Origin of the sequence: Aquimarina discodermiae (assembly GCF_040786235.1) — a bacterium.
Taxonomy (GTDB): Bacteria; Bacteroidota; Bacteroidia; order Flavobacteriales; family Flavobacteriaceae; genus Aquimarina.
In genome coordinates, this window is record NZ_JBFMKP010000014.1 from 57,672 (window position 1) to 115,342 (window position 57,671).

A 57,671-nucleotide genomic window follows, 5' to 3' on the forward strand; every position below is an offset into this window, starting at 1 on the left:
CCACTTCATTTTTATTGACCAGAATACTAAGTGTACAAGCACAATATCTAATTTCTGAACTTAGAGCACAAGTACAAAAAAAAGTACTTTCTCTTCCAATCAGTTTTTTTGACAATACCAAGTCGGGCGCATTGGTATCTAGAGTGATGAGTGACGTAGAAGGTGTTCGTAATTTGATAGGTACTGGGTTAGTACAAATGATCGGTGGTGTTTTTACCGCCATTGTATCAGTTGTATTATTAGTCAATATTAATCCATGGATGACATTATTTGTATTGGTTCCTGTCTCCTTATTTGGGTTGATTGCGCTAAAGGCTTTTAAATATATTCGACCTATTTTTAGAAAAAGAGGAGAAATTAATGCGCAGGTGAAGGGTAGATTAACAGAAACTTTAGCTGGTGTTCGCGTTATTAAAGGTTTTGGAGCAGAAGAACAAGAACATAAAATATTCGAAAAAGGCGTTGATCGTTTATTTCAAAATGTTAAGAAAAGTTTAACCGCAACTGCATTAATGACCAGTTCTTCTACATTTTTATTAGCAGGAATTGCCTCTACCGGGATTATGGGTATTGGGGGGTATTATATGATGCAAGGAACTATGACCGCTGGTGAATTTTTATCTTTTACCATGTACTTGGCTTTTATGATCGCTCCTATTGTGCAAATGAGTAATATTGGCAGTCAATTAACAGAAGCACTAGCCGGTTTAGATCGCACCGAAGAATTGATGAATATGACGCCAGAAGAAGCGTTAGAAAATCGCACCATAGCACTGGATACGATTACTGGTAATATTGCTTTTAACAATGTTTCTTTCTCTTATCTCGAAGGAAAAGAGGTCTTACACAATATTAATTTTAAAGCTCCCGCAGGATCTGTAACAGCTTTGGTAGGTAGTTCGGGTTCTGGAAAATCTACTATAGCAGGGCTTGCGGCTACATTTTTAACACCAAAATCTGGTGATATTACTATTGATGGTACCGACATTTCTACCGTAAAGCTACAGAGTTATCGTCGTCACTTAGGGGTTGTCCTACAAGATGAATTTTTATTTGAAGGAACCATAAAAGAAAATATACTTTTTCCTAGACCAGATGCTACTCAAGAACAATTACAACAAGCTATACAAGCAGCCTATGTAAATGAATTTACAGATCGATTTGATGATGGATTAGAAACATTAATCGGAGAAAGAGGGGTGAAACTATCAGGAGGTCAACGACAAAGAATTGCTATCGCAAGAGCCATTTTGGCCGACCCACAGATTATCATTCTAGACGAAGCTACTTCTAGTCTTGATACAGAAAGTGAAGCCTTGATACAAAGAAGTCTTAATGAATTAATGAAAGGCAGAACCACTTTTGTAATAGCTCACAGACTTAGTACTATTAAAAAAGCAGATCAAATATTGGTGATAGAATCTGGCAAGATTGCAGAACGCGGTACGCACGACGAGCTTATTTCTGCTCAAGGTAGATATTTTGATCTTTATACGTATCAGGCTAGAATATAAGATATCGTACATTACATATATTAGTTATTTTCATAATTTTCTGATAATTGTTTTAAAACCAAAATTGCTTTATTCGAATCTTTTTTATCTACGAAAATATGATCATGATAATACCCTGCAATAACATTACAACTAATATCGTTCTTTGCTAATTCGTTTGAAAATATTGCTGTTAACCCCACTGCTTCTAATGATGAATGTACGGTTAGTGTGATCCAAGATGCCACATAATCATAACTAATGCTTAAATCATCTGCTTTTTTACGTTCAACAACAATGGTTGTACCCTCCTCTTCTTTAAATTCACAAATAGTATCTTTTCTATTTATTCTGTTGATATCTTTTATTGTAGAGAACACATATTCTCCATCATTCAGTTTTGGGGTCATCCCTTTTATCAATTCGGCTAAATTAGTCTTTCCTGCCATTTAATCTGTTTTTTTATAATTGAAATAAGTGATACGATATTGTTCACTCAATTTGTACAATAGGCTTACCTTAATAAAATGACCTTTTTACACTAATTACTTCTGAATAAATATCAAATAGCTGATTTTCTTTTGGCACAAATTAAAAATGCAACTCGAATAGCGAATTTAACACAAAACATTTACCTCCTTTTAATAATTAGCATTTTTATCACTAAAGAAAATACCTATATTTCTTAATAATTTCTAAAAAATCATAAAAAATACTTGTATGTTGTTATAGAAAAAAAACGCATAATTGTCCCTTAACCCTACTATTAACCAGCAACTCAAACCCAAAACAACAAACTAAATATCAACACCTTACACTTAAAAAGAAATTGTTTTTTTAATAGTTTTTTAACTCCTAGATACATTTAGGTTTCTACTATTATCGCTAATTTCATCTCAACTTTAACTCAACATTTTAAACTCAATTTTAAATTAAACTATCATGACACAATTCAAACTCATTTTTAGAGGTGTTTTCTTATTTGGCTTACTTTCATTTTTAATATTTTCCTGTTCTTCTGATATAGAAGAAGAAACCGGAGATGCCTTTAACTTTCCTACATCAGATGATAAATCTACAGTTCCCTCTGGGCTTGGTTATTCAAGAATCGTTAAAGCTGTAAGTAAAACTGTGGGGGAAGAGCGATCCATAGCAGAATTCAATAATGATGGAATTACAACTGGTCTTTGTTTTGATGCATCACTTATCGATGTTTCTAACAATCAGGTTATAGGTACAGTTACTTATTGTTTATCTGATATAGAGGCAAATACAGATGGTAGCTATACATTTATTAGTACTTCTATTTTTAGTTTTAATGATGGTTCTGGATTACTAATTACCAGAGGGCTGATCAACGAACAACCGACCGCTGATGATGAGGCTAATAAAATTACTAATGCAACTGGGTTAATCCCAATAGCAGATGCTATTGATATTATGGATGGAACGGGGGATTATAGAAATGCTAAAGGAAAAATACATTTATCTGGTGTTATAGATATACATAATTCTAATGAGATAACTTTCAACTCGCTATTTATAATTCCTTCCAAAAGACCTAGTTATAAAAAAAATGGCATCAATATTCTAAGATTAAAAGGAACTGGGGCAAAGAGAGTCCCTTCTGATTTCGAACAAGAACTTGGTGTAGAATCCTCTGCTATATGTTTTAATGTAGAGCTTCTAGATGCAAGAACTAATCTTAAGGTTGGTAATGGCACAGATTGTTTATCTGAGATAGTAACGGTTCAAGCAAACAATGATGGGTTACCAAAAATAAAGTTGAATACCACTGTTTTTAACTTTGATTCTGGAACCTATGCTACCCAAACACTTACAACTCTACAAACGATTTATCAGGGAGATAAAGAGATTACGCATATTACGGGAGTAACACACGAAGTAGATGATATTCAAAATAATTTTGTTTATGGGGATGGTTATTTTTCAAATATCGAAGGTAGTTCTAATATATCTGGTGCTATAAATATGTCGAAATTAGATACAGAAGGCAAAGTTGATTTTGACTGCATATTTGTATTGAACTATACACACGACGATCTTCCAACTATTACCACTAAATAATTAATTATTTGGTAATAACGCAATCTTTCTATTTTTTAGCAACATAATCTAAATGACCTCTTTTGTACTTCATAAGAGGTCATTTTTATAATTACTATTTGATCAAATCGAAAACTTCTTATAACTGTCAAAAACTATACATTTTTACGACTTACTATATAAAACGTTATTAATGAGGAATTTATTAATTGTTTTTATATTCATTATAAGTGGACCTATTCTAAGTCAAAACATATCCCAAAAATCCCAACTTAAAAAAGACTATGAGTATTTTTTGGACTTTTTTATATTTTCTGATCAATCTACACATCAAAAAGCCCTAAAATATATCGAAACTAATTGGTCAGAAGGCTTTGAAATATATACCATTGAATCTATGTTTTTTTTTAAAAACCTATACCTTAGAGTAAAACTACTGGACATTCTAAAAAAAACACCAACAAAAACTACCGTTTTGATTACAATCTATGGTATGAATATTTATGAGTAAAGAACCAACCTACACTCCTTCCTACTACACGTTCAAATCCTTATTACATGATTCTATTTATAATCGATTTCTATCTTATTTTTTAAATAGAGAACAACAATCTACAATCCGATTGGATGAAGTTCGCTGAGGCGGAGTTATACAAGATGGTGTACCTCCCCTACGAAATCCAACAATGATACGTGCAGAAAATGCCAGGTATTTAAATAATACCGACATCGTTTTTGGAATTTCTATAAATGGGGATACGAGAGCTTACCCCAAACGAATTTTGGCATGGCATGAGATGTTTACCGATAATGTGGGCGGAATCGATGTTGCCGGTGTATACTGTACTTTATGTGGTACCGTAATTTTATATAAAACTGAAAAAGATGGAGTCAATTATGAATTAGGAACCAGTGGTTTTTTTATACCAGTCAAATAAATTTATGTATGATAAAAAAACACAATCCTTACGGAATACGCTTTGGGGGAAACCAGTCATCGGACCATTGACAAGAAAAGGTATCAAGTTAGATTACCTAAGTGTAATAACTACTACCTGGGGAAAATAGAAAAAACTTCATCCCAAGACTACGGTATTATCGATTCGAACTGGCCACCAAAGAAATTATGATGAAGGAGTTGCTTATCAGGATTATTTTGCTACAGATGATTTAATGTTTTCTGTTTCTAAAAAAGACAAAAGGTTAAAAAACAAACAAGAGGTTTTGATTATCCGAATTCCTGAAGAAACAGAAGAAAACATTGCTATTTCTTCTCGTTTTTTAAGAAAAAACCACGTCTATAAAAATAAAATAAATCACAAAAACTTTACAGTATTTACAGATAGAAGTGGTGCACATAGTGTATACTTTACCAAAGACATACAATTTGTTTCCTATGATAAAAAATCTCTAGCAGTAGACAAGCAAGGAAATGTATGGAAGTTATACGAAAACAAACTAGAAAGTATTAAAAGTAAAGATACCTTAAACCGTTTACATACTTACAATGCTTTTTGGTTTGGATATTTTGCAGCTTGTCCCAATACTGTATAATAAAATAAAGGAATAAAAATTTAGAATGAATCTTAATGTCAAATACAATATTTTTAGATTCAAAAGAAAGAAACTATGGAAAATAATAAAAGAGGTGGTGATGCACCCATCGCCTGTCAATTAGAAGGAGGAAAAAATTATGCTTGGTGTACTTGTGGGCATAGTGAAGATCAGCCTTTTTGTAATGGGGCACACAAAGCAGCCAAAGCAACAACACCAATGGTTTTTAGCGTTGATGAAAACAAAGAAGCATATTTATGTACTTGCAAACAAACAAGCAACCCTCCTTATTGCGATGGGTCTCATAAATAGTCTTTTACAATACAAAAAGCCTTGTGTTTCAACTTAAACAAGGCTTTTTGTAATTATAAGATTAATTCCTTATTGTTCTTTGGGTTTTCTGACCAATACCTGCTTTTGGTTTCCTCTCTCAAAAAACATTTTATCTTCTTCTGGAACGAATCTCAAAGTCAACATTGCTCTGTCAGATTTAAATTTATTTTCTCCTACTGGTTCTAATGGTAATAACGGTTTGCCCGTTGCTTGAGCCAGTAAAACACCATCCTTTTGAATAATCTCTATGACCAACGGAAAATTTGGGCTGCTATATACTCCAAAATATGATTTTAATTGTGCTTCTTTTAATTTTGCGGTAGGTTTAAAATCTGGAAGCTTATAATCCTCACCAGAATATATCTGCAACGCTCCCAAAACAATACTCTCTATGGGTAAGACAACACCATTGGCAATGTATGTTATTCCAATCTTTTCGTTTATAAAATAGCCAGAAAGTGATTGAAACCCATCAATTTTTCCATGATGACCATATACTTTCTTATCTTGAAATGGTAACATCATAAGTCCCATACCTAAACCACCATCTATAATTTTCATCTTATTTAATGCTTCCCTTGAAATAAGTTTTCCTTCAAATAAGTGATCATAAAAAGCATTCACGTCTGATGAAGTAGAAACAATCCCTCCTGCACCCAAAGGCACGCTCATATCTGTCTCTATAGATGGGTTCCATTTATCTTCTAATTCATATGATAATGCTTCATTATTTTTTGTATCTATTTTACTACCATAGTAGGTATTCCTTAACCTGCAAGGTTTTACAATTTTGGACTGTAACACTTGGGCATATGTCTTTTTTTCTATGTCTTCAATAATGTATGATAATAAAAGATAATTTGTATTCGAGTATTCTGTTTTACTATTAGGTGTAAACTGTGATTCTGATTTTATAACTCTTGCTATCATTTGATTTCTTGTTTGTGGTAGAACCATCCAGTTTACAAAATCTACATCATCAGTAATATTATACAAACCACTACGATGTTTTAATAAATGCCCTATAGTTATCTTATCAGCATTTGGTACTAAAGGAAAGTATGTGTCGATTGTAGTGGTCAATGTTATTTTTTTTTCATCGACTAACTGCATAATCATTGTAGCAGTATATGTTTTGGTAATAGAACCTATTCTATATTTGGTATTTTTACTTGCTTCTCTATTATTCTCTACGTCTGCATAACCTATGCAATTTTGATATACCTCTTTTCCTTCATGAAATATAGAAATGCTCCCCATTCCTTTATTATTTGTTTCAATCAAATTAAATAAACTGTCTAATTTCTGTTTATTAAATGTTTGGGCTATCATACCATATCCCATTAAAAACATTATTACTATTGTCCTTTTTTTCATATTATTAATTATTATTATTTCAAAGTTGATTTACTTAAAGTTTCTCGTATAGCTTCCAAAGAGTGATACTCTTTATAAACTCCTTCTGAGTTTACAATGAAGTGTATCGGAATTCCGCCTATTTGTAATAGTCTTCTGGTTTGCTTTTGATTATTAGAAATAAGCTGAATACCTAATGGACTCTTTGTATCTATAAATCTTTTCCATTTACTAACATTATCATCAAATGAAATATCTATATATCCAATGTTCAGTTTAGATTTAAAATCACTTTTTAATTTTTCTAACTCTTCTTTTTCTTGCATACAAGGTGAACACCAAGTTGCCCAAAAGGTTATCAGATGTGTTTTTTGATTAACATTTTTTAAATTAAACTGGTTTCCGTTTTGATCTTTAAGAACATGACTAGGTAGCTTTAATTTTTTATTTTCTGTAAAATCCCATAAAACTTTGTGATCAATCAAGTTTTCTTTAGCATCAACAATGACAGTACTTTTTTGTAGTTTTAAAGGTTGTAAAAACAAGAAGAAAAGGAATATTCCGAGAGTAGCTATACTCGACAAAATCTTATACTTTTTTTTAGCATTTGCTCTCGTAATTACCAATGAAAGAACTCCCATTCCTATCAATACAAAAATGAAAGGGAAATATAAAAAACTAAAAAGATCAAAAATGCAATATGGTATAAACAGTATGGGTAATAGTTTATTAGGAGTATATTTATTAATAATACCGCTTAAAATCATAGCAATACTCCCGATCAAAACCGGAATCCATTTTAACAGATTAGCATTATAAATGTTTAGAGGATTGAGAAATAAGAAAAAATAGAATCCGATAGCCATCACTAGAACTGTTACTAATATTCCTAAAAAAATGTTTATTGCTTTTTTCATTTTGATTATTGTTTTTTGGATATAGTTATGCTTCCTTATACTAATAAGGGATCAAAAAAGTAGAACTATTACAGACTTAAAGTCTATGACAGAAAATTATCTAATGTTTAAAATGTAAATGCTATATATAAAATTGAAGATGAGGACGAAATCTGTTTTATTACTCTGTTTCTGAATGGTCGTGAATCCATGTAAAAATAACCGTTGATATTCTAGAAACAATAAAAACCATAAGGCCAAAAATTGTGGGGAGCGCAGAAAGTTTTAACCCTCCTGCCAATAAAGATGTAGAAATCTCTCCTAGTAATTCGATTTTATCAAACGCAGATACAAGACCTATTAATTGTCCAATGACGCCATAAACGATCGCTAGCAAACCAATGGAATTAATCAAACTAATATTTTTTTGCAGCTTAAAATTTCTTTTTTTTATTTTTAATATTGTCTTCAGTATCAAAAATAATATCAATAATAATAAGATTAAAATAGGAAACATATAATACGCCCCTCCATCAAACAAGAGTTGATAAAAACTTACAAAAAGTAATGGATTATATAACTGTAAAGAAACAAGTGAAATCATAATACACCTCTATTTTGGATTAGATATATCCAAAATTACCCCAGAATACTCTTTTAAATTTTGTTTTGCGTTCAATAACCAAATGTATTCGTTTTTTTACTGGATTAGAAACAATTTTGGTGTTAAAACAAGTATTTCTGTCAAAAAGCCTACTTTATCTGTAATTTGTCTACAAATATTATTTTCATCATAAAAAAACCAGATATTGCACATATATGCTTTCGAGAGAATTTATACTAAAAAAAATAGCGCAATTGGTACTTCATATCTTTTTTTGGATTGTTGTTTTATTTTCTTACACCTATTTTTTTGGATATAACAGTGAAAATATAAACTACATTTTTTCTTTTTCTGTCTTTCTGATGCCTGTAACCATTGGCATGACATACACCGTTGCATATATATTAATTCCACAATATTTGTTGCGGCAAAAATATTTTTATTTTGTACTCTACTGTATATATGCTATCATTATTTCTGCTTTACTTATTGTACTTTCTTTTTTTTATGGGCTATTATTTCTAACAGAAGTCAGAATTGGAGACATGGCACCTATGACTCGTAGCCCTCTTTTTTTATTTATTGCAGTTTATTTTGTTGTATTTGTTGTCTGTGCTTTTAGCCTGGCACAACAGAACTATAAATCTAATTCTAACAACCAAGAATTACAACGCAAAATTCTTGAGACCCAACTTAAACTAAAAGAACAGGAGTTACATTATCTAAAAATGCAAATTCACCCTCATTTCTTGTTTAATACGCTAAATACCATGTATGGTTTTGCACTTAAAAAGTCAGAAGAAACTCCCGAAATGATTCTTAAACTTTCTAACTTGTTAGACTATTTATTGTATCAGGTTGACAAGCCATTGGTATCGTTAAAAGAAGAAATAGAACATATCAAGGATTATGTAACTTTAGAAAAGATGCGGTTTAGCGACACCCTTATAGTATCTATGAATTTTGATGCTATTGACGAATCTATTATGATCCCCCCTATGTTGTTAATTCCATTCGTAGAAAACAGTTTTAAACACGGTCAAATAAGAAATAAGAAACTAACCATTAGTATGGATCTCTACTGTAGTGAAAACAGTATCAACTTTAACATTAAAAATTCTATACATAGCTCCTCGGATACTAATAATGATGGTATTGGTTTATCCAATATCAAAAAAAGATTATCCACGTTATATGCAAATAATCATGATCTTATTATTTCTAAAAACGAAAGTTGGCATACGGTACAACTGCAATTAAACACCTCTAAGAAATATGCACTATGAAAACTAAAATTTCATGTATTATTGTAGACGATGAACCAACTGCAAGAGAGATTATTGCTTCGCATTTATCTAAAATTGATCGTATTGAAGTGGTAGCAAGTTGCAATAACGCCTTGGATGCCTTTAATTGCATTAATATGCAACAAATAGATTTGATATTTCTAGATATTAATATGCCAGAGATTTCTGGTATTTCTTTTGCAAAATCTATTAATAAGCAAATCAAAATTATTTTTACAACTGCCTACCGAGAATATGCCATAGAAGGGTTTGATTTACATGCTGTGGACTATTTATTAAAACCAATATCCTTTGAACGATTGTTGAGTGCTGTAAATAATTATTTTGAAGTATATCATAAAGAGAGAACTATACAACCAATAGAATCTAATCACAATGATTTTATTTTTGTTAGGTCTGAAAGAAGGATGAAAAAAGTAAATTTTAGGGATATTATTTATATCGAAAGTTATAGTGATTATGTAAAAATTCATTGCGATTCTATAATCATCACCACTAGAGAAACCATTAGTAATATTGAAGTAAAGCTACCCCAACAGCAGTTTATGAGAACTCATCGATCTTATATTATTTCTATTCCCAAAATAGATTCATTTTCTAATGAAGAAATTGTTTTACATAACAAATCCATTCCTATTAGTAGAAATTATAAATCTGAGGTTTTGGAGAGATTAGGAAATATCTAGTTTTCTTTTGCTACATGGTACAAGAAACTTTCTCACAACAACGAAACCTTCTTGCAGGCTGCAGGAGACTTTCTTATAACAACGAAACCTTCCTGCAGGCTGCAGGAGACTTTCTCACAACAACGAAACCTTCCTGCAGGCTGCAGGAGACTTTCTCACAACAACGAAACCTTCCTGCAGGCTGCAGGAGACTTTCTCACAACAACGAAACCTTGCCGCACCAAGCGGGAAGGTTTCGTATAAGTACAACATTATATTTCTATTAGATTTCAGAAAAGTCAACTACCTCGAAGCAGGCTCAAGCATCCAGTGGAAAAACAGTTTTTTACATTTCGAGGCAAGCTTCGGAGAATCAAACTCCACAATGTGGATTAAAAGAATTTACTTTTCATTCTACTCCAAACTTTTGCCAATAAAAATCCCGAGATCGCTACCAAAACAGTTAATCCCATTGCTAGGGGATATTCTCCATATATCCAGTTTCCTGTAGCAAACATGGCACCATATACGAATACGCACCCCAAAACCATGGCCAAAATCCCCGAAGGAACAGCCCATTTATCGGCTCCTCTTTCTATAATATCTATCTTATCTTTACGAGCTTGATCCAATATTTTTTTCCATCCTGGGCCACCGGGTTGTGTCTTTTTATAAAAACTATTTAGGATAGCTTTCTCTTCTGGCTTTGTAAGGAACGTTACTACAATCCATACAATGGTAGTAACCAATACTATTATCAAGAATTTAGACCAAGAAGGTAAAGCACCTTCGATAATTGTTCCATGCTTATCGGTATATCCGAAAAGGATCTCCCCCAGAGACGAAAATGTTAGCACCAGACTTACAATTGCGGCCGTAAACATTACCGATATCTCACTCCATGCATTAATTCTCCACCAAAACCACCTTAGGATATATACCAAACCGGTACCAGCACCAAACATCAAAAGAATATCAAAAAGCTGTTTTGCATTGGTAAGAGACAATGCCATGATTGCACTTGCCACCATCAATAAAACTGTAGAAAGTCGTCCTACATTAACCAGTTCTTTTTCTGAAGCGTTTTTATTAACTTGTTGCTTATAAAAATCATTTACAATATAAGATGATCCCCAATTTAGTTGCGTAGAAATTGTACTCATATACGCTGCTCCCAGCGAAGCTAACACCAACCCTAAAAGTCCACTTGGCAATTTTGTTAACATAGCCGAATATGCTAAGTCATGTCCTAGTTTACTATCTTCTATCATAGGAAAAGCGTCTTTGATGCTAGCGATATCAGGAAAAACTACTAATGAAGCTAATGCTACCAAAATCCATGGCCATGGTCTCAATCCATAATGCATAATGTTAAAAAAGAAAGTCGAAGCTATGGCGTGGTTTTCATTTTTTGCTGCTAACATACGCTGCGCAATATATCCACCACCACCGGGCTCTCCTCCAGGGTACCAAGAGCTCCACCATTGTACTGCCAACGGAATTATTAATAATGATATTAATGCTTCGGTATCAGAAAAGTCTGGAAACATAGCTAATTTTCTAGACACATTTTCGTGTGTCAACATTTTTGAGACCCCACCTACTTCTGGTAAATTCACCAGATAGTAAGCTGCTCCAATTGCTCCAATTATTGCTACAAAGAATAGTACAAAATCGGTATATACTACTCCTCTAAAACCTCCTATTGCACTAAAAGTAACGGTAATCACTCCTCCTATTAGAATCGTCTCTATCGGTGACAATCCCAGCATAATTCCTCCTATTTTAATTGCCGCCAAATTTACCGCAGAGATAGTAATAATATTAAATATAAGTCCTAAATAAATAGATCTAAAACCTCTTAAGAACCTTGCAGGTTTGCCACTGTATCTTAACTCATAAAACTCCATATCTGTTAAGACATTAGATTTTCTCCAAAGCTTAGCATAGATAAATACAGTAGATAAGCCCGTAAGTAGAAAGGCCCACCATACCCAGTTACCAGAAACGCCATTACTACGTACAATATCTGTAACCAAATTAGGGGTATCTGTAGAAAAGGTTGTTGCTACCATAGAAAAGCCCAAAAGCCACCAAGGCATACTTCTACCTGATAAAAAAAACTCTGAAGTATTTTTTCCTGACTTTTTTGAAACAACTATTCCTATTACCAGAATAATCAAGAAAAATCCTATAATGATACTATAATCCAATGTACTTAATGAAACCATATTGTGTGTTAAATAATCTATGGCGGTAAATTATATTTAAAACTCTTTACTTACTAATTTTATCTATAATCAACATCAAAAAGCAGTCGAACGTAACATGACACCTGTCAAAATGTAAACTAGACTTATCTACATTAGAAAAACGGTGTCACTCATAAAAAAAGCCTTCAGAACATAAAATTCAGAAGGCCTTTGTTATTATTATATATCAGTATCCTTATATATGCAAAGGTCTATTGTCTGTTGCTGCCAAAGCAGCCTCTTTAATAGCTTCTGTAAAAGTTGGATGCGCATGAGACATACGAGAGATATCCTCTGCAGAGGCTCTAAACTCCATTGCAGTAACCGCTTCTGCAATCAAATCTGCACAACGTGCACCGATCATATGTACACCAAGTACCTCATCTGTTGCTTCATCTGCAAGGATTTTTACAAATCCATCCAAATCTGCACTGGCACGAGATCTTCCTAATGCTCTAAACGGAAATTGCCCAGACTTATATTTTACACCAGCTTCCTTAAGTTGTTCTTCGGTTTTTCCTACCGCTGCAACTTCTGGCCATGTATATACTACTCCTGGAATTAAATTATAATCGATATGTGGTTTTTGTCCAGCCAACGTTTCCGCAACAAATACTCCTTCTTCTTCGGCTTTATGAGCCAACATTGCTCCTTTTATTACATCGCCGATTGCATAAATATTAGGAGTGCTTGTTTGAAGGTGATCATTAACTTCTACTTGCCCTCTGTCATTTAGTTTTACTCCCGCTGCTTCTGCATTTAATCCATCTGTATAAGGTCTTCTTCCTACAGAAACAAGGCAATAATCACCTTTTAACTCTACCGGATTTCCTTTTTTATCATCTGCCGTCACAGTAACTTCATCTCCTGATACAGTTACTCCTGTTACTTTGTGCGAAGTCAAAATTTTTGACTTTTGCTTTTTCATTACTTTCTGTAACTCCTTGGATAGCCCTTTGTCCATTCCAGGAATGATTCTATCCATATATTCTACTACAGAAACTTCTGCTCCCAAGCGTTTATATACTTGTCCCAGTTCTAATCCAATAACACCACCACCAATAATGATCAAATGTTTTGGAACTTCTTTAAGCTTTAATGCCTCTGTAGAAGTAATAACACGCTCTTTATCGATATTGATAAAAGGTAAAGAAGAAGGTTTAGAACCTGTGGCAATGATTGTATTTTTTGCTTCGATAGTTTCTACGCTACCATCGGCTTTGGTTACATTTACATGGGTAGCATCTTTAAAAGATCCAATTCCTTCGTAAACATCAATATTGTTTTTCTTCATTAAAAAACTAACTCCGTCACAGGTCTGGCTTACTACCGCCTGTTTACGGGCAATCATTTTTTCAAGATTGATCTTTACATCTCCCGGAATTTCAATCCCGTGATCTGCAAAGTGCTTTACAGCATGCTCATAGTGATGAGAAGAATCTAATAATGCCTTACTTGGGATACACCCTACATTTAGGCAAGTACCTCCTAATGTAGAATATTTTTCGATTATTGCGGTTTTCATACCTAGTTGTGCGCATCGAATAGCGGCTACATATCCACCAGGTCCAGAGCCTATTACGGCTACATCATATGTACTCATAAGAGATATTTATGTTGCGTATTAATTTTTGAATCGCAAATGTACAAATGTTTTATCTCTTACCGAAGCACTGATCTTACCAAATTTTTATAAAAAAACAATAATTAGGTATCCAAAAAGTTATACTTTAGGATATCCTAGTAATTGCATACAACGTATGTGCAACAACTGATGGAAAAGAATAAAACGATATCATCCATAAAAACAAAAATCTTTACTACTTTGCAAGAGTAGTATTTTATTTTTTTATTGCTAAACACAAAGATCCTTTTTACTATACCTATGCGCTATTTAACTTCTCTTTTTTTACTTACTCTTATCGTGTTGTGGAGTTCTTGTCGAAATGATTTCGAATCTGATTTAAGTACAGGAAATTTAGAGTTTTCGACAGATACTTTATTTTTGGATACCGTTTTTAGTAATATTGGATCGAGCACTTATAGTTTTAAAGTATACAATCGTACCGATAATGACCTTACTATACCTTCTATTGGCTTAGAACTCGGTTCTAACTCTAGCTACAGGCTTAATGTAGATGGTATACCTGGTAAATCTTTTCAGAATATACAAGTATTGGCCAAGGATAGTATATTTGTTTTTGTAGAAACGACCACAGATATAACAGAGCAAACTACAGGTTTGGAGTTTTTATATACCGATAAAATCTTGTTTGACACTTCTGGAAATCAACAGGATGTAGATTTGGTCACTTTGGTAAAAGATGCTGTGTTTTTATTTCCCTCTCGTGATCAACTTACTGGTCAGGTAGAAACACTTTCTCTTGGTTTTGATAACGAAAATAATGAAGTTAGAATTCAAGGTTTTTTCCTGGAGGATGAGGAACTTCATTTTACCAATGAAAAGCCTTATGTAATATATGGATATGCGGCAATTCCCGATGGAAAAACACTTACCATAGACCCGGGTGCAAGAGTTCATTTTCATAGTGGCTCTGGTCTAATTGCGTCCAAAGGAAGTACATTATTGGTACAAGGAGACCTTAGTACCGATCCAGAACTTTTAGAAAACGAAGTGGTTTTTGAAGGCGATCGTTTAGAACCCGATTTCAGTGATATACCCGGACAATGGGGCACTATTTGGATTGCTCCAGAAAGTACCGGTCATAGCATAAATTATGCTACTATAAAAAATGCCACCGTAGGACTATTGGTAGAAACGAATGATGGAACCGCGAATCCTACATTGACCATCTCTAATTCTCAAATTTATAACTCTTCTAATATTGGTATTTTAGCAAATAATGCGAATATTGTAGGCGAGAACCTGGTTATTAATAACGCAGGACAAGCATCTTTTAGATGTATTCTGGGAGGCACTTACACCTTTGACCATTGTACCTTTGCTAATTACTCGTCTATAGGTGCTTTCAGAGAATTTCCTACCATGTCTTTGGAAAATAGTTTTCAGATCAATGAATCAGAAATTGTCGTTGCAGATCTAAATGCTACTTTTACCAATAGTATTATTTATGGAGATAAAGATATTGAGCTTTTATTTGGTAAGAATGAAGATGCAGCATTTAACTATACTTTTAAGGACTGTCTGATTCGATTTAACGATGTTAATGATGAATTTGAAAACAATCCTTTATACGATTTTTCTAATACTTCATTATTTGATAATGTAATCTTGAATGAAGATCCAGACTTTAAAGATCCTCAAAAAAATATGCTTTCTATTGGTGAAGATTCTGCCGCCAACGGGAAAGCCTCTGTATCACCGGTAATAATTGATATTTTGGGTACCACAAGAAGTACATCTGCTCCCGATTTAGGAGCTTATGAAAGTATGGTTTTTGAGGAAGAGAAAAATTAGAGAAGAGTACAATCCTAGTCTTTATATTTTTTTACAAAAAAAATCACCCCCCACTTTGACAAATGAAGGGTAATTCTATTGAATCTATTTATTAGATAACGATTTATTTTTTCGACTTGTTTTTATTATTAAAAATAGTATAACCCAGTATTAGGGATACATTTTTAAAGTCGGAATTCCATAATGAAAACTCACTTACTATGTCCCTAGATGCACTATACCTAAATTCTGCACTAAACTTATTTTTGAACGTATATCCAATTCCTAAAGACAAATTACCATCTGTCTCTACATCTAAAACAGGTGGTAAATATCCATTGCTGCTTTCTATTGAACCTGACATCACATACTCCAAAGCATAGGATACATTAAAAAACAATTTCGAATTGTCAGTGATAAAAGAATAAAATCGAACTCCTATAGGAAGTTCTATAGAAGTATAATCTACTTTAACGGTAGTCGTTCTTAAAATTCTACCTCCATTGATTAAATAATTGAATTCCATTTCGGGAGTATATGATCTATAGGTAGGTTCAAATAACACAGACCATTTATTATTATTAAATGGTAGAACATACTCTAATTCTACTCCTATTCTAAAACTTAATTCCTTTTCGAAATCCACGTTTCTGGAGGCTGGCAATATTATAGGATTTGATCTGCTTTCTAAAAATAATGAGGAACTATTAATACCAGGTCTTATACTTATATTAAATAATCCTTGCTTACGCTTTTTTCGATACCTCGCATATTCTGAATTATGGCATTCGTTATACGAAACAAAAAAGTTAATTAATTGTTTTTTTCTGTAGTGTAATTTATTGATATCTAGCACAGATATATCCGAACACTTTAGATTACTCCAAAGTTGTTCCATATACCTTGTGTTCTCGGCAAACTTATACTCTCCTAATTTATATTTTTTATAAATCAGCTGTTCAATACTTCTCTCATCGGTTTTATAAAAAAATCTTGTCAATGATCCTGATTGATACTCATATAGATTAGCCTTTCCCTCTACCAGTACTTTTAAAAAAAGTTGCTCTTCTTTAAAAACGGGTTTTTTATCATATCCCATCTTATTTACGTTACTGGTTGACCTATCGATATCACCAACAAACTTAATGTATTTGATCTCCTCAGCTATCCCAAATTCTTTTATCGTTGCTAACGTTCCTACTTTAATATTGGCATTTTCATTTAATTTATATTCAATTTTTTTTGGAGCATTACTCCAGTCCAAATCTTTAATCAAACACTCTATTTTTTTGCTCGAGTTATTAATAATATACCCTTTTTTAAAAACTGTTTGTGAATACCCTTGTAAACCAAGAATAATGATTAAAACTGTTAAAAACTGTTTTCTCATTTTTATAATTTCTGTTTTTATATTAATTAATTAATTATTAGTCTAAAGTTTATGTCATTAACATGAATATTGTTACCACAGAAAAGTGTTTTTTATTTTTTTATAAAAAAATCACCCTACACATTGATAAATGAAGGGTGAATGAATCAAATTAATTTGTTAATTAACCTCTATTTTTTTGTTACTAAAAATAGTGTATCCCAATATTAGAGATACATTTTTAAAATCAGAACTCCAAAACACATAATTCCCTAATACTTCTCTAGGTATACTAAACCTAAATTCGGCACTAAACTTATTTTTAAATGTATAACCTGCCCCAAACGATAAATTACCACTTGTTTTTATATCTAAAACTGGAGATTGAGATCCACCGCTACTTTTGACTGAGTCCGATATTACATATTCTAAAGCATATGATCCATTAAAAAATAATTTCGAATTGTCACTAATAAAAGAATAGTACCGAACACCTACAGGAAATTCTATTGAAGTATAATCTACTTTAAAATTTATAGGATTTGCAATTGTTTGAAAATAGTTAAATTCTACTTCAGATTCATATGATCTATAAGTAGGCTCAAATAATATTGCCCATTTATTATTATTAAAAGGTAGCACATACTCTAGCTCAACCCCCATTCTAAAACTTATTTTTTTACCAAAATTCGCGCTTCTAGAAACTAACGAGTTATGTATATGTAACGAAGAGTTATTCATACCAGGTCTTATATTTATATTAAATAATCCTTCTTTACGCTTTTTTCGATACCTAATAAATTCTGAATTATAGCATTCGTTATACGCTATAAAAAAATTGATTAAATCATTCTTTTTATAATCTAAACTATTAAAAGTTTTAATAGAAATGTCAGAACACTTAAGATCTCTCCATAACTGTTCTTTATATCTTGTATTCTCTGCAATTTTATGTTCTTCTACTTTATATTTTTTATAAATCAACTGTTCAATATCTCCATTTTCGGTTTTATAAAAATATCTTGTTAGCGATTCTGAATGATACTGGTATAGATTGGACTTTCCTTCTAATAATACTTTTAAAAATAATTTCTCTTCTCTAAAAATAGGGTCTTTATCATATTTCATCATATTTATATTATCGGTTGAGATTGATCTATCGATATCACCTTTAAATCTAACATATTTAGTCTCTTCTGCTATCACAAACTCCTTTACAGTTGCTAACGTTCCTATTTTAACATTGGCATCTTCATTTAATTTATATTCAAATTTTGTAGGGTTATTTCTCCAGTCCAAATCTTTAATCAAACACTCTATTTTTTTGCTCGAGTTATTAATAATATACCCTTTTTTAAAAGCTGTTTGTGAATACCCTTGTAAGCCAAGAATAATGATTAAAACTGTTAAAAACTGTTTTCTCATTTTTATAATTTCTGTTTTTATATTAATTAACCCGTTGTGCATTTAGAAAAAGTTGTGCAAACTGCTAAAAGGCAGTAAATTGTAGTTACCACACTATAATTTCTATGCACAACTTTCAAGCAAATTACAATAAAATACTCAAGGTTTTAAAAGAATTAGATTCTGAAATGGATTATTTACATCAAATACGTAAGCCTAAACTGAGAGATAAAGAACTCATTGCTATAGATTTAACTTCAGAGTATATGAGTATTGATAGTGAATGTCAACTGTTTCGAATTTTACCATCTAATTTATCTACCAAAATAGAACGAAGTGTTTACAATAGAAGGAAACGAAAACTCTTTGCTTTTAGAGAATCACTTCGCAAAGAATTGGTAATTAGGTTGAATCAATTTCAACATTATTATATCGTTGACAGTATGCCTTTAGAAGTCTGTAAATTATCCAGAAGTTCTAGAAGTAAAATATGCAAAGAGCAATACTACAGTTTGCCTGAAAAAGGATATTGCGCCAGTCAATCAAGTCATTATTATGGCTACAAACTTCATGCTGTTTGTTCTACACAAGGCGTTATAGAGAGTATGGATATTAGTCCAGCTTCTGTACATGATGTCAACTATTTAAAGGATGTAAAACATCAATTAGAGAACTGTGTATTGCTTGGTGATAGAGGGTATTTATCAGCAGAATATCAATTAAACCTATTTGAATGTCATAATATTAGGATTGAAACACCTATGAGAACTAACCAACATAATTATAAAGAACAACCTTATGTTTTCAAGAAATCCAGAAAACGTATTGAAACATTATTCTCCCAACTTTGTGATCAATTTATGATCAGAAGGAATTATGCTAAATCTTTCGACGGATTTAAAAACCGAATCTTATCTAAGATAACGGCAATGACAATCATTCAATATATCAATAGATTTGAATTCAATAGAAATATCAATAATCTAAAAATTAATATTACCTAAATGCACAACGGGTTACTATATTCTCTAACGCATTCTATTTTTTAGGATTACAATAGCCTTAAAAGGGTGATAAAATATTACTTTGGTTTTATAGAAATATGCTGTGGTTATATATAATTGGAGTTTATTTTCCATTCATTATACTCTTTTCGTAAACAATGACCACAAGGGCGAAAATTATTTTCTAATGCCTCTTCTTTGGTCGAAAAAAATACACGGTTTTCTTTGTTCATTCGTTTACCAGATTTGCAGTGTAGCGTACCGTAAATCTTTAATTTCTTATTGCCGCCATAACATATTTGTTGTGTTCTGATGAGAATTCTTAAGCTGGCAGCTGCGATATCGGTATGGTGTATCATAAACTGTTCATTTTTGCAGCTTCCCAACCTATGATTGCAGATTTTCGAGTGCCTCCCCACCGATATCCCCCGATAGTACCAGTAGATTGAATCACTCGATGACAAGGAATCAAAAAAGCAACAGAGTTACTACCTATAGCGGTACCGATAGCTCTGGATGCTTTGGGCTTGTCTATTTCTTTTGCGATAGTACCATAAGTAGATAGATTACCCATAGGGATCTTTAATAAAGTTTCCCATACCTTTAGCTGAAACGGAGTTCCGTTTAGATGTAATTTGATTTTGTTTAACTTACTCCAATCGTTTCTAAATATGAACAGGGCATTTTGTTGTATGGTGTCCACTACCTGGTTATAATTGGCATTGGGAAATCTTTTCTTTAGTATATCAAACGCTTCTTTTTGCTCTTCAAAAAAAGCCATATGACAAATTCCTTTAGAGGTAGAGGCTACAATGATCTTACCAAAAGGACTCTCAGTAAAACTATAGCAAATGGATAGATTTTCTCCTCCGTTCTTATATTCGCCCGGAGTCATTCCTTCAATATTTACAAATAAATCATGTAAGCGGCTGGTTCCAGAAAGTCCTGTCTCATATGCAGTATCGAACAAGGTAGCTTGTTTGTTTTTTAATAATTGCTTGGCATGATTGATACTAATGTATTGTATAAACTTTTTGGGACTTACACCTGCCCTATCTGTAAAAAGTCGTTGAAAATGATGCGGACTTAAATGCACACTTTCTGCAATTTGATCCAGAGAAGGTTGCTCCTTAAAATTTGTGCTGATATAATCAATTGCTTTGGCAATTCGATCATAATTGATGTGTTGTTTACTCATTTTATATAGTATTTTAACACAAAAGTATGCGTATACCGAAGGCTAAAAAACCCGATTCTTGCTATTTCAAAATTTTTATTTCATTCTTGGTAGTTATCCTATACCTCATCTTTTATCATCAAATACTCTAACCAGTTTAAAGGCTCATGTAGTTGAAGACTATTAAACTCTAAATGAATAACGCGTCTTTGTTTGTCGTTAAGCGTTCTGTTTGAAGCATGTAAGGTAAGAGGTTTCATAAGCATGATTCCTCCTTTTTTTACTTCGCAAATATGTTCTTTTTTGGTGTCCCATTCTTTCGATTCTACTCTTATAATTCCTTCTAAGTGTGATTTTGGAATTACTTTTAAGGCTCCATTGTTTTTATCGGTATCATCTAGATGAATTCGTATAGTTATCGTATTCTGTAGAATATGAAGAGGTGGTTGCACCCCATATTGTCCTTTTTTAAAAGTCCAATTCTTATAGTTATCCAGATCTGTTTTTTGGTCAACAGAAATACTTAAATCCTGATGATAAGCCACAAACCAGTTTGACATACTAGGTTTATCAAAGTAAATGGCTTTGGTTAGAAAGTAATCTGATGTCGAAAAACTATCAATTAATGTAATAAGTTTTTGATTAAATAATAAACCTGATAATTCAGGGATATTCTTCATCAATTGTCGAATCGCAAATAAATCCTTTGTTTTATGAAATGAACTAGTTTCTTGTTCGCCTTGTGCTATGCAATCAATTATTTGATCAATTTCAGTGTTCGAATATAAATTGTTTACAATAGCATATCCATTTTCTTCTAGTGTGGTTTTGTTTCTTGTGTAATTCATTATTTTTTGTGATAATACCATTTCTCAAATGATATTACCTACTAAAATTGTTTCTTTTTGCTCCATATTTCAAAATAAAATATATCGATAGCCCTGCTATCCATAAATTTTCTTTCTCACCTGAATCAAAAACAATTCAATTCAGTTAACGGTAAAATCATTTAAGAACTGGTATAAAAACCTCATTCAACCAATCCTTCACCTTCCATATACAATTCTTCTAATTGGGTTTTAATTTCATCAGAAGGATTTGCCCACATACCCCTTTGTATGGCTTCGAGTAGTCGTTCACTCATATCTTTAAGAGCCCAGGGATTATTTTGTTGTATAAATTCTTTGTTTTCTGGAGTCAGTAAATAACTTTCTGTAATACCTTCGTACATAAAATCATCGATAAGATTGGTGGTTGCATCATAGGCAAACAGGTAATCTAGGGTGGCAGCCATTTCGAAAGCTCCTTTGTACCCATGTCTTTGTACACCCTTGATCCATTTTGGATTCACTACTCTAGAACGGTATACTTTTAGCAATTCTTCTTTCAATGTTTTTATTTTAGGAGTTTCGGGTCTCGAGTGATCTCCAAAATAAATCTCGGCTTCATCACCTTTAGTTGCTTTTACCGCATTTGCCAATCCCCCATGAAATTGGTAATAATCATCACTATCCAGAATGTCGTGTTCCCTATTATCTTGATTTTGCATGACAATTTGCATGGCTTGCAATCTATTTTGAAAAGATTCATGTGCAGAAACTCCTTTTTTAGAGTTACCATAGGCATATCCACTCCAATTGATATATACTTTGGCAAGATCTTCTTGTGTTTGCCAGTTTTTCTCATCAATTACGGCTTGTAGTCCTGCTCCGTACGCACCAGGTTTAGATCCAAATACTCTATACAAGGCACGTTGCGAGGCTTCTTCCTGTGGTAGACCTTGTTCTTGCCATTGATTTTGTTCTTCTAAAAAACGTTTTCGAATCGGGTTATCTTCTATGGGTTCATCGAGGTTTGCCAAACGTGCAACTACAGCATTAAACAGATTGATCACATCTGGGAAAGCATCTCTAAAAAAACCTGAGATTCTAAGCGTAACATCTACTCTTGGTCTCCCCAATTTGATGAGTGGTACTACCTCAAAATCTGTTACTCTACGATTTGCATTTTTCCAAATAGGCCGAACACCCATTAGTGCAAATGCCTGTGCAATATCATCTCCTCCTGTACGCATGGTAGATGTACCCCAAACAGAAACCCCGATCGTTTCTGGATAGTCTCCATTTTCTTGTAAATATCGATCGATAATCAACTGGGCACTTTTCTCTCCGAGACGATATGCTGTTTCGGTAGGAATAGTACGTACATCTACAGAATAGAAATTTCGCCCTGTTGGTAATAAATCTAATCGACCTCTAGTAGGCGCTCCAGAAGGACCAGAGGGCACATAATGACCATTTAAACCATCTAATAAAAACTGTAATTCGTCGGTGGTCTGCTGTACTTTTTGTAAGGTGTTATTTTTAATAACTTGCAGCATTTCACTTAATAATGGATAAGACTTTGGTAGTATTCCATTTTCAAGAAATTGGATTAGAAGCTTTTTTGCAATAGTTTCTAATTGAGCAACAACTTGTCCCGCTGTTTTGCAAAAAGCGCCTTCAATGGTAAGGTTCATCTCTTCTGTATAGGGGATTTCTAGTATATTTTCTTTGATGCCCAAATCTTTTGCAAGCACTTGTGTAATTCCTTCTTGGTGATAGCCCGGTACACGATGCAATGCAATGAGTAAATCAATTAATTGCTCATCGACAGGCGCTTTTCCGAAGATATGTAACCCATCTCTAATCTGTGCTTCTTTCAGCTCACATAAATATCCATCTAGTTTTACTAATAATTCATCTACATCATCAGACGAAATCCCTAAATCTACATTTAGCTTCGTTTCCTTTACCAATAGGGCAATTTCTTTTTCAAGTACTCGAGATCGTTTCGGGTCTAAAGAAGAGGCTTCGTAGTATTCATCAACCAAATGTTCTAATTTCATCAAACTACCATAACTTTCTGCTCTAGTCATTGGTGGGATCAAATGATCTATAATCACGGCTTGGTTTCTTCTTTTTGCTTGCGTTCCTTCTCCCGGGTCATTAATGATAAAAGGGTAGAAGTGTGGTAAGGCTCCAAACACAGCTGCCGGGAAACAAGATGCTGGATCTAGCGATACGCTTTTACCGGGCAACCACTCGAGATTACCATGTTTTCCTAAATGAATGACCGCATCTGCATGATATTCTTGTTGTAACCAAAAATAATACGCCAAATATTGATAGGTAGGTGGTAAATCGGGAGAATGATAAATTGCTTGTGGATCTTGATTATATCCTCTGGAAGGTTGGATACTAACAAAAATATTTCCTACTAAAAACCCTGATACGATAAAACCAGTACCTGTAAAATAGGGATCCTCTTCTGGTGTGCCCCATTGTTCTATTACTTTTTCTCGTAACCCTTTTGATAATGCCGAAAAACAATTTTGAAAATCTTTGTGGTCAAAAACCAACGAATGAGGTCGAGTCATCGTTGTTGCCACATCGTTGGTAGTCATTTGTGTAATCCAATGCATTAATTCGGTACCACTGGTTGGTAACTGCTCACCTACATCATATCCTTTGGTTTTAAGAGCATCTAATAAAACGATACAACTTTCTGGGGTATCTAATCCTACGCCGTTTGCCAGGCGACTATCTTTATTGGGGTAGTTGGGTAAAATAACCGCTACTTTTTTTTCGCTATTCTTTTTATATTGTAATGTGGCCCATCGCTGTGCCAGTTCGGCCATAAATTCGCAAGCAGGGATATGCGCCTCGTATTTTAAGATCGAACTATCGGTAAGGTCATCTTTTTCGACTTCTTTTTTAAAGGAAACGGCACGACCAATGATACGTCCATCAATTTCTGGCAAAGCAATATTCATGGCAATATCTGTAGGTGGTAATCCAAAAAGTCCTTCTTCCCAAACTTCTTTATTTGCGGTAGAGAATATGGCTTGTAGGACGGGTACTTTTATTTTTTCAAAAATAAACTCAGAACCATCCATGGGTTTGATGGTAAATCCTGTGGTATTAATAATGGTATGTATGGTGCGCTTACCAGTATTGGTCATCAATCGTTCTACCTGCTCTAATAGTTTAGCATCTCTAAGGTTACTGGCAAAAACAACGAATGCATTCATTTTACGAGCATTTAATGCTTCACTCATTGCTTGTAGTGGTGACATATTATCGGCTAGATAATGGGTACGATATGCCAGTAATACTACATTGGGTTTGTCACTATTCAAAGAGGATGCTAGCATTTCTTGAGTAACCATTCCAGCATCTATAGTATATAAAAATACATCGGCGATTGACTGGGCCGGAGCAATATCGATGTTGGTATCAAAAAAGGTGTTTCGTAGATAGTTAAGGAATGCTATCGCATTTTCTTTTCCTCCTTCTTGCAGATATTGTCGAGATTGATGTACAATTTGTATCTCTGCAGAAGATAATTTCATCAATTCAAAATCGGGTTCGTGAGCAGGTAAAAATAAAACAGTGTTACCAACGCGTTCTTGTAGCGTAACCAATGATTCTACTAAGTATTTGTAATAGCTAAGTCCTCCTAACATACTACACACAATTACCTTTGCTTTTTCGAGTACTTCTTCGAGATAGGTATCGATCGTTAGTTCTTGTTTTAGGTAAACAAGGTTGGTCATTCGCAGGCTTGGTAAGGTGTCACCTTCTGCCTTATGTAATTCTTTATATGCCTCGTTTATGGTATGAATTTCAGTATCACCAGCACTTAAAAAAACGATGTCTCCTGGTTGTTGTTCTATATAAAAAATCCCATCATCATTAGGGTTCCACCCTCCGGGTATGGTTGCGATTAGATGCATATATTTTCTTGTTTTAACCCAAACTCTGTAGTAGGATTTATTGCTGCCCAATACAAATGAATGTAGCTTGCATAAACGTTTTTATATCTATAAATTTTTGTGGTAACTTCTTTTTCTCTCGCCGAAAATACCTGGGCTACGGTTGCTATTTCATCATCGTTCAGTATGCTGGAATAATGAAATTCATGTCCCCAGATTTCTATAGTATTAAATAGCACTTTTCGATAACCTAACGATAGTTTCTTATGCTCCATAGAAGTACTAAACTCAAATACACCTGCCATTGGGTGTGCTGCTCCATTCTCATCTATAATCGAGTTTCCCAAATACATCATCCCTCCACATTCGGCAAAGATTTTTACTCCTCGATTTGCTGCTTCTTTAATTTGGGTTCTCATCTGGGTATTCTGAGATAGTTCTTGCAGGTATAATTCTGGATAACCACCTGCCAAATATATATAATCTGCTTCAGGAAGTATGGTATCTTTTATAGGGCTGAAGTAAACTATATTTCCTATGGTTTCTAACCATTTTAAATTTTCTAAATAGGTAAAACTAAAGGCAGCATCTTTGGCAATTGCAATGGTTTTGGCTTTGACTTTGGGAGTTGTTTTTTGAGTCTTTATTTCTCTTCGAAAACTTTGAGTGTTTTGCGATAGCTCTAAAAGATCTTGAATAGAAATATGATCTGCAATATGTGTAGCTGCTTTTTCAATAACGGTTTCAAAGGTATCGTCTATATGCAATCCTAAATGCCGAGACGGGATGTTAATGTCATCATTAGGCGGAATGTATCCCAGAGATTGAATACCTACCGTATCACAGGCTTCTTTTAGAAAAGCATAGTGCGAAGCTGTTTTTACAAAATTGAAAATAACTCCTGCTATCTTCACCTCGGGATCAAAAGTTTTTAACCCATGTAAAATGGGCGCGATTGTATACGCCATACTACTGGCATTAACCACCAAAATAACCGGAATATCCAATAATTTGGCAATCGATGCCGAGCTGCCGTGATCTTTTACGGCCCCATCAAACAATCCCATGACACCTTCTACAATACTAATATCGGCTTGCTGTTGATATTTTTTGAAAACCTCGATTACATGATCTTCAGGCATCATTATGGTATCCAGATTAACAGCGGCTTGTCGCGCTGCAGTACTATGATGTATGGTGTCGATATAATCTGGTCCACATTTAAAAGGTTGTACACTATACCCTTGATTAACAAACCAACGAGACAAACCCAGTGTAAGGGTTGTTTTTCCTGAGTTGCTCCAGGGGGCCGCGATTAAAAATGCTTTGGACATGGATTAAAAAGAATATAGAAATTAGGATCAAAGATAACGTAGCAGATCATAGATCACAATAGGAAGTGTAAAAATGCTAGATTTTGTGATACTATATAAATCTTTGATATCTCAAATAAGTACACTTTACTCAATCAAAATTATGTTTCACTCATTTTTAGTTTAAACTGTATAGTAACAATGGTACTTTTGGCAACATAAAAGAAAATTAAACGTATAGCAAAACTTTACCCTACGATGAGAAATAGATTACGAATACTACTACTTGTTTTTTTATGGATCCCCTTAATAAGCTATGGTCAGGAAGGTATTGTATCGGGAGTTTTATTACATGATGATGGTAACCCATTACCTGGAGCTAATATCTATGTGAAAGGAGGTAGTCTTAGTACTTTAACAGATTTTGATGGAAATTATAGGATAGAATGCAAGGTTGGCGACATACTTGTTTTTTCTTTTGTAGGTTTGTTAAACAAAGAAGTGGTGGTAACTCCCGAAATGTTTAATGGGGTATCAGAAAGAGGCATATCATATATTTCTGTAGCACCAGTAACTTCTGATGCGTATGCTAAAGCTGTTAAGAATATTAAAAAGGCAGCGTATACTATTCAAACTGTTGAGAATTCTAATACCACTTATAATAAGAATAACTCCTATTTTCAGTACAATAGAATTAAAGGGATAGCTATAGAGAAGGATAAAGTAAACTTAACATACTTCCGTCCAGATGTATATTTTGAGGTTGGCTATCGGCCAAGTTTTGGAGTTCGATATATAAGAGATAAAAACCTTCCAGAATTGCAGCGATCTTATAGTCAGGGAACTCCTCTAAATGGAGCACTTTCTTTTCAGGGAGCCGAAACAGGTAACATTTTTTCATATGGGCCTTTACTAAATACACTCGAATTTGATGGAAATACATATTTGTATGATAGTAATGGAGCATTGGTAAATACCGGTACAGGCAACGGAAATCCATCGAGTAGTTATGATAATTCTTTATTAGAAACCACATATAACAATTCTCACAAAGTATTTTTTAATATTTCAACAGATGCAGAACTCTTTGGGTTTGATTTTTTAAATGAAAATTCTAAAGACATATACGATAGAGAACGAAGTACTAATAATAGGTTAATGGCGAGCTATAAAAAGAAAAAACTGTACAATACTATGGGGTGGAATTCTTTTATTACCTATCGAACCATTAGGAATAATAAACCTAATAGTAACGGTTTTCAAAATAACCTTCTTCTTAATCAATGGGCCACACCACCTTCTTTTAGCAATCAGCAGGGAACCATACTACCTGATAATAGTCAAAGGAGTTTTAGCACATCGTTTAACAATCCTCTATGGTTACTAAATAATCATCGTAATATGATAAAAGACCGATCTTTTACTGCCAGTATTCAGAATGATATGGATATTACAAAAGAGATAGGTTTAGAAAGTAAATTAAGTTATAACTATACTAAACAAAAGCAAGAATTTGGAGTAACAAAAGGAACAGTTGGTTTTGAAAATGGTTTTTTGAGTCATAAAGATATTGAGACTCAAAACATAAATGCTGTAATTAACTTTGATTATTCCGGATACCTTAACAATAATAAGATTGGATTAAAATCGATCGTTCATTACAACTATGATGATTTAAAGTTTTTATTTCAGCAATCTTCTGGTTTCGAAAATTTTACATTTAATAACCCTTTAAGTAGTCTAGAAATCAATCAATCAATATCCAGAAATACCGTTAGACTACTACATCAATTTCGATATGAGATACATAACGCCTGGGAATTTAAGTTCATGAATAACTCTTATTATTCATCTATTCAGGATAATAATTGGTTTTTGCCATCCTTATCTCTAAAGGTTGATCTGAAAGAATTATTCAATATATATGGTATTAATAAACTTTTGATATCTTCTAATACTTCATTTGATATCAATGACAACCCTCTTTATTATAGTAATTTAAGTCACAATAGTCTGTTGATAGCTCCAGAAGAAAGTTTAACCAATACATCAAACAATGATTTATTTATTGATGCTTCGATTGATCTTGAGAAGAAAGAGAATTACGAACTAAATGCATCCTTTGGTCTTTATCTTTTAGGAGGTAATACAAACGTTGATATTACTTATTATGATTCAAAAACAAAAGGAAGTGTATTTCCTGTTATAGATAATGGTGTTTTTCAATTAAGAAATGTAGCCGATATACGAACCAAAGGCTTCGAATTTACTATCGATTCAAGAATAAGGTTAGGCGATGAGTTTTATTACCAGCCAACTATATCTTTTTCTACCTATAACACCGAGACGCTAGAAGTGGCAGATAATTCTGCACGAATACCGATAGCAGGATTTTCTACGGTTTCGAAAAATTTGATAGTAGGAGAGTCTGCAGGGGTACTTATTGGGTCTGCGTATGCACGAGATAACCAAAATAATGTGATTATTGGTGATGATGGATTTCCTATGGTGGCGGCAACTCCGCAAATAATTGGAGATCCAGTCCCAGATTATAATATTGGGATTAACAATACTTTTGAATGGAAAAAATTAGAACTTAACGTAGTTGTAGATGTTCAAAAAGGAGGAGATATCTGGAACGGAACCCAAAATGTATTGAATTACCTGGGAACATCTGAGCAATCTGCTGTAGAACGAAATACCAACAATTATGTTTTTGCTGGAGTTGATCAACAAGGAAATGCAAATACAATCCCAGTAGATTTTTACAACCCAAATAATCCAATTTCTGAAAATCGATTTGTACGCTATGGCTTTGCAGGTGTTGCAGAAGAAGCAATTGTAGACGCAAGTTATATCAACATAAAGTCGGTAGATATTTCATACACACTTTTTGATGATAATGATAACAAAGAACGTTTTTTACGAGAATGTAGATTAGGAGTATACGCAAAGAATATATATACATGGTCAAAATATAGAGGTCATACGCCTTATAGTAGCCTTTATGGGAATTCATCTGGTCAGGAGCTTAATTTTTTTAATACCCCGCTTCAGAGCGAGATTGGGCTCACCTTAAAGTTAAAAATATAGATATGAAAGAATCAGGATATAAATTGCTAGTAGTAGGTATCGCCCTATTTTTTATGGGTTTATCGATGCCATTAAAAGCTCAGGAAGTAGAAGACTGTGTGATAGAAAAGATATATACGCAAACCGATAGACCTTTTTATTTTCCGGGAGAAACTATTTGGTTTAAATCTTATGTGGTAGGTATGGATAATACCATTTCGACATTAAGTGATATCATGTATGCCGAATTAATTTCACCACAGGGAAGCACTGTAAAAACAATCAAATTATCGATTCACCAGGGATATGCTTATGGTGATTTTACAATCGATAAAGATTGGGTTGGTGGTATCTATAGCATTAGAACGTTTACCAATTGGATGCATAATTATGAAAAAGAAGCGGTATTTACCAAGAAGATTACGGTACAAAAAATAGTAAAACCTAATGTACTTTTATCCTTAGAGTTTGAAAAAGAAGGATACGGAAAATCATCATGGGTTACTGCAAATTTTGATATTAAGGATTTAAAAAACAACCCAATAAGCAATACAGATGTTACGTATAAAGTATCTGTAAAAGGAAACGTTATCCAATCAAAAAATATACTTACCAATATAGAAGGAAAAGCAAACATACGATTTCAACTTCCTGATAACTTAGCATCACGAGATGTAGTCTTAATTGTTCAAATTCCTCATAAAGGAACTACAGAATCCATTTCTAAAAGTGTTCCTGTTGTTTTGAATACGATAGACCTACAATTCTTTCCGGAAAGCGGAAAACTATTAGAAGGTATTAAAAGCCAAGTGGCTTTTAAGGCGATAGACGAATTTGGAAAACCTGTAGCTGTAGAAGGAAATATTATAAATAATAGCGGGACTGTGGTAACATCGTTTGCTAGTTTTCATGATGGGATGGGATCTTTTTACCTTACCCCTGTTACAAACCAAAAATATTATGCAGAAATAAAAGCTCCATTCACTTCAGAAGAAAGAATATCGTTTCCTAAAATTTATAAAGATGGGGTAAATTTTGCCGTAAGTTCTGATTCCTTGGTCACAAAACTTCATGTACATTCTACATTAACAAAACCATTGTATTTAGAAGTTTCTAATGCCTGTAAGATACTATTAAAACAAACTATCAAAAGTGGGCAGGATATCATTGATATTGATACACAGAAGTTTCCCATTGGAATTACAACATTTAGTATTACCGACAAAAATCAAAACCCATTAGCAGAACGACTGGTTTTTATCAATGCACATAAACAGCTAACTATTGATGTACAATTGGACAAGGAAATTTATCAAACTCGTGAAAAGGTAAAAGTAGCTATATTCACAAAAGATAAGGACAATTGTCCCGTTCCTTCAAATTTGTCTATTGCAATTGCAGATAATAAACTATTGTCTTTTGCAAATGATAAACAAGATCATATTTTATCGTACCTATTATTGTCATCTGAATTAAAGGGAAGCATATATAAACCGAGCTTCTATTTTAATCCAAAAGAGAAAAAATCGTATCAAGCAATAGATTATGTGATGTTAACCCATGGCTGGAGGAATTATATGCTGAAACCAATTCCTATTGAAGAAGCCCAATATAAACCTGAGCAATTGGCAACTCAATCAGGAAAAGTGGTTGATCGTAAAGGAAACCCGGTAGCAGCTACTTTGTTATTGTTTGATGAACAAGGAAATAAAGTCTTAGTCTTTAAAAGCGACAGTAACGGTGATTTTTCTTTTAAGTTCGATAAAAGCCATCGGTTAACTTTAATCGCCTATGCAGAAGATGGTAGGAAGCTAGAAATTGTCGAACACACAAAAACAAATGGTTTTTTCAATACCATTGCTGTTGAAACTACTAAGGAAGCTTCTATAGAAGGTAAGTATCTACCTTCTAAATTTAATAACCCTGTCAAACAATCGGTAAAGAAGGAAGCAACAGCATCTGTTGCTTTGTCAGCAGATAGTTCGAATCTAGAAGAAATTATGGTTCTAGGATATGGAACCAGTAAAAAGAAACTAGTTAGTACCTCTATAGTTAAAATTGAGACCCATGAAATAGAAAGTAATGAATCTATTGCACAATTATTACAGGGACAAATAGCGGGTGTTACTATTGTAAATGGCAATAGGATTCATGGCAGTGGAGCTAGTATCTCTATAAGAGGAGCTAATTCGATATCAGGAAATAATCAACCGTTAACAGTTATAGATGGTGTTCCCTATGCTACCAATGTTTTGTCAAAACTAAACGGGAATGAAGTAAGCAGTGTTACCGTTTTAAAGAATGCAGCTGCTACTAGTTTGTATGGTAGTGCCGCTGCCAACGGTGTCATTATGGTTACAACAAAAAATCAAAATTTTAATAATAATCGGGGTAAAAAGAAACTAAACAATGCCAAGTATAACAACTATACTATTAGAACTTTTTATAATTACGGGCCTTCTGGCTTGTATCGGGCAAAACAGTTTTATGCTCCTGTTTATCAGGGAGAAAAACTTTCTACAGAGCGTAATGATTTTAGACAAACTATTTATTGGAATCCCGTTGTACAAACCGATGAAAATGGGAAGGCCGAGATTGAGTTTTATAATTCTGATGCAATTACCTCTTTTCAAATTATAGCTGAAGGATTAGGTTATAATGGGTTGGTGGGTAGACAAAAGAAAGTGTATGCGACCAAAAAGCTTTTGAATGTAGATTTTAAAGCCCCTAATTATATGGTACTAAATGATACCATTACTTTACCGGTTACTATAACGAATGAAACCACCCAAAAGATAGCTACAAAGTTAACAGTTGAATTACCAGAGCATCTAAAATTGCTAGAACCTTTTACTGAAAACATAACCATAGAAGCCAATAGTTCGGTAGTTCAGCAGGTAAAGGTTATTCCGATAAAAAAAGCAGAAAAAGTACATATTGCACTTGCATTAGAGTCTGATGAGTTTTCTGATACTATAAAAAGAGAAGCTACGATTCTAAGTCCTTATTTTCCGACCCGGGTTTCTGTTTCTGGAGTCAAATCACAATCCTTCCAGTTTTCCATAGACAATATGGTAAAAGGTAGTCTTAAAGCTAACTTTGCATTATATACAGATATTATAGGTGATGTTATGGATGGTATAGAAGGAATCATAAGAGAACCCTATGGTTGTTTTGAGCAAGTGTCGTCAAGTACCTACCCCAATATTTTGGTGTTAAAGTATCTTAAGGAAACCAATAAAAGTAATCCCGAGATAGAGAAAAAAGCATTAGATTTTATAAAGAAAGGATATAAAAAACTAGCGGCTTATGAAACTGCTCAGGATGGTTTTGAATGGTATGGCGATACCCCTCCTCATGAAGCATTAACAGCCTATGGGTTAATGGAGTTTACAGAGATGAAAGAAGTATATGAAGGAGTTAGTGAACCTATGCTACAAAGAACAATCAAGTATCTGCTAAGTCGTAAAAATGGAAAAGGAGGTTTTAAACAAAACAGAGGGAAGTATGGTTTTTCTGCTGCTCCAGAGAACGTAAACAATGCCTATATTGTATATGCTATAAGCGAATCGGGGGTAGAGGTAGATATCGAAGAAGAGTATAATCATACCTATAATGAGGCGCTAAAAAGTAATGATACCTATAGAATGGCATTGATGGCATGTGCTAGCTTTAACATGGGTAGACTAGAAAATGCAGCGTTATTACTTACTAATATCAAGAAAAATATTGAAAATTATGGTTTCTCTGATTTACCGGTAGATAATACCATTACACGTTCTTATGGAAATGCCAAGAATATCGAAACTGCAGCTTTTTCATTATTGGCATTGATGAAAAAACAAAATTACGATACGTTTTTAGTAACTCAAGGTATTGATTACTTGGTGAGTATGCGCAAACATAATAGATTTGGTTCTACACAATCTACATCAATGGCCTTAAAGGCATTGGTAGTATATACCAGAAGTCAAAAAACTAAAATGATTACCAAGAATGATTTTGTTACGTTAACTCTTAATGGTAAGGTACTAAACAAACAATTAAATAGTTCTAAAAACGGAAAAATTGTCATTGATAATATAGCGTCGTATATTATAGAAGGAAATCAAAATTTGCAAGTTCAGTTTTCAAATCCCGAAATTACATTTCCTTATTCCTTAAACATTACCTATGATAGCTTTTTGCCCAACTCTGCCAAAGATGCTTCATTGGCATTAAAAACTACTATAGCAGATAAAGACTATAAGGTAGGAGATAATGTAAGCATGACGATTGATGTTATCAATAAGAAAAATGAACACCTAGGGATGGTAACTTCGATCATTGGAGTACCTTCTGGAACCACGCCGCAACCGTGGCAGTTAAAAGAACTAGTAGAACAAAATAAGGTAGCTTATTATGAGATATTTGATAATTATCTGGTGTTTTATTGGAGGTCTTTTAAAGCACTAGAAACAAATACTATTCGTTTGGATTTGAAGGCAGATATCGCAGGTAGCTATCAATCACCGGCAAGTACCGCATATTTGTATTATGGCGATGAGTTTAAAACCTGGATTTCTGGAAACAAACTAGAAATTAAGAATTGAGTGTTAAGCTAAAATAATTTTTATTCACAGACAGTAATTTTAGTGAGATTCCGAATTTATTTCAGAATCTCACTATGTTATACCAGTTCCGATTTTAACTTACCCAATACAACTGCATCTTGTTTTCTTATAAATAAATTCAAGTTGAAACTGGTATAAAATATTTATGTCGGTTTATCCCGTTTTATGTATTAGAAAAACTACCCATTTTGGGTGGGAAACATGAATCTACCATACAGTAAGTTTGGCATCATAAAAATATGCTAGAACTTAAAAAAAACTGAATACGATATTTTATAAAATATCTTACTTCTAACTTAAATAATGAGTAAACCAACATATACATTAGATAACAAAAACGAGTCTAATAGATTAGAAAATCAAGCAAAAATGCCTTGCTATGACCCAATTCGTGAACTTGAGGGTATATCGTTTCGAGATACTAGACATTTATTAGATGCAGGTTGCGGCTCTGGTATCGTATCTAGATACTTGATTAATAGATGTGAAAATATTCAAATTGATGCATGTGACCTTTCAGAACAACGAGTAATACAGGCATCCTTATTGTCTAAAAATGATAAGGAGAAAGAAATTCAGTATTTCCAATCATCATTAGAAAATATTCAAAGAAGAAGTGATAATTATGATGCTGTTGTCTGTCGTTTTGTTTTACAACATCTTAAAGATCCTCAAATAGCAGTTAATGAATTGTATAGAGTAATCAAAAAAGGAGGGCGTATCGTTTTAATTGATGTTGATGGTATCTTTTTTAATCTATATAGTCAAAATGAGAAGTTAAACAAGTATTTGGATATCATAAAACAATCTGTTGATTTTGATTTTTACGTAGGAAGAAAATTACCTTCTCTACTAAAAAATTCGGGATTCAAAGATATTCATTATAAGGTAGAAACTATGTATTTTACTGGTGATCAATTACATTTAGAACATAAAAATTATATAGAACGTTTTAGTTTTGTATCTGATGTTTTATATGATATACTAAAAGATAACAATGCTGTTACCGAATTTACTTCTTTGTATTTGGATGAAGTATTAAAGCCAGAAAACACTTTGTTTTACAATAAGTTTATTGTTCAAGCCTCAAAATAGATATGGATACATCGAACTTTCAGATTGTTGTACTAACTCCACCTTTAGAATCCTTAGAAAAAAAAGAGGCTCGATATTATTTTTCTAATATGTGTCAAATGAAACTACAGGGATATCAAGCTGTGCACGGTAAAAAATCACTTCCGCTGGATCATTATGATTATTTAGCATCTCATTTGTTAATTTGTTTAAAAGGTAAAGAACCTACAATAGTATCTGGTTTTCGTTCTTTATCTTATAATAACTGTTTGTCTCATGATATAGAATTTGATTTATTGTTAGAATTTAAAAAATTCGGAAACAAACAATCCCTAGAAGAATTACAAAATTTATTGGCCCAGTGTAATAAAAATAATACAGATATTTTTCATAATTCGAGATGGACTACTTTGCCAGAATATAAGAAAGGAAGAAAATTTCAACTTGATTGTCTTGCTTTAACATATGCTATTATGTATTACCATCATCACCATGCAATAGAAAAACAAGAATGGTTATGTTCTGGTATTAATTCCCTTAAGACAGAAAAAATGCTTTATCGGGCAGGGGGTATACCTTTTGGTAGTTATCCTAGTTATGAACGAGAATGGTGTTTTAGTAAAAATGAGAAATTAACTTTTGTTCATGGTCATAAAAATAGAGATGAATCTCGAATTAAAAAGTATGTAGATAAGCACAAAAAAACCTGGGATGAAAGAATCATAATTTAGAGCAAGGTTAATCAACGACTCTTTATGATAAGAACCTGAAATAAGTTCAGGATGACAGCGAAGTCTATGATAAGCAGTAGATAATTAATTAACTCTTTATCAAAAATCAGAAATGGTATTGTAATTCAGTCGTAATTGTTGTGCCAACTGTTGTGCTTTGCCTAATCGTACAAAACCAGTTTCGGTATCTATAACAGTAGTTTTTTGGATTCGAGCTAGGTACTTTTTATAGGTGTCTACTGCATACTGAAATGGGTTTTGTGCTCCAGTATTTATTTTGCCATCTGTAAAAACAAACAGTTGTACCGTTTGTGTATTGATGGATCGTATCAATTCATACACCTTAAAAAAAGCGGCGCCCAAATTGGTTTTACCTCCTGTTTTTAATTGATAATTGGTTGCTGAAACTTGCTGCGTATTGGATGTAAATTCCTGAACTATTTTTGCTGTAGTCCCTTGTAAACCTACAATAGCATATTGTACTTTTTTAAAGGGTTGAGCAGTAATTGTTTTTTCGATGACTCCTTTTAGATATCCTATTTGTTGATCTATTGCCATAGAGGCACTGGTGTCTATCAAAAATACAATATTGGCAGTTGCCTTTTTGTTTGCTTGCTGATATATCACAGTAAATTTACCTGTACTAAGGTAATTCTTAATCGATTTAATTACCGAAATTTCGGGTTGTCGTTGTGCAGGATAGGATACCGATTGTTGATCATGTATGGCTTCTAATTTAATATCTTGTTTTTTGGAAGCTTTTGGAGTCGAAAATTTTAGACCTTGTTGTACCACTTTCGGTAACTGAAAAGAAGCAGTACTTTGCCCATTTTGAGTGGTTGTTTCTTCTTCTGAAGTAGGGTTATCCCGATTAGAAGGTGTTTCCTTATCTTGATCAGAAGGAGGAGTATATTCTTTTGCACGATGTTGTAATACAAAAGGTGCTATGGTATCCACCATTTCTAAGGTTACTTCTGCCTGATTAAGATAGGCCGCATAAGCCCTTGCTGTTTTTAGTAATAAGATATCAGCACGCATTCCCTCTACTTGATTAGCAATCGTTAAAGCCGCACATCGCTCTTGTACGATTTCAGAAATGGTAATTGTATTTAATTGTTGTTTTGCTAAAAGAACCTGCTTCTTAATTGTCTGCTCTTCGGTTTCAAATTGCTTATAAAATGTAACAGGATCACTATCAAAATCAAGGCGTTGCATGGCAATTTTGGTACGTGTTTTTACATCTTTTGGTGTCTGTATGGTGACACTTAATCCAAACCTGTCTAATAACTGCGGGCGTAATGCCCCTTCTTCAGGGTTCATGGTTCCTACCAAACAAAAACGACTATCTATCCATTGGGAGATCCCTTCTCGTTCCAGGTGATATCCCCCGGTAGCAGAAGCGTCCAACAATACATCCATCAAATAGTCATTTAGTAGATTGACTTCGTCGATATATAAAAACCCCTGATGTGCTTGTGCTAATAATCCTTTGTCTACAATCGTAGTTTTTTGATTGATCAACGCTTCCAGATTAATACTGCCTAATACCCGATCCTCTGTAGCTCCAATGGGTAGATTTACAAAAGGAAAATCTGTGCCCATCAATTGACTTAATCCACGTACCATAGTGGTTTTGGCAGTTCCTTTGTCTCCTGTAGCTAATACCCCACCAATACTAGGATCAATAAGGTTAAGTAACAAACAGAGTTTTAGATCTTCCTGGTTAAGAATAGCAGTAAAGGGATATATATATTTGGATTGCATCAGTGGCTGTGATTTTGATCATAACTGATGGTAAAAGTACGGAAATATATTCGTGGCATATAAAAAATCCTCATGTCTATAAGTTCTATTTCTTATCCCATCCTATTACTTTATTGTTTTCTAAAGTAATTTTTAGAGCATATCTATTCTCTCCTGTTTTTTCATATTTCCAAATTTCTTTAGTTTTTGTTTTTAAAATTTGTTCACTTATGTCTTTAGGGTAACCCAATGAATCTCGCAATTCTCTTTTTGTTTGACCAATCCAATATGATCCTTGCATCAATTTTTCAACCAATTCTGTGTTTTTATACTTTTTCATAAGCCTTTCTCTCTTAATTTTGTCATTGTAATAGACAAACACGAAAAAAATAATTATAAATAATGGAATCCAGTAGTACCAGGTCATTTGCTTAAATTTACTTTATTAATTATTGTATTCTCTAATCCTCCCAACCACACAAAGTTCTCTCTTCTTTTTTAGCATCTTTTAGAGATACTTCGGATATATCGGTAGAGCACTTTGATAACCCTCTACAATTCTCATCATAATGGTATTTTTTACTTTTAGGTCCCTTACAGATATACACGTGTTTATCTGCTTCTATTGTTAAGATAGAAGGCGCCATTACTGTTATCGCGAATAAGTGAATTAATAGTTTACTCATCATTTTTTATTATTAGTTACAATTACACCCTTTACCTACTATCCATCGACAACATGAATCTTTGAGACATTGTGCTTTATTTTTTCCTGAACATCCACAATTAGCAGTTGTTGGACAATTATTTGTGACTTCATTCCTTAAATGTTCACAAGCTATCCCATCACTATCATGATCTAAATCGTTTCTACATTCGGGATCTGCATCAAATGCTCTTTGTGCCTCTTGTTGGAATTTATAATCCTCGCAATTAGTATCCATGCAATTTGTTGACTCTGGTGTTGCACAAGAAACGCAAGCCAATTGTAAAACTAATGTGAGTGGTAAGAGAGGGATGGCGTATTGAATTTTCATGTAATAATCTCAGTTTTTGATGGTGTTGATTTGTTTTTTTAAATAGAGAAAAATAGAATAGAAAATAAGGTCACTTTAATACTAATTAGGATAACAAATAAGAGCAAACATCCTTTTCTTTTCTTAAATGATTTCTTATAAGACAACCCTGTGATTCCTGATTTGATCGAATATCCTCTGGAACTTATAGATCCTATTTTGGATCGGTAACTAGGAGAAATGCCAGATTTACTAATATTCAGTCCAAATCCTTTACCAAGTTTAATACGTTTATAATATTTGAAGGCCATTCTTGTTTATATAAATAAAAGGTTGCTCAGAAAAGTTGTTTTTTTAATTTTCAACATTTAAGAACAACCTTTTGCATTCTCAATTAATTCACAACTCCTATAGTTGCATCTTCTATCCCTGCTTTTGGAGCATTAGTTTTTACAGATTCTATACCATTATCTCTAGACGCTTTGGTGGTGTACATTTCACTTTTTCCTATAATTTCCCCATTAGTCGCCTTTAGGTTGAAATAAAACTGTCCGTTTTTAGCTTCTTTTCGATTATATCTCTCATCTGTTGGAGCATTGGTTTTTACAGATTCGATACCGTTTTTACACCCTTGCTTTGTGGTATACATTTCACTACTTAAAATAACTTGACCATTTAATGCATGTAGATTAAAAAAGAATTGATTGTTTTTACTTTCTTTAATTTGAAATTTTGGATTACTCATTTTTTGCGATTTAAATTCATGATTAATTTCTAATACAAAATTCGCTGATAATCACTTGCAGGACAATCGTTAGATCTTAGTATATTGTATCCATAGAATTGAGGATATTTTTAAATATGACGCCTTCTTTTTACGATTTTATATACCAGTTTTAAACACAAAAAAGCAACTCTTTGAGTTGCTTTTTAGAATAGAACCAATCTTGTTTTAAATGTAAATTAACCTATATTCATTATCGACCATCATAGAATTAGCAGGGGATAAATAGGGTTTGTTTTGTGCATCTATAATTCCTAAAAATGTTTTATCCATTTCTATAAAAAGATGCTTTATTTTTTTTATATCAATAGGGTTTGACACTTTTAAATCTGTTAAAGTTGTACTTTGAATACATGTATCGTTACTTTCAAAAAGTGTATAAAACAAAGTAGAGATATTAGGATTTTTTATACAATTTGCGATAATTTTTGCATCTATTAACTCTTTATAAATAATTTCATCTCCGTTAATTTTATCTTGTATAATTTCAGCATTTTGTTTGTCATTAATTTCGGCTATAGTATGCACCTGAGGAGCAACCTTTTCGATATGAAAAACGGTCATTACGGTTCTTAAATCAATATCTCTGATAGTATCGGATTCTTTAGATTCTGCAAATACTATAGCATTTTTGGCCTTGGTAATATTTACTTTTTCTAAACTTTGGTATTCTGTATAATCAGCATTAACATAGATTAATCCAGATATATCTTCTATTGATTTTGTAGTTAACAGCACTACACGATTATGGTTTTTCTTATCTCTTAAAAGATCTTCTAATACGTTTTGAGACGATTTGGTAAACCCACAGATAACGGTATGATTTGTAAGGTTCAATTTTTGGATTTTTCCATTAGAAATTGTATCCATAACTAGTTTAATTTTGTTACTAATAATTGAAATAAGGAAACCAAATATGGCCATGTTACATAGTAATAAAAACCCCGAGAGCATTTTTCCTATATAAGTTGTTGGTGTATCATCAAGTAATTCTACTATTTTTAAAGAATATAATAAGCTATCGGTATATGATGAAAAAGAAGTATCTCCAGAAGAGCTTTCTGAAACATACAACCCAAATGAAGTTGTTAATAATATAGTTATTGTAGCCGAAAGGAATATGTAAAATATTCTATTTTCCTCTCGCATTCCTTTCAGAATGATAACTAGTTTATGAAGATCCCTTAATACCTTAAATGCTTTAAAAAGTCTAACAATTCTTATAACCCTTAAGTACTTAAGCATTCTAAACATTTTAAAGCAATGAATTTCGGGTAGAATAGCTATCAAATCAATAATAGAGGACCATTTACACATCCATCTTACCTTTTGCATACAGGCAAAAAACAATCCATTTTTTTTACAGTCTTTTCTAAAATTACTACAGGCATACAAACGTGCCGTATATTCTAATATGAATATAATAACAATAGAGTTGTCTATAAATTTTAAACTATATGGTAATTCACCAGTTATATTTTCTAGGTATAATAATAAAATTGATGCAAAAACAATACAGGTAAAAAAAAGGTCGACCAGATATTTTTTTGGATTTTCTGTATTAGACAACCAATAGTATAAAAAAGATTTCATCAATACTTTTTTTTGCATAAACCATTCATTTGACATTTTATAGAAGGATAAAGTCTTGAATTATCCCTTCCAAACTAGTAGGAATATCTGCACTTTTTATCTTATACTTTTTTATGCCCATTTCTTGAAACCATTTGCTCCAATAATATTTGATAATATCTTCTGCATTAGGGTTTTTATGATTATGTTTGTCTATACCTAGAACGAGAACCTCTAGGTTTTTTAACTTTTTTTCTTTCTCCCATAAAATTCCCATATCATTCTTTTCCAATACACTTTTCCAGTTTGGTTTATTTAACAAAGGATTGTTGAGTAATTTTTGATTAATACGAGTAGTTCTTTTACCCTTTTTTTGAGTACTTTCTTTATGGTATAGATACCCGTCAGTAAGAATGATTAAAATATTTCTATGATTTTCCTTCAAACAATAATCCTTAGCCTTATCTTTAAAAAACCTCCAAATATGAGCTCCTTTTTTAGTCTCCGGATTTTCTAGAGACCACTCATATAATTTAGGTAGATATTCAGCATAATTCTTGTCAATGATTTCTATCTCATTTATAGTGCTTTTGGTAATACCAAATTTTAACTGAGTAGCTACCTCATCCGTTTTTTCAGGATTTGGATTGGGTTCAAAAAACAATTGTAAATGATCGTCTAACAAAATGTTTTTTTTAGTTGAAACATGTTCTTTAAAAACTTTAGCTATGTTCAAGACATGTTTTAGGTCATTTTCTTTTTGATTAGAATAGTTAATTCTATCGGATAAATCTAATAAGATATTGATGTTAAGACTATCATTAAAGTGTAGTTGTTTTATTTTAGTTTTAGATATCAGTTTATCATTAGGGCTTTCTTTTCCACAACTCGATAATAAACATAAATATGTTATCATAATAAGAAGTATAGGTTTCATAGAGTTATTGTTTAAGGTTACATTGTTTTGGTAAAAACTTTATTTTGATAGTCATCGGCTACCAAGTCTAATTCCTGAATATGAGATTGATAAATGGTTTGACATTCATTAAGCAATGCAATTTTCTCTTTTTGTCCCATAGGTAACTCGGCAGAGATATACTTTTGCCAGTCTTTTAAATATGCTATGGCAAATACTTTATAGTTTTGAATTGGAAGAATAAAACCTTCTATAATACATTCTAGTTCTTTATTTCTAACCCGAAATGTTTCAATCTCTTTTTTTGCAGTTTCTAGCTTGTCTTTTACCTGAATAAGTAATTTTCTTTTTTGGCTTATTTTTTCTTTGAGCTCCATTCTTAAAAATCGGGTAGTGTCTCTTTTAGCATTTTCGATCATAACCATGTCAAAAACAAGTCCCCATACCAGATATGATACAAATCCTGCAAAAATAATTAACCAAAAAGTGGGATCTTGAATGGCATGTATGATGGTAAACTCTGGTGAACTAGGCGTTTTATTAAAATCGTATTCTTTTTGATCTATGAGGTACGCAAGAATAGCATCAAAAGAAAAAGTAAGCAATAACAGTCCAGCTACTTTAAGATAACTACTTGTTTTTTTCTGACTCCAAAACATGTGAATTAAGTATCCCAATGAAAAGAACACAAAAGGAATTAAAAAAATAAAGCCTACTTCTAAGGGACCATCTTCATAAGCTTTACTTAGAGCATCTGCTTCAAAAACACTATTAAAAAGACTAATACTAGGGTCAAAAACTTTGAAAAATGCAGAATAAGAAGTGGAAATATAAAATATAAATATATAAACACTTAACGGAATTAGAAACCCTAATCCTAACCATAACTTTATATTCGATTTTGGTTTTATATCATTAACTTCCTTTATTTTTTTTGGAGTTGTCATTTCTTGAGATAACGTATCAATCTCAGATTGTATCTCATCCAACTCTTTTTGTATTCTTTCTATCTCTTCTTCTTTATGAGGTATTTTGATAAGTAGACTTTCTTTCTCGGTGGTATAAGGTTGTTTTAACTTTTGCTGTTCGTAATCATTATTTTTTGCTCTTAAAAAAAACTGTTCATATAGTGTTTCTAATGAAGATTTTAAGTTAGGTGTTCTGCCAGCACAAGCCCTAGACTCTTCATAGGCAGAAGTTGATTGATCTATTTCGGCAATAGGTTTAACCACTCCATTTTTTGATTGTGCCTCTTCTTCTTTGTTTTTTGTGAAATGTTTAAATATTTCCATCTCTATGGGTTTTAGGTTTATTTTTTACATTGAGTATTATATTCTATATCAGCGTAGTATTTAGTAGATCTTATCTCTACTATATTTACGGGTAGTTTGTTTTGCAGGTAATGTTTTTTGCTTTGATTTATGAGGATAAAAATCTATTAAGAACAACAAAGCCACCAATATGTCTACCCATATCCATTTTGATTTTTGGTGTAAGTATATTGAGATAAAAGGGTTAAAGAGAATCGCGATAACTATAAACACTCCCATCCATAGGTACTCTTTTTGGATACTTCTTTTTATGATGATCAACATTGCACCCAATGCAACCACAAATCGTAAAAAAGTATAATAGGGCATTGGAAGGTTTAAAATTGCAATACCTAAACAACAAGCGCATATTAACGAACAATATTTGGAAATCATACATTTTGGTTTTAGGGTTATCTTTACTATTTAGAAGTTTGCAAAGTGTTATTAATAACTTTAAGAGATCGATCTATTTGCTGATCCCAATGGATATGTGAAATTTTGTTTTGTATGTCGAACTCTTTTTCCAGGCGTTCTTTTAACATAATAAGCTGCCGCTTTTGATTAACGTAGATTCCTTGTGTAGTAGGAAAAACCCCTTTAACATCTTCTGCACTAAAAGGAGGGATGTATAAAGGAATTTGATCTTGTGTTAATATCCATACAGCTCCCATCTCACAAAGACATATATTGCTATTAAAAAAGTTGTTAGATAATACAAATAATACTAATGTATCTCCTTTCAATTCTTCTTTTAGAACCTCGAGATAATTTGCTCCTAACGGAGTTCCGTACCCCTCATAAGAACTACAAAATATTTGGTGACTTTTAATCCCTGTTGTTTCTAGTACATTAATAATTTCCTGTACATAAGTCAGGTCTTTTTTAGAATGACTAATGAATATCTTTTGAGGTTTAACAAGAGGGGGAGAAAGCGCTTCTTTTTTGGTTTCTGAGGGGGTTAGTATTACAGATGGTCTTATGTTTTCTTCACGTTGTATGTTTGCTAAAACATGTGCCTTTTCCTGTTTTAATATGTCTGTAAGATTTTTACGCTTTATTTCCATTTCATTTGGAATAAGTACATTATGAAGATTCATCTTTTTTTGTATCTCAACAGCTTCATATTTAGCAAACAGGTATAAGGAGATTTCTTGTGCAAGTGTATTTTTTTCTATTGAATTCATAAATAATAGGTTTTTAGTGTGTTTTTTAAAGATGCTGGTATATTGTAACTTTCTATTAAACAGAGTACTTTTAATAGACTATCTAGTTTTTGTATAGAAATATCTTTTTCTATTTTAGATTTATAGTATTGCTTAAAAAGCCATTCTGATAGGATAAAAGAAAGTACTCCTGTAATGATGAGCATTTTTATCCCTAATTCCATATGAATATTAAATCCTAGGTATTTAAGTGTATGGTTAATTGCTGCCGCTCCTGTTAATCCACTAAATTCCTTTGTAATCGTATATAACATTTGAGGTACTCCAATTGAGAAAATGAAACTAATCCATTTATAGGTGTTAAATATATTTTTCATCGATCTTTGTTTTGGTGGCTAGATCATACTTTATATTAGAACTCTGATAGTACTATATGTATCGATTTTTATAGCTGGTTTTTATTAACTAAGTCCCAATAAAACTTGCCGAGTGAGGTTAGTTCGCATGCTTTACTATCTTTTGCTGCATCGTACAAAAAGGAGGTTCCTTTGGGTAGTAAAAGCCCATTAGTATGAAACAATCGTAAATGTGCCATAATCTCTTCAAACACTTCATTTCTTGGTTCAATACTACTTTCATAAAGTGGATTGAGTAGGAGAGGTTGTTCTTTTTCTTCAAAGTATATAGGAAGTTTTCTAATAATTTTCAACGGTATCTTTGGAGGACAAAACCTTAGTGAAGACATTTTGGAAATGTGTGACTTAAAAACAGGGCGTTGCTCCCATGAATTTAATAATTGATCGGCAAAATAATAGACACCCGCTACAGTGATATTACCTAAAATATCTGAAGCTCCTCCACTCATGGCTTCATAAATAATAGAAGTAAATAATCCAGATCCATTTCGTTCTACAGAATACTGTGTATCCCTACTAGAAGTTAATATTGAAACACCTTCACGCAGCACCACTTTTCTGTTCCCGAACTCTTTTAGATTTCCCAAGTGTCCACTATGGCAAGCATCTAACATAATGATGACTTCCTTTACTTTTGAAGCGTTAGCCATTGTGATAATTTCCTGTAACGAAACACCTTCATCATATTTTTGAGCATCCTGAGTAACTAAATAACTACCAACATTATTACTGGCTCCATGTCCAGAAAAGTAAAGTACTGCAATTTCAGCTTCATGATTAAATAAAGTATGAATCTGTTTTTTGAGTTTAGAAATAGTTATAGGGTACTTAGCATCTTCTTTACTTACTAAGAGTTTACAATCAAAATTAGGAGATCCATCGTCGTTTGTGGCCAACACTTGGGTTATTTTCTTAGCATCGCTAATACATCCTTTTAATGGGGCATTTTTATAATGATTTATGCCAACGATTAAAGCTCTTCTCATGGGTATGTTTTTAAGGTTTATATTAATTTAATCTCCACTTTGGACTTTAATTCTTCGAGGCGAGTCTCGAAATATTACTACTGTTTTTCTGTTGGAAGCCTAAAGTTGGTTTCGAGATAGTTGAGTATAGTTAATCTATTAATTCTGAAACATGAACAGGTTGAAGTTTTACACCATTGATATCCTGAAATATGGAATGATCCGTTATATGTTTACTTTCTATTCCAAAAGTTTCCTTTTCGAATTTCATCAAATCCATAAATACACTTACATCGTTAGACCAATCTTTAACCAACATATCTCCTGTTTGTTTTTTGATATGAATTTGGGCATCTGCCTTTACATTTATTAGACTACTGGATTGTAAACCCTGTACATCTCCTCCAAGAGTTAGTTCTGATGTATTACTATTAGATTGTATGATTAGTGCTTTTTGAGCAATAGTTACAGAAGTAACCAGGAATGTATCATCCCAGACCATTTTTTTGCCTTGAGAATTGATTTCATTTTCTAGAGTTAAAATATTATCTAAAGAGATTTTAGAACAATTTGTAGCAAAAAAACAAATAGCACCTTCTGATGATAATTTTATGTGCAACTCTCCATTTGTTTTGGGTAATGAATCATCATTTAAATCGGCATTAAGTCCTGTTTTAAATTGTAATTGAACCGATCTTTTGCTTGTAAATCGATAAGAATCAGGAGTTTTTGACAGTTGTGTTTTTATGTGATTGATTCCTAAATTTTTGAGATTGGTAATTTTCTGAAAACTCCCTAAGGGTGCTGCTTTATTTAGAATCCCTTTTTTTCCATTAGGGAATCTAAGAATATCGCCTACTTCGACTTCTTCTCCTGGAAGAAAAACAGCGATCTTACCTAACTCACGGGCTATCTCTTTAGAATATTGTATCTCCAAGCTTTTCATTGTAAGTATATTAGTTATTTATACTTACAAAATTGAGGTTATAACATCTCCTGTAAAACCATAATATTGTGGAAATTTTATCCTCAGAATTGAGGATATTTATGAGTTTTAAGAATACTTACTAACAAAAAACACTCGATTCATAAGAATGGAGTGTTTCATGTTATTGCAATAGGACTTGTATTTTGAATGGGGTACATCAATAATTATGGAATGTACTTATTTTCTATTGCGAATTTCATAAGCCCCCTACTCGCATTTTCTACTTGTGTTTTTTCAATTAAATTGCGTCGGTGTGTTTCTACTGTACTATTGGCTATACAAAGTTGATCTGCAATTTGGGGAGTTGTTTTTCCATCGGCAATTAATTTTAATACATCTATTTCTCGTTTGGTAAGTCTTATTTCATTTTCATCCCTATTTTTCTTTCTTCGTACTCCTGATCGTAATGTTTCATTGGCATCATTTCCATAATATTCCTTACCACTACCTAATGCCTGTAAAGCTGACTCTAATTCTTCTGAACCTCTATTTTTTATAATATATCCATCTGCACCAATTTCAATTGCTTGCTTTACAAATTCTAATGTATTATTCATGGTTAGAATTAATACTTTTGTATCTGTATATTCTTCTTTTACTCTTTGAGTTAATTCAATGCCGTTCATCACTGGCATTTCGATATCCAAGATAACAATATCTACAGTTTTTTTACTGAGTACATGTAATGCTTCTTTTCCATTAAGAGCTTCTCCTACAATATGAATATTGTTACTACTCCTTAGCAGAGAACGAATTCCATCGATAACAATCTGATGATCATCTACGATGAGTACATTTATATTTTTAGAAAGTGTCATGATGTGTATTTTTATAATTAATTGGGATATCAATGGTTACTGTAGTTCCGTTTCCTTTACCAGAATCAAACACTACTTCTCCTTGTAAGTTTTCTATTCTGGATTGTATTCCTTTTATTCCTATACCAGAAAAATTAGTGATATCATTGGTATTAAAACCATCTCCATCGTCAATTACGGTTATATTAAGGGTTGTTTCTTTTTTTAGTAATTGAATACTTACCTCTTTTGCATTGGCATGTTTTAGAGTATTACCAATTAATTCCTGAATAATCCTGTAGATATTAATTTCGATTTCATTTTCTATCCGATCATCAAATCCATAATCAATGAGCTCTATTTCCAGAGCACCCGTGTTTTCTATATTTTGTTTTAGTTCATTTAATGCAGGAATTAACCCAAACTTGGTCAATACATTTGACACCATATTATGCGATATTTCTCTAACGGCAGCACACGCCTCATCTAACAATTCATTTGCTTTCGCATATTGCATTTTGGAATCGATCTGAATCTTTTCCAAATTTTCTTCTACAGATTTGTAATGAATTTTCACTACCGATAACATACTCCCTAATCGATCATGTAAATCCTGAGCGATGCGCTTTCGTTCTTTTTCCTGCCCATCAATCATAGCATGTATTGATTTTAATTCCTGGTTTTTTAATAATTTCTCGATTTCAGCTTGTTTTAGTTTTTCGTTCTGTATGGCAATCTCTTTTTGTTTTTTTTGTTTCTCGTATTTAAACAACATAAAAAATAATACACACAATGAGATACAACCAATAATCAGTGTCATGATCTGTGTTGTTTTTTGATCACTTTCGGCATCTGATTTTTCTTTTTCTGCCTTTAGTATTTTTTTTTGATTTCTTTCATAATTCAACAATTGTATTGTTTCATCATTTTTTCTAGATTGGTTTTCAAGTTGATTTCGAATGATGATATGTTTTTCATTGTAGAGGTTTGCATTTTGATAGTCTTTCATCTGTTCATATACTTCTCCTATACTTGACAAAATATCTAATATTCTATGTTCTTTTTCATAAAATTCTGCCAACTCTAAAGCTTTAAAATGATATTCTAATGCTGTATCATATTTTTCCATTTTCTTGTATGTTCTTCCTAAATGGTGATACGTATCTATTAATTGTATTGAATTTCTATTCTGTTTGGCTATTGTTATACTAAAATTATAATGATCGATAGCTTCTTGTAATTTATTCTTTTTTTCTTTTATTAAACCAATATTGTTATATACAGCTTCCTTATTTTTTACATTTAATTTTTCTTTAATGGATAGACTTTGATAAAAATGAATAAGGGCAGAATCTAATTTTTCAAGATGAACATATGATAAACCTATATTATTCTCAATACTTGCTAATTGAATAGAATCATTTAACTCAATACTTAATCTTCGACCCTTTTCTAATTCTATCAAGGCTTTTGGAGTTTTTTTTAACTCATTATAAAAAGCTCCTATATTTTTGTATGAAATGATCAACCCTTTTTTGTCTTGAATAGAATCTCTTAGGTCTATACTTTTATGATAATATTGTAATGCTATAGAGTTTTTCTGTTTTTCTTTATATAGAAGTGCTATATTGTTATAAATTAAAGCTATTTTTTTGTATTCATTTTGTTGTTGTCTAATGAATAGACTTTTGTTATAAAACTCTAACGCTTTGTCATAATCTTTTAGTTTTTTATAGAGTTTTCCTAATTGTAACATTGCTCTTGCAATACCTGATAAGTTATTTTCTTTTTCTTCAAGCTTTAATGCCTGACTTAAATTGTACTCTGCCTTTTCAAATAAGTTATTGTTCAAATATAGTGTCCCCTGCCTTATGTAACTGGTTGCTAATTCTAATGTATATCCTGCTTCATTGCTTAGCTTTTCTGCTTTTTTGGCATACATCATAGCGATAGAATCATTTTTGTATCTATATTTCCAGGATAATTCATTTAGGGTTTTAGCAAGTTCAACTCCTTCTTGTTTTGATAATAGTGTTACCAGACTATCAATAGCTTTAGAATTTTGACTTATTCCTAAAAAACTAAGGAATACAAAAAAGAAAAAACAGTTAATTTTTCTCATGTAATAGGACAACATTTATGTGGTTAATAAAAGAAAGTATGAAAAGGCTTTCTTGTTATCTTAAAGATAACGAAAGCCTTTTATTTTACACTTTTATTTGAAGATATTTTCCCCGGGTTTATCATCCTCATCTTCTTCTTCATTGGAACCCGTATCCCTTCCATCTGGTTTTGGTGTATCAATATCATTAGATACATTAAACGATGTGTCACCAATAAATGGTTTTGACTTTTCTTGGCTCTCAATAGTTGACTTCTTGTTTTTCATGTTATTTTATTTATAAGGTTTAACACTACAAATCTCTAGTATATAAGAGAGTCAAACAATCGTCAAAAATGAGTGTATTGTATCCTCATTTCTGTGGATTTTTATAATAAATTAAAAACTGAGGTATAAAAAATCAAAAAGAGAAGTTAGTAAAAAATGAAATGAACAAGACTATTATTAAGTTCGCTTTAAGTTATAATTGTATTAGAATATCGTTAACTACGCTGTGCTATATCTTGATAATTCTCTTTTATAGAACTCATCTTCAGTATTACTTTGACCTTCAAAATTCACATTTTAAAACTAATTAGGAGCAAAATTATTAGGGTCTATGATATGAAAAACATCTTGGATACCAATAATATACTCATACCTATCTCTGATTGGTTTTGCTTGAAACGCACTGAAATTTAATTTTTGATTTAATGTATCTACCAGACGTACCTCATGAACAATATTTAAATAATTAGCATCATCTGTTTTTTCTGAAATTCGTAAACGAATATTTCTTTTAGGACAAATTGAAATGCCTGGATTTACGTCAGGGTTTTTTGAAGTTATTTTCTGAAACTGAGTTGCAAGATGATGAGGTAATTCGACATATTCAGAAAAATTGTGCACATAAAAAAAGCGTTCACAGTCAATAGCCTCTTTATCAATCACAGCATCTACAATGTCTTTTTTTTGGTTTTGTAAAAAATCTAATAACTCTATATATACATCTATGTTTTTTGTTTTATCAATACGATCAACTTCTTGTTGTAAAACTTCTGCGATTTTTTCGGATGTGGCTGGTTCTTCAGGAAAAAAAGTACTGATTAAAAAAGGTATAGTAATAATGACTACTAAAATTATAAACAGGATCAAACACCCTTTTTTCATCGTCTTCTAAAGTAAAATTAATATATAATGTCATCCCAAACTAGATTTGGGATCTCATTTTTTTAGGTTGTACATATGTTAATAAGATGCTGAATCAAGTTCAGCATGACAAAAAATATAGATTTAGCCATATTAACAATAAGTTTCTATCAAACGAAAATACAAATTATTCAAAGAGAATAATATCTGTTTTTATACTGAAGAAGAACAGGAGTGTTAGGTGTCAAAAATTATTTCTTTGAGTGATTATTAGTTAGTACTCTTTTTCTGTTCTCTTAGGTACAGAAACAGAGGAAGCCCCCCTGCAATACCCAGGGCAAACGTATATATCCACACCCAGTAAATACTTTTTATTTGATATCGTTTAGATTCTTTATACGACCAAATAAGAAATAGTACCACAATAAATAGTAAATCGGTTACAAAAGCAGAAGAAACGTTATTGGCAAACATTTGACTAAATGTATCCATAGGCCGTGTATAGAGTAAATAATTACCGGTATGTATAGACTCTACTATCACAAAAATATTGGGTAGAATAGTGCCTATTATTAATAAGAAGAGATATGTTTTTTTCATGATCAAATAACTTTAAGAACGAATGTAAATATAGAATGCACCTTTCAAAAAGTTAATTGACGATCGTCAAGAAATGTCTTTGGATATAATTCTCTTTCTAATCCTACTTAGCGTTTCTGGGGTTACTCCCAAAAAAGTGGCCAATTGATATTGAGGAATACGTTGTGGTAACTCGGGGTTGGTCTGTACTAATTTGAGGTATCTTTTTTCGGCATTTAAGGTGATAAAAGACGCTATGATTTCCTGATAGACGATTAATTCTTCTTCCATCATTACTCTGGCCAGAAATTCGAACCTGGGAAACAATTCGAGAAGCTTATAGGCTACCTCATGTGTAACTATTGCAACCGAAGTGTTTTCGATTGCCTGTAAATAATGTTTTGATGGAGTTTGCCTAGTAAAACTTTCATACGAACTAACAAACATATGTTCGAAGTAAAAATAGGCGGTTTTTTCTTCTACATCGGTCTTATAAAACAATCTGATGGATCCATTTATGATAAAGTAAAATGCTTTGGATACCTCTCCTTCAGCAAGTAGTACATGATCCTTTTCTATTTCTTTTATAGGAATATGTACTTTGATATAGTTCTTTTCATCTTCTGTAAGCGATGTATGTTTTTCGAAAAATGTAAGTAAGGCTTCAATCATTCTCTAAGCTATTAAAAAAGACTCAAGAAATATACTAATTTGAGTTCGATACTAAAAAGCTATTCTCGATACAATTTTTCTCCACATCATCTCGAGCCCTTCGATAAACTCAGGACAAGCAATATCGAGAGGTTATTACAAAAAATTACTATCATTGATGTGTTTTAATACTTTGTTTTTCAAATCCTTACGCGCAGTTAAATTTCACCTAATTCCCTTTGATTTAGCTTTCCGTTCATTTTTTTTGCTCGCCCAAAGAAAACGAACCAAAAGAAAAGGCGCTTTTTTCAAGGTATTTTTCAATTTTATTGAAAACCAGATTTTTTTTGCTAAAATCTTTCCAAGGTTTCAAGATTTTTTAACGCAAAACAAATCTTATACTGGTGAAAAAAGATGCTCAAAGCTCTGCTTTGGAACGTCAGTATAACCACTGGATAAAATTTTTGTCGGATGTCTCGAACAGACGCTTTTTAGAGTATACATGATGTTAATTTACAGGTTTTTATAACAAGAAAGACCATCAAAATAAGATGGTCTTTCTCTAAAATTAGTTCTAAAATCGGTTATCTAGAAATGCATACTCCAGATGTATCCCAAGGGCGGTTTCTAAGACATGTATAAGTACCATCTATTCCAGGTATACCAGGAGGATAGCAATCCCAATCACTATGGCAAGGTTGTCCTGTTGGATCATAAGAACCTCCTATGACATTACGTTGTTTGCTTTTAGATAATTGTTTAGCTCCTTTTACATTTAAAATGTTTTTTTTCATGATTTGTTGTTTTAAAAATTTTAAATTCAAATCAAATGTAGCTTTTCGATAGTGTCCATAACCCCCTGTTTTCAGTGAAATTATAGTAGGAATATGTTAATATTATTCAAAAAAGACTTCCTTGTAACATGATCAGTCCAATAATAATAGAGATGATACCTATCACCCCATTCATCCATTTAAAAATCGACATATTACGTTCTATAAAACGACTCATGGTAAAAATAAGTACATAGCTATATACCGCCATCGAGATGATGATACCTATCGATTCTATGATCAAAATCAAAATAGCATCAGAGACTGTGTCTGCACTTATGATCAATGCAGAGGTAAGTGCTCCTCCTGTTCCTGCAAGGCCGTGTAACATCCCGATCCAAAAAGATCGGTTGATAGGATTCATGGCAATTTCTTCTCCCGATTTACCATGTAAATGAATGGGATTACTGGCAAGATGTTCGTGTGCTTCTATTTTTTTATGATCAGCCATCATTTCATTGATCTTATGATTTCTGCGAATGGCCATAATACCGAGCCAAATCATAATCGGCCCCACAGAAAATTCTGCCCAAAAAGAGATGTTTTCTACAAAAGCGTGCAACGCAGCTCTAAATGCTAATGCGATTCCACCAAACAATAATAACGTTACCGAATGCCCTAATGCCCATTGTGATGCGGTAAGTACCATTTTTATGGATACTTTCTTTTTTTGGATAGCATTTTCTGCCGCCAATACAGAAACAGCCGACATATGATCGGGTTCGAAAGAATGTAACACGCCTGCAATCAGCGGACGGGTAAGGCTCATGATATTCATAAAGAATGCTTTATATAGTGGCCATCATTATTGATCAAGTACAAATCAAGCTGTACCTTGGGTGCAATTCTCTTACAGTGATAATGGCATTTTTCTATTAGTTTTTGATAAAATTTTTCCTGATCCGTAAAAGTAAAGATTTCCCGAAGACGCCCGGCCATGTTTAGTGATAAAACTTTGTTAGCAATTTCTTTTGGATATCCGGCATCGATAGCCAATTGATAGATAAATTGTTTGTCCCAGGTTGTTTTTCCGCTATGAGTATTAGTATTGCCTTGTGCCAGTTTGGATGCTTTACCCAGCATAATCCCCATGGCTACTTTTTTGATCTGCGGGGATTCGTTTATTTTCTCAAAAGTTTCTTGTATCCAGTTTCCGTAGTGTACACAGGCAATAGGATCTATATCTGTAAATAGCGCTTTAAGCATTTTTTCGCTACGCGCTCCAGAATTAATTAATAGTTCGGTTTTATTGTTGGCAATAGCTACATCAATTCCTTGCTGGATACTTGCAATATAAGAAGCAGCAGAAAAAGGGGTGACAATACCCGAGGTTCCCAAGATGGATATCCCATGCAAAATACCCAAACGGCTATTCAATGTTTTTTTGGCGATTTGCTCTCCATTTTTTACGGCAATCCTAATAGTGACTCCGTTTTTTTCTAATCGATGATCGGCCAGTATTTTTTTACAAACGGTCCTCATCATTTTTCTGGGTACTGGGTTGATCGCTGGTTCTCCTACCGGGATTTCTAATCCTGGTAATGTTACTAGTCCAACACCTTCTCCTCTTTCAAAAACAATAGCACCTTTGGTATTAAAAGAAATGGTTGCTTTAATTTCTGCACCATGGGTTACATCGGGGTCATCTCCTGCATCTTTTATGGTAGCATAGGTCGCTTCTTTTTTAGATAGCGATACCAATTCGACCTTGAACAATACGGTCTCTCCAATGGGTAATTCTATAGGTATTTCTTTGATGGGTTGTTGGGTGACCAAACTATACAATGCAGCCTTGGTACAAGCAGTAGCACAGGCTCCTGTAGTATACCCTCTGCGTAAGGGTTTGTTGGGTATGTCTTGTAGTTCTGCCAAAGTTTGGTTAATCGTTGTTGGTTGTTAGTTGATAGTTTACCTGTTGACGTTGTTTTTAGCCCATAAAGAGTTAAAGGATTATGTGTTGTTAATTCCTTGGGTTAAAAGTACTGCTTTTTGTTTTTAGAAGGGGAAACATGGTTATTTTAACGCTTATAAGGATTACAATACTACTTACAGCATATAAAAGTATACATCACAGCATTGTTTTAATGGGGGTACCCCCCCTAGGTGGCAATGTCATTAAGTTAAGCTCTAAGTAACTGGCATATAGCCTCTATGATGTTTCTTTTTGGTCTTTTGAGTTTTCCCTCTTTCATAGGATCTATCTGGTCTTATTGGCACAGCTTCTTTGGCTACAGTTTTGATGATCTGCTCCAAGGTTTTCACCAATTTTTCATTTTGACAGAAAATAGCAACAAAACATTGTTTGAATTTAGCTAGGATACTTCTCTTATTGGCCTTATAGTGATATTTTTTCTGAGTAGCATTGGCTTGTTTCTCTACAGGTTTTTTCAGTACCATCATCGCAAGGTTATAGGTAACGATGGTAGTATGGAACTCTTGTTTTATAGAGTTCACTTTCTTTCCTGCAAAATTCTCAATAGCTAAAGCATGTTTGATATCTTTATATTGTTCTTCGATTCCCCAACGCTTATGGTAGAGCGCTTTTAAATGCTTTAGGGAGTACTTTTTTTGATTGGTCAACGAAGAAACAAGATATTCTGCTTCCCCTGTTTTTAATAGTACTTTACTGATTCTGACTTTAATTTGTTCATCTTGATATGCAATGGTGGTTATACTGTCAGTAATTCCACTTTTAATAAAATCAATTACTTCACTACAGGCGTTTTGTTGTACCCGAAAACAAAATTGACAACCTGTATTTTGTACTTTGTAGAGGAATCCCTGCCAAAATACCCTCTGTCAAAAAGGTATAGGTTGTGCTGGCCAAGTTTTTTTAAGTGGTCTATAACTTGTCTAACTTCATAAGTTTTGTAAGCACCTATACAAGCATCCAAACAAATACCATTAAGCACGTCACTGGCAAAAGAAACCTGTGCTTTGATCCAAGTTTTTCCACTAGAGAGTATGTTGTCCCCAAACTCTTTGATCGTGTGTTCATTACGGGGAAGTGTCAATACTGTACCATCAATAGCGACAAGGCGCATTTGATGGTACTGAGCAAAACTGTAATTCGTATAAAAGTAATCGGCAAGATGGAAACAAGCGGTTTTAAAGGCTTGATAACTGATCTTATCCCGGTATTGGGAAAAAGCCGAAGATGTGACCGTTCGTAAACTGTTGGCAATCCCTTTGAATTGATTGAAAAAACAGTCTAGTTCACTTTGGAGTCTTTTGTTGGGGATACTACAAATAAAAAGGAAGCAACTTTGAAAAGTGAATTTCCTAGTTCTAGAAAATGAATTGTCACCAATTTTAAAGGTATTGGTAAAATCAGGGTTTTCTATAATATTTAACAAATATTCTACAAGTTTGGCATGGTTTTTAAACCGAATACTGATTCTTCATAAATAGCTGTATTTAAGATGTTTAACTAACGTAAAGGTACAAAAACGAAGCCGTTAAACATAACAAAATCAACACTTTAAATCCTTAACTTAATGACATTGCCCTAAAAGGAGAGATTTAGAGGGGTGTTCCAAATTTACAACTTCAGCAACAGGCAAGTTGTAAAGCTAGCTTTAAAAGGATGTTATCAAGAAAGATCAATTCAATTTCAGTTGCATAAACACGGGAAAATGATCACTATACCCTCCTGTATATTTTCTACCAGCATAGGTTCTAAAAGGAGTTCCTTTATATCTGCCTTTGTATATCTTTAGAAAATCCTGATCAAAAATAGCAGCATTAGAAAAGCTATGCTTTCCTTTTTCGTATTTATGAAAATTATTAGTAAAAATAATCTGATCAAAAAGATTCCATTGGTTCCTATAATTTGTAGTACCGCGATATCGGGTTAATAACCGCTCCATAGGATTAAAAAGATCCCCTTGCACCAGATGTTTTTTAACACTTTCGTTAAAAGGATCATCGTTAAAATCTCCCATAACAATAATTTTTGCATCTGGGTTTTCGTTGGTTATGTTATCTATAATCTCACGATTTTTATCGGCCGCAACAATACGTTTATAAGAAGTACCCTCTGCTCCATCACGTCTTGATGGCCAATGATTCACTAAAATATGAACCTCTTCATTGTTTAAAATACCTGTTACCCATAAAATATCTCTGGTATAATCCCTATCCCCATTATCGTTATATACCAATACCTGAATACTCTCTGAATGCGTCACTTCAAAATATTGTTTTTGATATAAAAGCCCCACATCA

Annotated in this window: 51 protein-coding genes and 2 pseudogenes (2 of these 53 cut by a window edge); 14 read left to right on the plus strand and 39 right to left on the minus strand. The window is 32.8% G+C overall.

All coding sequences use genetic code 11. The features are described from left to right. Positions 1-1,514: the 3' portion of an ABC transporter ATP-binding protein gene (locus ABW636_RS10505; protein WP_367589940.1), read on the plus strand. 253 nt of this gene lie to the left of the window's left edge; the window shows 1,514 of its 1,767 coding nt (coding positions 254-1,767); its start codon lies beyond the left edge, outside the window; its stop codon occupies positions 1,512-1,514. 20 nt (positions 1,515-1,534) lie between these two features. Here the strand turns inward: ABW636_RS10505 and ABW636_RS10510 are convergent, their stop codons facing one another. Further along, complete coding sequence (locus tag ABW636_RS10510) at positions 1,535-1,942, minus strand: ACT domain-containing protein (protein WP_367589941.1); 408 nt, start codon at positions 1,940-1,942, stop codon at positions 1,535-1,537. A gap of 493 nt (positions 1,943-2,435) precedes the next feature. Here ABW636_RS10510 and ABW636_RS10515 point away from each other — a divergent pair, with 493 nt between their 5' ends. From ABW636_RS10515 to ABW636_RS10535, 5 genes and pseudogenes are all read left to right on the plus strand, one after another. Next, positions 2,436-3,581, plus strand: coding sequence for a hypothetical protein (locus ABW636_RS10515; protein ID WP_367589942.1), 1,146 nt, complete (start codon positions 2,436-2,438; stop codon positions 3,579-3,581). A gap of 172 nt (positions 3,582-3,753) precedes the next feature. Next, positions 3,754-4,071, plus strand: coding sequence for a hypothetical protein (locus tag ABW636_RS10520; protein WP_367589944.1), 318 nt, complete (start codon positions 3,754-3,756; stop codon positions 4,069-4,071). Positions 4,072-4,210: 139 nt separating this feature from the next. Continuing rightward, on the plus strand, positions 4,211-4,498 hold the full coding sequence (locus ABW636_RS10525) for a DUF3179 domain-containing (seleno)protein (protein WP_367590015.1): 288 nt from the start codon (positions 4,211-4,213) through the stop codon (positions 4,496-4,498). Positions 4,499-4,502: 4 nt separating this feature from the next. Beyond that, a pseudogene (locus ABW636_RS10530) lies at positions 4,503-5,114 on the plus strand (DUF3179 domain-containing (seleno)protein). 75 nt (positions 5,115-5,189) lie between these two features. After that, complete coding sequence (locus tag ABW636_RS10535) at positions 5,190-5,426, plus strand: CDGSH iron-sulfur domain-containing protein (RefSeq protein WP_367589945.1); 237 nt, start codon at positions 5,190-5,192, stop codon at positions 5,424-5,426. 69 nt (positions 5,427-5,495) lie between these two features. Here ABW636_RS10535 and ABW636_RS10540 read toward each other — a convergent pair whose 3' ends face one another. The 3 genes from ABW636_RS10540 to ABW636_RS10550 all read right to left on the minus strand — a co-directional run bounded on the left by ABW636_RS10540 (position 5,496) and on the right by ABW636_RS10550 (position 8,303). Beyond that, a complete protein-coding gene (locus ABW636_RS10540; protein ID WP_367589946.1) occupies positions 5,496-6,824 on the minus strand; it encodes a serine hydrolase domain-containing protein in 1,329 nt (442 codons plus the stop codon). 14 nt (positions 6,825-6,838) lie between these two features. Next, the gene (locus ABW636_RS10545; RefSeq protein ID WP_367589947.1) at positions 6,839-7,720 is read right to left on the minus strand and encodes a redoxin domain-containing protein; all 882 of its coding nucleotides are present in this window, start codon (positions 7,718-7,720) and stop codon (positions 6,839-6,841) included. 160 nt (positions 7,721-7,880) lie between these two features. After that, on the minus strand, positions 7,881-8,303 hold the full coding sequence (locus ABW636_RS10550) for a MotA/TolQ/ExbB proton channel family protein (RefSeq protein WP_367589948.1): 423 nt from the start codon (positions 8,301-8,303) through the stop codon (positions 7,881-7,883). A 380-nt stretch (positions 8,304-8,683) separates the two neighbouring features. Here ABW636_RS10550 and ABW636_RS10555 point away from each other — a divergent pair, with 380 nt between their 5' ends. Then, positions 8,684-9,589, plus strand: coding sequence for a sensor histidine kinase (locus ABW636_RS10555; protein WP_367589949.1), 906 nt, complete (start codon positions 8,684-8,686; stop codon positions 9,587-9,589). Then, a complete protein-coding gene (locus ABW636_RS10560) occupies positions 9,586-10,296 on the plus strand; it encodes a LytR/AlgR family response regulator transcription factor (RefSeq protein WP_367589950.1) in 711 nt (236 codons plus the stop codon). The genes ABW636_RS10555 and ABW636_RS10560 overlap by 4 nt, the downstream gene beginning before the upstream one ends. A gap of 371 nt (positions 10,297-10,667) precedes the next feature. Here ABW636_RS10560 and ABW636_RS10565 read toward each other — a convergent pair whose 3' ends face one another. Both ABW636_RS10565 and lpdA read right to left on the minus strand, forming a co-directional pair. Beyond that, positions 10,668-12,506: a sodium:solute symporter family protein gene (locus ABW636_RS10565; protein WP_367589951.1), complete on the minus strand. Its 1,839-nt coding sequence runs from the start codon at positions 12,504-12,506 to the stop codon at positions 10,668-10,670. A gap of 217 nt (positions 12,507-12,723) precedes the next feature. Further along, positions 12,724-14,130: a dihydrolipoyl dehydrogenase gene (gene lpdA, locus ABW636_RS10570; RefSeq protein ID WP_367589952.1), complete on the minus strand. Its 1,407-nt coding sequence runs from the start codon at positions 14,128-14,130 to the stop codon at positions 12,724-12,726. Positions 14,131-14,412: 282 nt separating this feature from the next. Between lpdA and ABW636_RS10575 the strand changes: the two genes are divergently transcribed. Continuing rightward, positions 14,413-15,966, plus strand: a complete 1,554-nt coding sequence (locus ABW636_RS10575) for a hypothetical protein (RefSeq protein ID WP_367589953.1) — start codon at positions 14,413-14,415, stop codon at positions 15,964-15,966. A 103-nt stretch (positions 15,967-16,069) separates the two neighbouring features. Here the strand turns inward: ABW636_RS10575 and ABW636_RS10580 are convergent, their stop codons facing one another. Then, positions 16,070-17,335 (minus strand): outer membrane beta-barrel protein, encoded by a 1,266-nt coding sequence (locus ABW636_RS10580; protein WP_367589954.1) that lies wholly within the window; start codon positions 17,333-17,335, stop codon positions 16,070-16,072. 159 nt (positions 17,336-17,494) lie between these two features. Continuing rightward, entirely contained in the window at positions 17,495-18,739 is a 1,245-nt protein-coding gene (locus ABW636_RS10585; protein WP_367589955.1) for an outer membrane beta-barrel protein, read from the minus strand. Between the two features lie 104 nt (positions 18,740-18,843). Between ABW636_RS10585 and ABW636_RS10590 the strand changes: the two genes are divergently transcribed. Further along, the gene (locus ABW636_RS10590; protein ID WP_367589956.1) at positions 18,844-19,722 is read left to right on the plus strand and encodes an IS982 family transposase; all 879 of its coding nucleotides are present in this window, start codon (positions 18,844-18,846) and stop codon (positions 19,720-19,722) included. A 107-nt stretch (positions 19,723-19,829) separates the two neighbouring features. On the opposite strand, the gene ABW636_RS10595 is transcribed toward ABW636_RS10590, so the two are convergent. The 5 genes from ABW636_RS10595 to ABW636_RS10615 form a co-directional block, all read right to left on the minus strand. Continuing rightward, positions 19,830-20,081, minus strand: a complete 252-nt coding sequence (locus ABW636_RS10595; RefSeq protein WP_367589957.1) for an Ada metal-binding domain-containing protein — start codon at positions 20,079-20,081, stop codon at positions 19,830-19,832. After that, a complete protein-coding gene (locus tag ABW636_RS10600) occupies positions 20,078-20,920 on the minus strand; it encodes a methylated-DNA--[protein]-cysteine S-methyltransferase (protein ID WP_367589958.1) in 843 nt (280 codons plus the stop codon). Before ABW636_RS10600 ends, ABW636_RS10595 begins: the two co-directional genes overlap by 4 nt. A gap of 98 nt (positions 20,921-21,018) precedes the next feature. After that, a complete protein-coding gene (locus ABW636_RS10605; RefSeq protein WP_367589959.1) occupies positions 21,019-21,747 on the minus strand; it encodes a phytanoyl-CoA dioxygenase family protein in 729 nt (242 codons plus the stop codon). 182 nt (positions 21,748-21,929) lie between these two features. Next, entirely contained in the window at positions 21,930-25,676 is a 3,747-nt protein-coding gene (gene cobN, locus ABW636_RS10610; protein WP_367589960.1) for a cobaltochelatase subunit CobN, read from the minus strand. Then, on the minus strand, positions 25,667-26,989 hold the full coding sequence (locus ABW636_RS10615; protein ID WP_367589961.1) for a cobyrinic acid a,c-diamide synthase CobB: 1,323 nt from the start codon (positions 26,987-26,989) through the stop codon (positions 25,667-25,669). Before ABW636_RS10615 ends, cobN begins: the two co-directional genes overlap by 10 nt. A 237-nt stretch (positions 26,990-27,226) precedes the next feature. Here ABW636_RS10615 and ABW636_RS10620 point away from each other — a divergent pair, with 237 nt between their 5' ends. The 4 genes from ABW636_RS10620 to ABW636_RS10635 all read left to right on the plus strand — a co-directional run bounded on the left by ABW636_RS10620 (position 27,227) and on the right by ABW636_RS10635 (position 36,458). Continuing rightward, on the plus strand, positions 27,227-30,061 hold the full coding sequence (locus ABW636_RS10620) for a carboxypeptidase-like regulatory domain-containing protein (protein WP_367589962.1): 2,835 nt from the start codon (positions 27,227-27,229) through the stop codon (positions 30,059-30,061). Positions 30,062-30,063: 2 nt separating this feature from the next. Next, on the plus strand, positions 30,064-34,632 hold the full coding sequence (locus tag ABW636_RS10625; RefSeq protein WP_367589963.1) for a TonB-dependent receptor plug domain-containing protein: 4,569 nt from the start codon (positions 30,064-30,066) through the stop codon (positions 34,630-34,632). Between the two features lie 324 nt (positions 34,633-34,956). Continuing rightward, positions 34,957-35,748, plus strand: coding sequence for a class I SAM-dependent methyltransferase (locus ABW636_RS10630; RefSeq protein ID WP_367589965.1), 792 nt, complete (start codon positions 34,957-34,959; stop codon positions 35,746-35,748). Between the two features lie 2 nt (positions 35,749-35,750). After that, a complete protein-coding gene (locus ABW636_RS10635) occupies positions 35,751-36,458 on the plus strand; it encodes a hypothetical protein (protein ID WP_367589966.1) in 708 nt (235 codons plus the stop codon). A 99-nt stretch (positions 36,459-36,557) separates the two neighbouring features. Here ABW636_RS10635 and ABW636_RS10640 read toward each other — a convergent pair whose 3' ends face one another. From ABW636_RS10640 to ABW636_RS10765, 26 genes and pseudogenes are all read right to left on the minus strand, one after another. Beyond that, positions 36,558-38,222 carry an AAA family ATPase gene (locus ABW636_RS10640; RefSeq protein WP_367589967.1) on the minus strand — a complete coding sequence of 555 codons (1,665 nt, stop codon included), beginning with the start codon at positions 38,220-38,222 and terminating at the stop codon, positions 36,558-36,560. An 85-nt stretch (positions 38,223-38,307) separates the two neighbouring features. After that, positions 38,308-38,541 carry a hypothetical protein gene (locus ABW636_RS10645; RefSeq protein WP_367589968.1) on the minus strand — a complete coding sequence of 78 codons (234 nt, stop codon included), beginning with the start codon at positions 38,539-38,541 and terminating at the stop codon, positions 38,308-38,310. A 121-nt stretch (positions 38,542-38,662) separates the two neighbouring features. Beyond that, positions 38,663-38,887: a hypothetical protein gene (locus tag ABW636_RS10650; protein WP_367589969.1), complete on the minus strand. Its 225-nt coding sequence runs from the start codon at positions 38,885-38,887 to the stop codon at positions 38,663-38,665. A gap of 12 nt (positions 38,888-38,899) precedes the next feature. Further along, positions 38,900-39,238 (minus strand): hypothetical protein, encoded by a 339-nt coding sequence (locus ABW636_RS10655; RefSeq protein WP_367589970.1) that lies wholly within the window; start codon positions 39,236-39,238, stop codon positions 38,900-38,902. A gap of 38 nt (positions 39,239-39,276) precedes the next feature. Further along, positions 39,277-39,528, minus strand: coding sequence for a DUF4236 domain-containing protein (locus ABW636_RS10660; protein WP_367589971.1), 252 nt, complete (start codon positions 39,526-39,528; stop codon positions 39,277-39,279). A gap of 83 nt (positions 39,529-39,611) precedes the next feature. Next, on the minus strand, positions 39,612-39,962 hold the full coding sequence (locus tag ABW636_RS10665) for a YegP family protein (RefSeq protein WP_367589973.1): 351 nt from the start codon (positions 39,960-39,962) through the stop codon (positions 39,612-39,614). Between the two features lie 207 nt (positions 39,963-40,169). Beyond that, positions 40,170-41,594 (minus strand): ion transporter, encoded by a 1,425-nt coding sequence (locus ABW636_RS10670; RefSeq protein ID WP_367589975.1) that lies wholly within the window; start codon positions 41,592-41,594, stop codon positions 40,170-40,172. 37 nt (positions 41,595-41,631) lie between these two features. Continuing rightward, positions 41,632-42,510, minus strand: coding sequence for a hypothetical protein (locus ABW636_RS10675; RefSeq protein WP_367589976.1), 879 nt, complete (start codon positions 42,508-42,510; stop codon positions 41,632-41,634). Between the two features lie 17 nt (positions 42,511-42,527). Further along, positions 42,528-43,781, minus strand: a complete 1,254-nt coding sequence (locus ABW636_RS10680) for an MFS transporter (RefSeq protein WP_367589977.1) — start codon at positions 43,779-43,781, stop codon at positions 42,528-42,530. 60 nt (positions 43,782-43,841) lie between these two features. After that, a complete protein-coding gene (locus ABW636_RS10685) occupies positions 43,842-44,195 on the minus strand; it encodes a DUF6804 family protein (RefSeq protein WP_367589978.1) in 354 nt (117 codons plus the stop codon). Between the two features lie 26 nt (positions 44,196-44,221). After that, the gene (locus ABW636_RS10690; RefSeq protein WP_367589980.1) at positions 44,222-44,986 is read right to left on the minus strand and encodes a toll/interleukin-1 receptor domain-containing protein; all 765 of its coding nucleotides are present in this window, start codon (positions 44,984-44,986) and stop codon (positions 44,222-44,224) included. After that, complete coding sequence (locus ABW636_RS10695; protein WP_367589981.1) at positions 44,983-45,342, minus strand: hypothetical protein; 360 nt, start codon at positions 45,340-45,342, stop codon at positions 44,983-44,985. The genes ABW636_RS10690 and ABW636_RS10695 overlap by 4 nt, the downstream gene beginning before the upstream one ends. Positions 45,343-45,410: 68 nt before the next feature. Continuing rightward, positions 45,411-46,367 (minus strand): caspase family protein, encoded by a 957-nt coding sequence (locus ABW636_RS10700; protein WP_367589982.1) that lies wholly within the window; start codon positions 46,365-46,367, stop codon positions 45,411-45,413. Between the two features lie 130 nt (positions 46,368-46,497). Next, on the minus strand, positions 46,498-47,292 hold the full coding sequence (locus tag ABW636_RS10705) for a hypothetical protein (RefSeq protein ID WP_367589983.1): 795 nt from the start codon (positions 47,290-47,292) through the stop codon (positions 46,498-46,500). A gap of 206 nt (positions 47,293-47,498) precedes the next feature. Beyond that, complete coding sequence (locus ABW636_RS10710) at positions 47,499-48,152, minus strand: response regulator transcription factor (RefSeq protein ID WP_367589984.1); 654 nt, start codon at positions 48,150-48,152, stop codon at positions 47,499-47,501. Next, positions 48,139-50,253: an ATP-binding protein gene (locus tag ABW636_RS10715; RefSeq protein WP_367589985.1), complete on the minus strand. Its 2,115-nt coding sequence runs from the start codon at positions 50,251-50,253 to the stop codon at positions 48,139-48,141. Before ABW636_RS10715 ends, ABW636_RS10710 begins: the two co-directional genes overlap by 14 nt. Before the next feature lie 93 nt (positions 50,254-50,346). Next, positions 50,347-50,520, minus strand: coding sequence for a hypothetical protein (locus ABW636_RS10720; protein WP_367589986.1), 174 nt, complete (start codon positions 50,518-50,520; stop codon positions 50,347-50,349). A 303-nt stretch (positions 50,521-50,823) separates the two neighbouring features. Then, positions 50,824-51,402, minus strand: coding sequence for a hypothetical protein (locus tag ABW636_RS10725; protein ID WP_367589987.1), 579 nt, complete (start codon positions 51,400-51,402; stop codon positions 50,824-50,826). 249 nt (positions 51,403-51,651) lie between these two features. Then, positions 51,652-51,981 (minus strand): DUF2834 domain-containing protein, encoded by a 330-nt coding sequence (locus ABW636_RS10730; protein WP_367589988.1) that lies wholly within the window; start codon positions 51,979-51,981, stop codon positions 51,652-51,654. 66 nt (positions 51,982-52,047) lie between these two features. Continuing rightward, the gene (locus ABW636_RS10735) at positions 52,048-52,632 is read right to left on the minus strand and encodes a Crp/Fnr family transcriptional regulator (protein ID WP_367589989.1); all 585 of its coding nucleotides are present in this window, start codon (positions 52,630-52,632) and stop codon (positions 52,048-52,050) included. 563 nt (positions 52,633-53,195) lie between these two features. Next, a complete protein-coding gene (locus ABW636_RS10740; protein WP_367589990.1) occupies positions 53,196-53,405 on the minus strand; it encodes a hypothetical protein in 210 nt (69 codons plus the stop codon). Between the two features lie 106 nt (positions 53,406-53,511). Then, complete coding sequence (locus ABW636_RS10745) at positions 53,512-54,222, minus strand: cytochrome c biogenesis protein CcdA (RefSeq protein WP_367589991.1); 711 nt, start codon at positions 54,220-54,222, stop codon at positions 53,512-53,514. Continuing rightward, positions 54,219-55,316, minus strand: coding sequence for a cobalt-precorrin-5B (C(1))-methyltransferase (locus tag ABW636_RS10750; protein ID WP_367589992.1), 1,098 nt, complete (start codon positions 55,314-55,316; stop codon positions 54,219-54,221). The genes ABW636_RS10745 and ABW636_RS10750 overlap by 4 nt, the downstream gene beginning before the upstream one ends. A gap of 255 nt (positions 55,317-55,571) precedes the next feature. Then, positions 55,572-56,165: pseudogene (locus ABW636_RS10755) on the minus strand (transposase); the annotation flags it as partial. Continuing rightward, on the minus strand, positions 56,150-56,800 hold the full coding sequence (locus tag ABW636_RS10760) for a hypothetical protein (protein WP_367589993.1): 651 nt from the start codon (positions 56,798-56,800) through the stop codon (positions 56,150-56,152). The pseudogene ABW636_RS10755 and the gene ABW636_RS10760, both read right to left, overlap by 16 nt. Positions 56,801-57,046: 246 nt before the next feature. Beyond that, positions 57,047-57,671, minus strand: the 3' portion of a protein-coding gene (locus tag ABW636_RS10765; RefSeq protein WP_367589994.1) for an endonuclease/exonuclease/phosphatase family protein. 347 nt of this gene lie beyond the right edge of the window; 625 of the gene's 972 nt are visible here — the last part of the coding sequence; the start codon falls outside the window, past its right edge; the stop codon is at positions 57,047-57,049.

Bases quoted from the DNA above. Each gene is read 5' to 3' on its own strand.
- ABW636_RS10745 (WP_367589991.1), bottom strand. From the start codon at position 54,222: ATGAATATCATGAGCCTTACCCGTCCGCTGATTGCAGGCGTGTTACAT.
- ABW636_RS10630 (WP_367589965.1), top strand. From the start codon at position 34,957: ATGAGTAAACCAACATATACATTAGATAACAAAAACGAGTCTAATAGA.
- ABW636_RS10545 (WP_367589947.1), bottom strand. From the start codon at position 7,720: ATGAAAAAAGCAATAAACATTTTTTTAGGAATATTAGTAACAGTTCTA.
- ABW636_RS10675 (WP_367589976.1), bottom strand. From the start codon at position 42,510: ATGAAACCTATACTTCTTATTATGATAACATATTTATGTTTATTATCG.
- ABW636_RS10700 (WP_367589982.1), bottom strand. From the start codon at position 46,367: ATGAGAAGAGCTTTAATCGTTGGCATAAATCATTATAAAAATGCCCCA.
- ABW636_RS10510 (WP_367589941.1), bottom strand. From the start codon at position 1,942: ATGGCAGGAAAGACTAATTTAGCCGAATTGATAAAAGGGATGACCCCA.
- ABW636_RS10635 (WP_367589966.1), top strand. From the start codon at position 35,751: ATGGATACATCGAACTTTCAGATTGTTGTACTAACTCCACCTTTAGAA.
- ABW636_RS10720 (WP_367589986.1), bottom strand. From the start codon at position 50,520: ATGAAAAACAAGAAGTCAACTATTGAGAGCCAAGAAAAGTCAAAACCA.
- ABW636_RS10595 (WP_367589957.1), bottom strand. From the start codon at position 20,081: ATGATACACCATACCGATATCGCAGCTGCCAGCTTAAGAATTCTCATC.
- ABW636_RS10725 (WP_367589987.1), bottom strand. From the start codon at position 51,402: ATGAAAAAAGGGTGTTTGATCCTGTTTATAATTTTAGTAGTCATTATT.
- ABW636_RS10580 (WP_367589954.1), bottom strand. From the start codon at position 17,335: ATGAGAAAACAGTTTTTAACAGTTTTAATCATTATTCTTGGTTTACAA.
- ABW636_RS10735 (WP_367589989.1), bottom strand. From the start codon at position 52,632: ATGATTGAAGCCTTACTTACATTTTTCGAAAAACATACATCGCTTACA.
- ABW636_RS10585 (WP_367589955.1), bottom strand. From the start codon at position 18,739: ATGAGAAAACAGTTTTTAACAGTTTTAATCATTATTCTTGGCTTACAA.
- ABW636_RS10620 (WP_367589962.1), top strand. From the start codon at position 27,227: ATGAGAAATAGATTACGAATACTACTACTTGTTTTTTTATGGATCCCC.
- ABW636_RS10640 (WP_367589967.1), bottom strand. From the start codon at position 38,222: ATGCAATCCAAATATATATATCCCTTTACTGCTATTCTTAACCAGGAA.
- ABW636_RS10550 (WP_367589948.1), bottom strand. From the start codon at position 8,303: ATGATTTCACTTGTTTCTTTACAGTTATATAATCCATTACTTTTTGTA.
- ABW636_RS10670 (WP_367589975.1), bottom strand. From the start codon at position 41,594: ATGAAATCTTTTTTATACTATTGGTTGTCTAATACAGAAAATCCAAAA.
- ABW636_RS10740 (WP_367589990.1), bottom strand. From the start codon at position 53,405: ATGAAAAAAAACATTTTAAATGTAAAAGGAGCTAAACAATTATCTAAA.
- ABW636_RS10685 (WP_367589978.1), bottom strand. From the start codon at position 44,195: ATGATTTCCAAATATTGTTCGTTAATATGCGCTTGTTGTTTAGGTATT.
- cobN (WP_367589960.1), bottom strand. From the start codon at position 25,676: ATGCATCTAATCGCAACCATACCCGGAGGGTGGAACCCTAATGATGAT.
- ABW636_RS10645 (WP_367589968.1), bottom strand. From the start codon at position 38,541: ATGAAAAAGTATAAAAACACAGAATTGGTTGAAAAATTGATGCAAGGA.
- ABW636_RS10660 (WP_367589971.1), bottom strand. From the start codon at position 39,528: ATGGCCTTCAAATATTATAAACGTATTAAACTTGGTAAAGGATTTGGA.
- ABW636_RS10540 (WP_367589946.1), bottom strand. From the start codon at position 6,824: ATGAAAAAAAGGACAATAGTAATAATGTTTTTAATGGGATATGGTATG.
- ABW636_RS10520 (WP_367589944.1), top strand. From the start codon at position 3,754: ATGAGGAATTTATTAATTGTTTTTATATTCATTATAAGTGGACCTATT.
- lpdA (WP_367589952.1), bottom strand. From the start codon at position 14,130: ATGAGTACATATGATGTAGCCGTAATAGGCTCTGGACCTGGTGGATAT.
- ABW636_RS10535 (WP_367589945.1), top strand. From the start codon at position 5,190: ATGGAAAATAATAAAAGAGGTGGTGATGCACCCATCGCCTGTCAATTA.
- ABW636_RS10590 (WP_367589956.1), top strand. From the start codon at position 18,844: ATGCACAACTTTCAAGCAAATTACAATAAAATACTCAAGGTTTTAAAA.
- ABW636_RS10650 (WP_367589969.1), bottom strand. From the start codon at position 38,887: ATGAGTAAACTATTAATTCACTTATTCGCGATAACAGTAATGGCGCCT.
- ABW636_RS10730 (WP_367589988.1), bottom strand. From the start codon at position 51,981: ATGAAAAAAACATATCTCTTCTTATTAATAATAGGCACTATTCTACCC.
- ABW636_RS10695 (WP_367589981.1), bottom strand. From the start codon at position 45,342: ATGAAAAATATATTTAACACCTATAAATGGATTAGTTTCATTTTCTCA.
- ABW636_RS10605 (WP_367589959.1), bottom strand. From the start codon at position 21,747: ATGAATTACACAAGAAACAAAACCACACTAGAAGAAAATGGATATGCT.
- ABW636_RS10600 (WP_367589958.1), bottom strand. From the start codon at position 20,920: ATGAGTAAACAACACATCAATTATGATCGAATTGCCAAAGCAATTGAT.
- ABW636_RS10680 (WP_367589977.1), bottom strand. From the start codon at position 43,781: ATGGAAATATTTAAACATTTCACAAAAAACAAAGAAGAAGAGGCACAA.
- ABW636_RS10560 (WP_367589950.1), top strand. From the start codon at position 9,586: ATGAAAACTAAAATTTCATGTATTATTGTAGACGATGAACCAACTGCA.
- ABW636_RS10615 (WP_367589961.1), bottom strand. From the start codon at position 26,989: ATGTCCAAAGCATTTTTAATCGCGGCCCCCTGGAGCAACTCAGGAAAA.
- ABW636_RS10515 (WP_367589942.1), top strand. From the start codon at position 2,436: ATGACACAATTCAAACTCATTTTTAGAGGTGTTTTCTTATTTGGCTTA.
- ABW636_RS10665 (WP_367589973.1), bottom strand. From the start codon at position 39,962: ATGAGTAATCCAAAATTTCAAATTAAAGAAAGTAAAAACAATCAATTC.
- ABW636_RS10705 (WP_367589983.1), bottom strand. From the start codon at position 47,292: ATGAAAAGCTTGGAGATACAATATTCTAAAGAGATAGCCCGTGAGTTA.
- ABW636_RS10715 (WP_367589985.1), bottom strand. From the start codon at position 50,253: ATGAGAAAAATTAACTGTTTTTTCTTTTTTGTATTCCTTAGTTTTTTA.
- ABW636_RS10690 (WP_367589980.1), bottom strand. From the start codon at position 44,986: ATGAATTCAATAGAAAAAAATACACTTGCACAAGAAATCTCCTTATAC.
- ABW636_RS10565 (WP_367589951.1), bottom strand. From the start codon at position 12,506: ATGGTTTCATTAAGTACATTGGATTATAGTATCATTATAGGATTTTTC.
- ABW636_RS10575 (WP_367589953.1), top strand. From the start codon at position 14,413: ATGCGCTATTTAACTTCTCTTTTTTTACTTACTCTTATCGTGTTGTGG.
- ABW636_RS10655 (WP_367589970.1), bottom strand. From the start codon at position 39,238: ATGAAAATTCAATACGCCATCCCTCTCTTACCACTCACATTAGTTTTA.
- ABW636_RS10555 (WP_367589949.1), top strand. From the start codon at position 8,684: ATGACATACACCGTTGCATATATATTAATTCCACAATATTTGTTGCGG.
- ABW636_RS10710 (WP_367589984.1), bottom strand. From the start codon at position 48,152: ATGACACTTTCTAAAAATATAAATGTACTCATCGTAGATGATCATCAG.
- ABW636_RS10625 (WP_367589963.1), top strand. From the start codon at position 30,064: ATGAAAGAATCAGGATATAAATTGCTAGTAGTAGGTATCGCCCTATTT.